We start from the raw sequence: 42,055 nt of genomic DNA, 5'->3' as shown, positions 1-42,055 counted from the left end.
CCCACTCCCCCGTCCGCCGTCTTACAGAGGCGTCCTCGCATCTCAACTAAATCCTAAACCCTCTTGTAAATTCCCCCTCCAGGATGTATGTTATTCTTATGAACAATAAGGAGGGTTACAGAATGGAATTTACGTTAAAAATTACAATGGCCGATCCGGCCGGGAACCGGACAGCGTTTGCTGAGGGTGATGTTCCACCCGAATTATATGCAGCGGTGGGCGCTGCTATTTTGAAGGAAGAGGATTTAAATGCAGAACAGGCAGGATTCATCCTTCCGCCGCTCAGAGGAGCCGCCGGACGTATGGAGATGATGGGTGGAGAATTCTGCGGCAATGCATCCAGGAGCTTTGGCCTGCTGCTGGGAAGACGTAGCGGTATGAAGGCGGGCGAGCGTATTCCTGTCGAGGTTTCGGGCAGCCGGGACATTCTGGAGGTGCTTTTAGAGGATGACGGTTCCTGGGTATCCATGCCGCTTCCGCAGGCTATCACGGAACTGACGCTTCCGGAAGAAGCCGGCAGGGACAGCGGGATTGCATCCACTGACGGAAGCGGCCTTCTGCGTTTTCCGGCGGTTGTCCTGGAGGGAATTACCCACGTGATCCTTGAAAATGTGGAGCCATCCGAGTCACTGGCCCACGCCGTCCTCGATAAAATGGCAAAGGAAACCGACGTGGATGCGGCCGGAGCCATCTTTATAAACGGCGGCGGGATGACGCCCGTCGTATGGGTGAGGGCAACCGACAGTTTTATCTGGGAAAGCAGCTGCGGCAGCGGAACCCTGGCCTCCACGGTATGGCTTGGACGCGATGTAAAGGACGGGGATTTCCGTCTCGAACTGAAGCAGCCGGGCGGTATTTTAAAAGCCGAGTTTACGGCCAAAGAAGGCCGAATCACCGATGCCAGAATCGGCGGCCCCGTATTTTTTGAGGAACCCGTTATCAGGACAATTACAATATAGCGTCAATGGGGCGATTATGAAAAATACATTCACAATTTCAGAGATAGCGGATTTCTTCAATATCTCCACGCAGACGCTGCGTTATTATGACAAGATTGGCCTTATGAAACCCGTGAAGACGGACGAATCTTCGGGGTACCGTCTTTATAGTGGCGAGCAGTTCGACAAGCTCTATCTGATACGCGATCTGAAGCAGCTCGGACTCTCCCTGGACCAGATTAAGTCTTATTGTGAAACAAAGGATATACGCGAGCTGGGCCGGATCCTCGATGAGACAAGTTCCTCACTGGAACGCCAGTTAAACGAGCTTCAGTCTCTCAAAAAACATGTGGATGATTATCTGAGGAGCATCCGTCTTCTGGAGAACGCCCACGGGCGCAGCATCTGTGAATTCCGGCCGATCCGTGAGCGGTATGCTTATACCGTAGACATTAATTTTCAGGCAGAGCATCTCCTGCACTACATAGATATCCTTCAGGAATCCTATGCCCGCTCTTCACTTCAGAATGTCGAGCCGGGGCATATCCTTTTGGGCATTCACAGTAAAGCACTGGGGAAGAATAACCTGGATGGGTATAATTTTATCGGCAATATGCTGAAACAGCCTGTCCGGGATAAAAACGTGAGGACATTTCCGGAAGGATTGTATGCGGTGGCCTGCCATCTTGGCAGTTATGACACAATATTCGACACTTACCGGAAGCTTCTGCGTTATATCCGTCAGCACCACTATACCATATCGGGCGATTCCCTGGAGATTTCCATCACCGATATTGCATTCACCGATAACCCGGAGGAATTTGTCACCGAAATTCAGATTCCGGTGGAAGAACCGGAGGCGCAGAATGTATCGGGAACGGAATCAGGAATAAAGCCTGATCCGGAACCAGCGTCACCGCCAAAACCGGAACCGGAATATTCCTAATTTTAAAAGTGAAGACATAACCGTCAATTTAAAAAGCCGTTTCTTTCGGATTGCTCATAAAACCGTATTGCGAGTCTGGGGTTTTTAGTCCCGGGTTTCAAGTCCGGCGTTCCGAAAAAGCGGCTTTTGTTGTCGTCCGCTCCGTTCTGCTCCGGCATGATACTTTGACCTTATAACGGCTCTATCCTGTTTTTCTCAGCCTCCGTCCCGGGGGATTCTCACCGCCTGTATCGCTCATCTTCTCTTTTAAAAAAGGACAGGGAAAGGCGGCAGAGTGGGATGTATCTTGCCTATACATCTCTCTGCCGCCTTTGACGTGTTGTTTAAGGGGTTATTTTAAGTAGTAACTATATTCAGTTTTTAGTTGCCTTACAGTACCTGTGCTGCCAGGATAGCAGCGATCATTAACGGAATGTTGAAGTGTAAGAATGTAGGTACACAAGTATCCCAAATGTGATCATGCTGTCCATCTGCGTTCAGACCACATGTAGGCCCAAGCGTAGTATCGGAAGCCGGTGAACCAGCGTCACCAAGTGCTGCTGCTGCAGACATCAGGACGATAGTAGCTGCCGGAGAGAATCCGATCTTAGAGCATAACGGAACGTATAATACTGCAAGAACAGGAACTGTACCGAAAGAGGTACCAATGCCCATTGTTACAAGAAGACCAATCAGTGTGATAACGGTTGCTGCAATCAGCTTGCTTCCGCCCATCAGTTTAATAGAACTGTCTACCAGTTCATTAACAGCGCCGGTATCTTTCAGAACCTGTGCAAATCCGCCTGCTACAAGCATAACGAATGCGATAAAGCCCATTAATTTGATACCTTCGTTGAACTGATCGTCAATGTCTTTTCTCTTAACTGCGCCTGTGAGGAACATAACGAGAAGTCCGCCCAGAGCAGCAAATGGAAGAGAACCAAATTTAATCTGAAGAATTACCACAACAACGATAGCTGCAATTGTGCACCAATGCTGTGGAGTTAATTTCAAGCTTGATAATTCATGTGTCTCTGCAATCACGATATCTTTGTATTCACGCGGTTTTCTGTATGAAACAAAAAGTGCGATTAAAAGACCAATCAACATGGCAACTGCCAGGATCCAGTTAACAGAAGCGATTTCGCCTACGGTTACAGGCATTCCGTTCTGTGTCATATTGTCTCTGATGATACCCATGAAAATAAGACCAAAGCCCATCGGAATAGCGATATAAGGAGCCTTGTGGCCGAAAGCGATTGCGCAGGCAACGCCGCGGCGGTCGATTTTCAATCTGTTCATGATTACCAGTAACGGCGGAATCAGAATCGGAATATAAGCAATATGTACAGGAACGATATTCTGGGATGCAACTGCGATTAATGTAAGGATGAGAATCAGGATGTATTTGTTCTCACCTACCACAGCGGCAACCTTCTTGGAAAGAATCGTTGTAATTCCCGTGTAAGCCATACAAGCGGCAAATGTTCCCAAAAGAACATATGCAAGCGCTGTCTCGCCATTTCCGCCAAGTCCTCCAAGCATGGAAGACAGTGTACCAGCCACTCCCAGTCCACCGGCGATACCGCCGATGAACAGGGAAATAAGCATGGATAATAATACGTTTACTTTAAATAAGCAAAGAATACATAATGATATAACTGCCAATACTACAGGGTTAGTTAACATAAAAGCCCTCCTTCTTCATACATACTTTGCTACTTTTCCACTCCCCAGAAAAAAAGTAAACAACACACACCCCTTAAATTAAATCTCAATAGAACCGCCGATTGCTTCCTCTACGGCCTTAACTAAGGAACCGTCAGCGATAATATTCTCACAGTAATTGATATCGTCATATAACGGACGATCTTCCTCGAGACGGGCAACTTCCTTACGAACTAAATCATAAGCGGCCTGTGTACCTTTACCAAGACCCTTGTTGCCTCTCATATCGATACCCTGGCATGCTACCATAAGGTCCATAGCCAGAACACGTCTTACGTTGCGGCCGATCTCCCCAGCCTGTCTTGCAGCGATTGTACCCATACTTACGTGGTCTTCCTGACCTGCGGAGGATGGAATGCTGTCTACGCTGGCCGGATGTGCCAGAACTTTATTCTCAGATACTAAAGCGGCTGCGGAATACTGAACAATCATGAATCCGGAGTTAACGCCGCCGTTTGGTGTAAGGAATGCCGGAAGTCCGCTGTAAGCCGGGTTAACAAGACGCTCGATACGTCTCTCTGCAACGTTGGCTAACTCAGATTCTGCAATCTTTAAGAAGTCAAAGCTCAGCGCCATTGGCTGTCCGTGGAAGTTTCCGCCGGAAATTCCTGCTCTGTCGTCTTTGAAGATGATTGGGTTATCTGTTACGGAGTTAATCTCGATATTTACATGCTCTTTCACATAGTTAACAGCATCTTTGCTTGCGCCGTGAATCTGTGGGCAGCAGCGTAAGGAATAAGCATCCTGTACACGGATTTCGCCCTGGCGTGTTGTATTCTTGCTGCCTTCCAGAAGTTTTAACAGGTTTCTTGCTGTTGCAAGCTGTCCTGAATGTGGACGTACATCATGTACTCTGTGGTCAAGTGCATCTACAACGCCGTTCTGAGCCTCAAAGTCCAGAGCTGCCGTGATATCTGCTACTTTCAGAAGGTTCAGGGCATCATAAAGAGCAAGGGAACCTGCAGATGTCATAGCCTGTGTACCGTTGTTCAGTGCAAGACCTTCTTTAGCGGATAACTCGATAACCGGGATACCTGCTTTTGCCATAGCTTCGGCACCTGGAAGAACTTCTCCCTCGTACTCTGCAAGGCCAAGTCCGATCATCGGAAGTACCATATGAGATAATGGAGCAAGGTCACCGGAAGCTCCTAATGAACCTTTCTCAGGAATGATTGGTGTAACGCCCTTGTTCAGCATGTCAACCATGGTCTGAAGTGTCTCAAGACGGATTCCGGAGAAACCTTTTGCCAGGTTGTTGATACGAAGAAGCATAATTCCTCTTGCGATATCTTTTGTGAAAGGATTGCCTGCGCCAACCGCATGTGTGATGATCAGGTTTTTCTGTAAGTCTTTACACTGATCCTGGGAAATAACAACATCGCTGAATTTTCCGAATCCTGTTGTGATTCCGTAAACTACCTTCTCTTCTGCTATTAAATCATCTACAATCTGTCTGGATTCCAGAACGCTCTTTTTGGTCTCCTCCGACAGTTCAAGTGTTACGCACTCACGGCAAACTGCTACGATCTGTTCTACTGTTAAATCCTGTCCTGTAATTACTACTTTGTTCATCTTATCTTCTCCTTTACTGCTGTTTTTTCATACTGTTACTCACCCTTGACGCTCTCATTTCGTCAGGGCAATTGATGGGATTATTATATTACATGAAGCGTCAAAAAAGCGTCAAAACTTGTAATATTACTGACAAAATTTATTTTTTTTATATGTTTTCATACTTCTCCACTTTACTTTGATAGCATGACAGACTTCTTAGCTTTACCATGGTAATGCACCAGTTTTTTCACTTTAATGTGTTATCAAAATGAGGTATTTTTCATGGAAGACGCGCCGGATAAGGCTGAAAAAGGCCGCGGAAAGCTCTTTTTTGATGAACTTCCCGCGGCCATACCGTCGAATTTTCTATTCCAGTTCCTTCCTGACCGTCTCAAGAAGCAGTTCTGTCGTCGGATTTCCTATCTTGGCAGACAATTCCACGCCCTTCCTGTAATGCTCCTCCGCCTCTTCGCGGCGGTCTGTCTTCAGGCAGGTCATGGCAAGGTAAGTCTCCGCCCTCTCAAGGCCCCATCTGTATCCGTTCTTTTCCAGACATTCCCTTGCGCGCTCAAGGTAATTGGACGCTTCCTCGTATCTGCCCTGGCTGTACATGACCTGGCCGATGTTGCAGTACACCTGGCCCAGCCCGTTTGTCTCCACAGGTCCTTTTCCCACGGTAATTCCCTTTGTGTAGAATTCCAGCGCCTCGTCAAACCGGTCCTGGATCCTGTAGATATCGCCGATATAATTATAACAGGCAGCAATACTGGCCGTATACTTTCCTTCTCCGTCTTCCAGCTCCCGGAATACCATCAGCGCCTTCTGAAGGACTTCCTCGGCCATCCTGTACTCCTGCCTCTGCACATGGTACCAGCCCTTGAGACGCAGGAAGGTGGCGTATTCGTCTTTCTCTTCCTTTTTAATACATCCCAGTCCCAGGTTCACATATTTATCCACCTTCTCCAGATCTTCCCTCTGGATTCCATGGAATATCTGCTGTTTGTAGCAGGCCAGCAGGTTCTTGTTGGCGTTCAGCTTCTGGGCGAGGAAGATACTCCTCTCAATATTGGCGATTCCGCTGTCATATTCCCCCATGGCGATATCATATCTGCCCTTGATATAGTGCATCTCCATCTTCATACGGCGTATCTCCCTGGAATCATCTTTCAGATTGATAACGTCCTCCGCCAGCTCAAGCATCTTCTCCGCCTCGGCCATAACGCCGAAATCATCTCCGAAGTCGGAGGCCTCCGTGTGAAGCACAGGGAAATTCTCATTGATGACCGTATAAAATTCTTTCAGATACCGGATCTGGTACTGGTAAGCCTTAACCTGGTCATGACACTTGTCGTAATGATAAACCACCAGCGGCAGCACCATGAAATCCTGCTCTGCCTGGGCCTCATAATATTCCGCCAGCATCTTATGGTACAACTGGCGTTTTCCGTTGCTCTGTTTTTCGTAAATATATTCCTGGAAGATGCGGTGGACAAATTTGTAATAAACATTCCATCCAACCAGTACCTCTTTAATAAGGAAACCTTCCTGTAACCGTTCCAGGATTTTGAGAAGAGTCAGGCGGTCCATTCCCTTCATCAAAAGCTCTATTTCCTCAATGCTTATCTTCTCCGGGAAGACCGACATGCAGTCCAGCACTTCCTTCTCATCCTGGGATATGCCCGAAAGTCTCGCCTTGATGACAAAGTTTGTTTTCGGTGACTTCTCAAGCGTATATCCTTTCTCCCTGATAATGTTAATCATCTCCGTCAGGAAGAAGGCGTTGCCGTCCGTCAGCTCATAGAGTTTCTGACGTTTGTCCGGCTCCGAATCGAGTTCCGGAAGCGTCTTATGAAGAATCTCATCGGTTTCCTCCCCCGTAAACGGCTGAAGCGACAAAAGCTTGACAAAATCCCTGCGCACCAGAGGTTCCAGAGACTCCATCACCTCCACCTCACTGCTCCTGTTGTAGGTGCAGATCGTAAGCAGGGCATCGGGTTCCAGCATAAACTGCAGCCGGCACATCAACTGAAAGCTCATCTGGTCCATCCACTGGATATCGTCAAAAGCCAGAACCAGGCGGTACTTCTTTGAAATCTCCATAAAGAGGCTGATGACCGTCTTCTCGATCATCTGGTAGGTCATCCTTCCGCTCTCCCTGTCGTCACCCATACCTCTGTTCAGGATCTGGGCCAGCTTCTCCTCCTGTCCGGTGGAAAGCGCATCCTTGATCATCCCATTCTCGATACACTGCTGAATCTCCTGGAAAATATCGTTCCACGGGTTTAAAAAGAAATCGGCTCCCTGCCTGTAACACACCGCATAAAGTGTAATCATCTGCTTGCCGGCGGCAAGCTTCAGGCCGCATTCCAAAAATGACGTTTTTCCGACGCCCTCCTCGCCCTCGATGGCCAGGCATCCCACCTTCTCCCCTGCCGTACGCTCCAGGAACCCGCTGATTTCATAAAGTTCCCTCCTGCGCCCGATAAAGGGAAGATCAACGGAGACACCCTCCGTCTTCACATGTTCCTTGACGTTAAAAACCTGATGGAACAAATCTTTGACCTTTTGGGACGGTTCCATATCGAGTTCATCCTGGAACAGCTTCAGGAGATCGTAATACAGGCGGATTGCCATCGTATAATTCCCGTTCTCCGCATATACGTTCATGATCTCATAATATAATTCCTCATTGTATGGATCATTTTTAATAAGGATATTACTATATTTCTGAATCAGGGAAACGTCCTTTTTCTCGCGGGCCTCGTCCAGGTATTCCCTGGCGCTCTTCGAGATGTCCTGGCGCTGTTCTTCCCTGACTCCTCCCACCCATTCCTCAAATTCATAACAGTTCTTTATATAAAAATGGTCCAGAAATACGCCGGCCTGTCCGGCATCCGAACCCGTATGATAGTCCAAATCGATCTTCACCGGATAATCGGGATTCAGTGCAATCCCCGTATGACCCGTCGTTATTAAAATATCTTTGTCCAGAAAACGTCTAACCTGATAAACCGCATCCCGCAGCTTCTTCTTACCGGTGGTCTCGTCCTCGTCCCCCCACAAAAGACAGATGACCTCCTCCCTGGTGACCGTTTTCTTTACACAGAGATAATATAAAAATCCCTCTACTTTTTTATAAGGGAAATTAACCTTCTCCCCATCTGCAAAAATCGTCGGATTTCCACACAGGTTAATTTCAACTTTCTTCATGGCGCCTCCCCTGACATATATACTTTACTGCAAAACTCTCGCTGTCCGTCAAAAAGACCCTGCCGCAAAACGCGGGTTCCTTCTATAAGATCTATTATATTTCAGTATACAAAACCTGACGGGTACTGTCAACTCTGACGTCCAAAGAAGGTTGACAGGATTATTTTTAAAAAGATTAAAATTATCAATTAATATTGACGTTTTTTGGACTCCGCATTGTTATAATAAGCTCAGAAAGTTAAAAAAAACACATAACAGAAAGGACGAGATAGCAATGAACAATAGTGAAATCGGAAAAGCTATGACAATCAAACTTGACCCGGTACTCCCGGAGTATCCCGTTTTTAAAGAAGGCATCCGCCGCGCTCCAATGAGAGAGCTTACCTTATCAGATCATGAGAAAAAACTGGCTGTAAAGAATGCCCTTCGTTACATCCCTGAAGAGCTTCACGAGCAGTTAGCTCCTGAATTCATGGAGGAACTTCTCACACATGGACGTATTTACGGATACCGTTTCATGCCGAAGGGAGAAATCCACGGAAAACCAATCGACGAATACAAAGGCAACTGTATTCAGGGTAAAGCAATGCAGGTTATGATCGACAACAACTTAAGCCATGAGATTGCTCTTTATCCTTACGAACTGGTTACCTACGGCGAGACAGGCCAGGTTTGCCAGAACTGGATGCAGTATCAGATGCTTAAAAAATACCTTGAGGTTCTGACAGACGAGCAGACACTTGTTGTTATGTCCGGTCATCCTCTTGGACTGTTCCATTCCCACAAACAGGCTCCGCGTGTTATCATCACAAACGGCCTGATGGTAGGTGAAGGCGACAACCCTGAGAAATGGGCAAAAGCAACCGCTATGGGATGCTCTTCCTATGGACAGATGACAGCCGGCGGCTGGATGTACATCGGACCGCAGGGTATCGTTCACGGAACATTCAACACAATCTTAAATGCAGGACGTAAATTCCTTGGCGTTCCGGCAGACGGAGATCTTGCAGGCCACTTATTCGTAACAAGCGGACTTGGCGGCATGAGCGGCGCTCAGCCAAAAGCTATCGAGATCGCAGGCGGCGTTGGTATCGTTGCCGAGGTTGACTACTCCAGAATTGAGACAAGACACAGCCAGGGCTGGGTAAGCAAAATTGCCGAGACACCGGAAGAGGCGTTCAAACTGGCTCATGAATACATGGAGAAGAAAGAAGCTATGTCCATTGGTTTCCATGGCAATATCGTAGACCTTCTTGAGTATGCGGTTAATGAGAATATCCACATCGAACTTCTCTCCGACCAGACATCCTGCCACGTACCTTACGACGGCGGATACTGCCCACAGGGTCTTACCTTTGAGCAGAGAACCGAGATGCTTGACCATGACAAGGCTACCTTCTGCAAACTGGTAGATGAGACCCTGACAAAGCATTTCCACTTAATCCAGACTCTGGTTTCCAGAGGTTCTTACTTCTTCGATTACGGCAACGCATTCATGAAGGCCGTATACGATGCAGGCAATAAAGATATCTCCAAGAACGGCGTAGATACAAGCGAAGGCTTTATCTTCCCATCCTACGTAGAAGATATCTTAGGACCGGAGTTATTTGACTATGGTTACGGCCCGTTCAGATGGTGCTGCTTATCCGGCAAACACGAGGATCTGGTTAAAACAGACCACGCTGCTATGGATATCATCGATCCGAACAGAAGATTCCAGGATCGCGACAACTGGGTATGGATCCGCGACGCTGAGAAGAATAAACTTGTTGTTGGTACACAGTGCCGTATCCTTTACCAGGATGCACTTGGAAGACGCGACATCGCCCTCAGATTCAACGAGATGGTTAGAAACGGAGAAATCGGACCGGTTATGCTTGGCCGTGACCACCATGATACAGGCGGTACAGATTCTCCATACCGTGAGACAAGTAACATCTACGACGGTTCCAACTTTACTGCTGATATGGCTACTCAGTGTTACGCCGGCAACGCAGCAAGGGGCATGAGCTTAATCGCTCTCCACAACGGCGGCGGTACAGGTATCGGTAAAGCAATCAACGGCGGTTTCGGCCTCGTTCTGGACGGTTCCGAACTGACAGACCAGATTATCCGCGAGTCTATTCCGTGGGATACCATGGTTGGTGTTTCCAGAAGAAACTGGGCAAGAAACGAGCACTCTATCGAGACTGTAGCTGAGTACAACAAACAGTTTGCAGACACAGATACAATCACAATGCCTTACATTGCCGATGACGCTCTGATTGAGAGAGTTTTCAAAGAGGCAACATCCAAATAATGTTACTATTATCTTACAGAGGCTGTTGTTTTTATGGCAACAGCCTCTGTAAAGTATATAAGAGAGGTAAAATATGACGAAAAGATATATCCGACACGCTTCCGAACTCGTAACCTGCAAGGGCCAGGCTCCTAAACGCGGCAAAGAGATGTCCGACATCGGCCTCATCGAGGACGGCGGCGTCCTGATCCACGATGATAAAATCTTCGCGGTTGGCACTACAGAAGAACTGGATAAGATGATTAATCCGGATGAATACGAAATAATCGATGCAACGGGAAAAACCGTACTGCCGGGCTTCGTTGACTCACATACCCACTTTGTGTTCGGCGGTTACCGCGCCGATGAATTTACCTGGCGTTTAAAAGGCGACAGCTACATGTCCATCATGGAGCGCGGCGGCGGCATCAATGCCACCATCAACCCGACCAAGAGCGCAACACAGGAAGAACTGGTTGAGGTTGGCCGTGAACGCCTGAACCGTATGCTGGAATTCGGCGTTACCACCGTGGAAGGCAAGAGCGGCTACGGAATGGACTGCGAGACAGAGTTAAAGCAGCTCCGCGCCATGAAAGAACTGGACAAAATCCATCCGGTCGACATTGTCACCACCTTCCTTGGGCCGCACAGCGTGCTTCCTGAGTACAAGGGCAAAGAGCGTGAATTCATCGACATGATGATCAAAGAAGTAATGCCGAAGGTAAAAGCAGAGAATCTGGCCGAGTTTGCCGATATCTTCTGCGAGAAGGGCGTTTTCAATATTGAAGATTCCGAGTACTACCTGAATACGGCAAAAGAGATGGGCTTTAAGCTGAAAATCCATGCCGATGAGATGTTCTCCCTCGGCGGAGCCGAACTGGCATCCAGAACCGGCTGTTTCTCGGCAGACCACCTTTTAAAAGCATCCGACGAAGGAATCAAACAGATGGCTGCATCCAGTGTCATCAGCACACTTCTTCCCGCTACGGCATTCTGTCTTAAGGAAGAGTACGCTCCTGCCAGAAAGATGATTGACAGCGGCTGTGCGGTAGCCATCGCTTCCGATTTAAACCCGGGAAGCTGCTTTACCAACAATATTCCTCTGCTTGTAGCTTTAGGCTGCATTTACATGAATATGTCCATCGAGGAAGTAATCACCGCTCTGACCATCAACGGCGCCGCCGCTGTCGACAGGGCCGATCAGATTGGAAGTATTGAGGAGGGTAAAAAGGCAGATATCATCTTCCTGAAATATCCTTCCATCAACTATATGCCATATCACACAACCATCAACCTGGTGGAGACTGTAATCAAGAATGGCGAAACCGTATATCACAAAGAGTGGTAAATTAATTATTGCCAACTGTCATCTACCATAAGAGGCGCCCGGGATTCATTCCCGGACGCCTCTCCTCATTGATCTTATGATCAATCCTATGCTCTTAATCTTCTGTCTTCAGCGCCCTCATTGCATTTAAGATGGCAATGACGGAAACGCCCACATCGGCAAATACCGCTTCCCACATGTTGGCCATTCCCGCCGCTCCCAATATCAGGACCAGCGCCTTGACGGCGAGGGCAAATACAATATTCTGCTTTACTATTTTCAGTGTCTTTCTGGCAATTTTGACAACGGATGCAATCTTCGCCGGGTTATCGTCCATCAGAACGACGTCCGCAGCCTCAATCGCCGCATCCGAACCCATGCTGCCCATTGCAATTCCAATATCCGCTCTCGTCAGCACCGGGGCGTCGTTGATTCCGTCGCCTACGAACGCCAGTTTCCGTCCCTCGTTCATGGATTTTAAGAGTGTTTCCACCTTCTCTACTTTGTCGGCCGGAAGCAGTTCCGTGTAGACGCCGTCAAGCCCGATTTCCCTGGCCACGGCCTCTCCCACTTCTTTCCTGTCGCCGGTCAGCATAATGGTCCTGCGGACGCCTACCGATTTCAGGGAGCGTATTGCCTCAAAGGTTTCTTTCTTAATTGTATCGGATATCAGCACACTTCCGGCAAATTTACCGTCTTTTGCCACATAGATAACCGTGCCTGCGTCCATACATTTTTCATATTCGATTCCGGCCTGTTCCATCAGCTTTCCGTTGCCGGCAAGTACGGAGCTGCCGTCGATCACCGTCTTTACACCGTGGCCCGAGATTTCCTCGGTCTCTCCCAGACGGTTTACGTCGATTTCCTTTGCATATGCCTCTTTGAGGGATGCCGCGATCGGATGGTTGGAATAATTTTCCGCCAGAGCGGCAAGCTCCAGAAGCTCCTCATCACTCATTCCAACCGGATGCAGCTTCGTCACCTTGAATTCGCCTTTTGTCAGCGTTCCCGTCTTGTCGAATACAATCGTATCCATCTCAGCCAGCGCTTCCAGGAAATTGCTTCCCTTTACCAGGACGCCCTTCTTAGACGCCGCACCGATACCGCCGAAAAAGCTTAACGGAACGGAAATCACAAGAGCGCAGGGACAGGAAATAACAAGGAAAATACAGGCTCTCTCAATCCAGCTTCCGAATCCCTGGCCCAGCACTAACGGCGGAATAACGGCCAGAAGAACTGCTGCAATCACCACTACCGGTGTGTAATATCTCGCAAAACGGGTGATAAAGTTTTCCACCTTCGCCTTTTTGCTGCTGGCGTTCTCCACCAGTTCCAGGATCCGGGCAACCGTGGAATCCTCAAACTCTTTCGTCACTTCCACCTTCAGAAGTCCGCCTCCGTTGACGCAGCCGCTGATAACTTCCGTGCCTTCCCGCGCTGCCCTGGGAACCGATTCTCCGGTCAGAGCGGAAGTGTCGATCAGAGACTCGCCGCTTATTACCACACCGTCCAGGGGGATTCTCTCTCCCGCCTTGATTACTATAATATCGCCAACCGCCACATCATCGGGATCAACCTGCTTAAGCTGGCCGTCCTCCTCAATATTAGCGTATTCCGGACAGATATCCATCATGGCGCTGATCGACTGCCTGGAGCGGTTGACTGCATAATTCTGAAACAGTTCTCCCACCTGGTAGAATAACATTACGGCAACGGCCTCTGAGTACTCCCTGACTCCAAACGCGCCGAATGTGGCAATCGTCATCAGAAAGTTTTCATCAAATACCTGGCCGTTGATAATTCCTCTCGCCGCCTTATATATGATATCCCATCCGATAATCAGATAAGGCACCAGGAAAATAAGGAGTTTGGGCCACATTCCCGGGAAACGTTCCAGTACGCCGGAATGTTCACCGGCTATGGCAAGAATGTAAATGATAAATGCCACAATAATTCTGCCGAGCATTGTTTTCTGCTTTTTATTCATGTCGCCTCCCGCTGCAAATTCTGCCGTTATTACATGTTAATAATGCAATCCGGCTCCACTTTTTTGCAGACCGCAACTACTTCTTTCATAATTTCATCGAAACGGCTCTCTTCGGCGTCGATAGTCATCTTCTGTGTCATAAAGCTGACATTGGCATCCGCCACACCCTCAATTTTTTTGATGGCGTCCTCCATCTTTGCCGCACAGTTTGCACAGTCCAGATCTGTTAATTTGAATTTCTTTTTCATCTTACTATTCCTCCATCGATTTTTAGTTTATTTTGTTTTATGATGATTTAATTAAATATTTGATTTAATTTTTTTCATTATTCTTTTATATGCTCATAACCCTGGTTGATAATACTTCTCACATGGCCATCCGCCAGAGAATAAAATACGGCTTTGCCTTCTCTTCTGTTCTTCACCAGCTTAGACTGCTTCAGAATCCGCAATTGATGGGAAATGGCTGATTGGGTCATGTTCAGGAGCTGGGCAATATCGCATACACACATCTCCGCCTCAAACAGCACATACAGTATTCTGATTCTGGTTGAATCTCCAAACACTTTAAATATCTCTGCCAGATCGTATAAATCATCGTCATCGGGCATCTTCTCTTTTACTGCTTTCACCACATCCTCATGAATCTGATAGAAATCACAGCATTCTACGTCATGTACCGCCAAATGTCAGAACCTCCTTTCCTCATTCCTCCCGAAACCCGGGAGCCCTTAAAGCCGCATACCGTATTGCTGATTCACCGCAATATCATACTGGCTGTTTTGTCGTTCAAACGATTGAACGATTGTTCATATGATTATAATATTCCGTTTTCTCCTTAATGTCAAGCAATAAAAATAAATTCTCAAAAGAGCCTGCGGCGATGTGTAATACTGTTGCTCACACATCGCCGCAGGCGCCCTTATCCATGTATTTTATTTGCAGCCATCCCGTGCATTCCTTTAAACCAAACACGGAATCCGTTTTATACAGGCCCATATAGGCCCTATCCAATCCCTGTGATATCTATAAATCTTTTTTCCGAAACGATGATACGGAAATACAGACCGAGGCCACCATAAACAAAGCGGCTATGAACGGCATAATTTTGAGTACCATGATAATCTGCCATCCCTCGATTTTCGGCAGCCTGTCTTTGAACAGCATCACCAGAACCCATGGCAGCATCCAGATTACCATATTTATATATCGGGCCTTCTCGATGCCCATGATATAAACCATCGGCATCAGGATTGCCTGCATGAAAACAGTCACGACCAGTACGGCGCCAACCCCTGCAAATATTTCAATAACAGGATCTTTTGAAATGAAGGCATATCCGGCCGTAAAAATCAGTGATACGATGGATAAAATCAGGTCAAGCCCCAGCATAAAAATGTATTTGGACCACACCATCTCTTTCCTGCTCACCGGCATGGCCGCCAGATATTCATTGCAGTGGAATTGTTTATCGTAGCTGAATGAATTGAAGCATGCCATAAGCCCGAGCATTGACGTCATCATCAAAATCATGGAAACATTCCGAAATATCACGCCATATGCCGCAAATATCACCAGCACCATCGCCCAGCTCTTAAGCTGAGGCTTGAACATACAGATTTCCTTATATAATAATCCTTTCACGATTCTTCCTCCCTTCCGTTCTCCTCCGCATCCCCCGCTATTTTTCGGACTTTACCAGAAAAAGCATAATCTCTTCCAGAGAAGCGGACTCCATTGCCATCCCGTCTTTTACCCGGAATGTTCTGTTTAACTTTACAAGCGCTTCGGCGCCAAAACTGTTTTCACGGATTCCGGAAACGGTAACATATCCTTCGCCCACCATCTCCATGATATTGCTGCGGCTGCCCTTTAAAATCCTGTATTCCTCCAGCAGGCGGTCTTTCTCCTCACAGAGCATGAGCCGCCCGGCATGGATAAATGCGGCATAGTCCGCCGTCTTCTCAATATCACTGATAATATGGGAGGAAATCAGCACGGAATGTTCTTCATCCATAACAAATTCCCTCAGAATGTCGAGCACTTCCTCCCTCACAACCGGATCCAGGCCGCTGGTAGGCTCATCGAGAATCAGCAGTTTCGCACCGTGGGAAAGAGCAATCGTAAGAGCCAGCTTCATCTTCATTCCCTTGGAATATTCTTTAATCTTCTTCTTTTTATTTATGTCGAACTGATCCAGATAACGGAAAAAGCATTCACTGTCCCAGTTTTTGTAAATTCCTCTCATCATCCGGTCAATCTCTGCCGCTTTAAATACGTCGGGCAGGCTGAGGCCCTCCATGACAATCCCTAAATCCTCCCTGAGCCTTGAATTTCCCTCATGCAGCTCTTCTCCGAAGAGACGGATCGTTCCGCCGTCCCTGTGGATCAGGTTCAAGACCGCCTTGATCGTCGTACTCTTGCCCGCCCCATTTTCTCCCATCAGGCCCATGATACAGCCGTACGGCAGTTCCAGATTAATGTCCCGGAGGGTAAAGTCACTGTAGTGTTTCGTCAGGCCCTCTATTTCCAGAATGTTATTTGTCTTTTCATCCATATTCATCACCTCTTAAATCCCTCCTGTTACGCCCTGGCCTGCTGCCGGCCGGGGCTGCGCCTCAGGCTGCCTCAGGTTCTGTCCCAGTCTTCATAGAGGGCGGCCAGCACATCCTTCAGCTCCTCATATGGAATGTGGGCAACCCGCGCCATATCCACGGCATCCTGAAGACATTCTTCAATCTTCTTAAACTGCTCTTCCTTCATTAACTCTTTGTTTTTTCCGGTGACAAAGCTCCCTTTTCCCTGGAGCGATTCAATGAATCCTTCTTTCTCCAGTTCCTCATATGCGCGCTTTGTGGAAATGAGGCTGACCCTCAGTTCCCTGGCCAGATACCGGAGCGACGGAAGCGGGGCCCCTGCTTCCAGTTCTCCTGAAATGATCGCATTCTTAATCTGGCTTACAATCTGCTCGTAAATCGGCCTGTCACTCGAATTACTGATGATTATATTCATATTTCATTTCTCCTGCAGTGCGTGATGCTTTTCTTTGTCTTACTGCTTCAACAAAAACATCTGTATATATACTGTATATCAATATCATACACAGTATATATACAGATGTCAATATGTTCTCCCGATAAATTGCTTACGATTTTATAACGTATTTATTTTCAGCTTCTTTTAGGCAAAGTAAGCAGACACGAATCGAAAATGCCTCCGCAATAACACGGCAACAGGGGAAAACAGCCGCAGCATTGAATATCAGCACTGCTGCTTTATGGAGGAGAAGAAAGAAGTATCGTAGAGATTTGTATTGAGACTCTGCATTCTTATATGGCGGATTTGTTATGTCTGACGGGATTTTGATGCCTGACGGATTTGTCAGACTCTCCCGAAAAGAGTATAATGGATTGAGAATGGTAACAGATCTGTCTATCAATGAATAAAAGGAGGAATCAAATGAAAGTACTGCTAATAAACGGAAGTCCACATAAAGACGGATGTACATACACAGCTCTTCACGAGGTCGAATGTCAACTTCAAAAACACGGAATTGAAACGGAAATCCTTCATGTCGGCCGTCAGAGCCTGCAACCCTGTATTGACTGCAAGAACTGCTGGGGAAAGGGCCGCTGCGTCTTTGATGATATCGTTAATCCGGCGATTGAAAAAATTATCGCTGCCGATGGAATTGTTATCGGCTCGCCCGTCTATTTCGGAGGTATTACCGGAGGACTGAAAACATTCCTCGACCGGGCTTTTTATGACGCCAAACGGCTCTATTCCGGTAAACCGGCTGCTGCCGTTGTGAGCTGCAGGAGGGGCGGCGCCAGCACTGCATTTGATCAGATTAATAAGTATTTTCTCATTTCATCGATGCCGGTTATCTCCTCCCAGTATTGGAACAGCGTGCACGGCGATTATCCGGATGAGGTAAAAGAAGACCTGGAAGGTTTGCAGACCATGCGGGTTGTAGCCGACAATATGGCTTGGATATTAAAGTCGATCGAAGCAGGAAGAAACGCCGGAATCCAGCCGCCGGTGCGGGAAAACCGTATGAAGACAAGCTTTTATAAGCCTCATAATTGATGGCGGAAAGACCAAATGCAGGAGATTCACTGCCTTCATGAATCTCCTGTATTTTTCCTGCCATATGCACTTTTTACAGGACTTCGTTTATTATCGCCCTTTTCTTTCATTCAAAAAATCCAGAAATGCCTCACATCCCTCTCTGATATCCTCATACGCCGTGTCAAAATCACCGGTGTACCAGGGATCCGAAATGTTGCGGGGGCGGTCTGAAAAATCGAGAAGCCGAAATACCTTACCGTCCGGATCTCCGCCCAGAATCCGTTTCATATTAATAATGTTGCGCTCTTCCATTCCTAAAAGATAATCATATTTGTCGTAATCGCTCTTTTTAAGCTGAACAGCCCTCTTACCCTCACAGGAAATCCCGTGTTCCTGAAGTTTCCGCCGGGCCGGCGGGTAAACCGGGTTGCCAATCTCCTCCGTGCTTGTGGCAGCGGATGCAATGTAAAAATCTGTGCCGCGGCCCTGCTTGGTTACCATGTCGCGGAAGATGTATTCCGCGAGGGGAGAGCGGCAAATGTTTCCGAGGCAAATAAATAGTATTTTTATCATAAATTTCTCCTTTTTCAAAATGCCAAAATCTCCCCCCATTTTGCAAGGTTTTATCGAGTTTTTAGCACTCATATCAGTTATTACACAATCAGCATGTTACTACAAAAATGAATCATTTTTTCCGCGGAATACATCTCCAATTATTTTTTTATACTTTCATTTACAGCCTGCTTGACGTCTTGTATAATTAATACAGGCAGTTCCTACTGCTGGGTGGCTTCCATCTCCGAAAGGGGGTGGTCTGTGATGTCTACATATGAGGAATTTATGATGATCATAAATGTGGCAATGCTAATTGTCGCAATCCTGGTATACATAGATAAGCACAATGGTAGAAAAAAATAGTCACCCGCCTGCAAGCTTAGTGACTATTTTTTATTGAGTTATTAACTTGGAAGCCACTCTGTTGGAGTGAACTGCCTTTTTCTACCCTTATTATAATTGTTTTTTCTGGCAAATGTCAACTATATTTAATCATTTCTCAATCCTTCTGCTGTTTACATCTATTTGGCCATTTAGTATAATTTTGACAGGCACTTCCTACTGCTGGGTAGCTTCCATCTCCGAAAGGGGGATGGTATAACATGAGTACATATGAGACACTTTCTTTAATGATTGCGTTTGGAGTACTTGTTGTTATGATTATAGGTACAAAAAAATAGTCACCCGCCTACCAGAGCAATAGTGACTATTTTTATAGAAACATAAGATTCTGGAAGCCACTCGCTGGAGTGAACTGCCTTTTTGTACCTTTATTATAAATCAATTTTGATTTATCTGTCAATCACGATTTTTCAGTGCTTTTCTTTCCTCTCATTTCCACTTTTCCTTGCCATATCAAGACTCTAATCCGAATTAAACTGGTGTAGTAAGCGCCCCTCCGATTCGGAAAACTATTAATTTCACTAGATTTTCCGGGACTTTTCAGGGTGTAGCCGTAATCAACAAAAAGAATATTAATTCTATCTCCATTGTACTTCATCATCGTTTCTGTCTCCATTTGTTTTAATGATTAAAGTCTGCTGTAAATTCACATAATGATCGAGTGCTGATTTTTATTTACGTATTTATTATTTATGTACTTTTTAATCATTTACTTCTTATTTGTCTGCCGTTTACAACCGAATAACCGTTTAGTATAATGATCCCAATCAGGTTCCTGCCGCCGGGTGACTTCTACTCCCATGTCTGTCAAATTTTCCAGCATTTCCCCTATCATTACCATTGTTCCTGCCCACACTTCTACATATTTTAAAATATTCCCGATTGTACTGAAACCTTTTCCGACGGACTGCGTACTGTTAGGTGAGATACTTAAAAAGGAGGATGCCATGAATGATTACGAAATCATCCAGAAAATGAAACGCAGAGAGGAAGAAGGTCTGCGTCTTCTGATGAAGCAGTATACAAACTATGTGACCGCCATCGTCTGCAACATTTCCCAGGGCATTTTGCTGGTGGAGGATGTGGAGGAGCTGTCTGCCGACGTATTTCTGTCCGTCTGGAGCCATGCGGACGGTTTGAAAGAGGACAGGCCGCTGCGCCCTTATTTGGCCCAGGCCGCGCGCAATGCGGCAATCAGCAGACTGCGGAAGATAAAGGATGTTCCCCTCCCCTTTGACGAGGACATCATAACACTGCATGCCGGAGAAAATCCGGATGAGCTGGCTATCCAGCGTGAACAGACCCGGATTATCGACTCGGCGGTGGAGGATTTTGGCGAGCCGGACCGGGAAATATTCATCCGATTCTATTTCCTGGGAGAACGTATTGAGGCCATCGGAAGACGGTTAACCCTGAATCAGGCAACGATCCGGACCAAGCTGCACCGATGCCGTAAACGGTTAAAAGGGATCTTTGAAGAAAGGGGATACCAGTATGAGTAAAAAGATAAAAATCAGCGATTTATGTTCCCGGCTGGATCAGCAGTACATTGAAGATTTGGATGTGGAAAATATGACAGAATTGAAACCTTCCGAGCAGCGGATTGAAGATATCGTATTCCAAAAACTCCGCACGGAACAGGAAACGGCCGCACCGGCCGGGAAAAGAGGTACAATGAGAAAGAAATCATGGAAAATATTATTAATCGCAGCCGTCCTGTGTCTGTTTTCGACGACCGCATTTGCCATGGCCGGAGGTTTTGACTACTTCCGCTCCATCTTCGGGGATACCGTGGACAATGCAAAACAGGATATTTTGACACCCCAGATTACCGTATCCGACAACACCCGCCAGATGTCCCTGGAAAGTATGCTGACAGACGGTTATAAACTCAACCTGATCGTATCACTGAAAACCATGTCCGGCAAAGCGGACGGCGATGTTGAAAAAAAAGAGCCCATCGACCTGTTTGATGTGACCCTGCAGCCCCCTGCTTCCGATTCCGGCCGCCAGGAAAATGCCATGTCGTTTACGTGTAATGAACTGACGGAGTTTTCAACTAATGGCCGGCATTTATATCATATCCAGATGGATTCTCTGACCGACTGCACGGGCTGGAACATGAAAGTCTCCCTGGCCGACGATCTGGGAGGATTGTCCCTGGAATCAGATATAAAGGGTTCGGCGGCGGCTACCGAGCTCACTATCAATCAGGTTATCGACAACAGCCTGACCATTGAAACACTCCAGATTTCTCCTCTGGGCGTTCTGGTTATTGGAAATGAAGGCAATGCCTCCGGCGGACTTCCCACTCCCTCTATCAGCCTCACCTTTAAGGATGGGACTCAGGAAGAACTAATCAACCCAAGTTCCTTTGACTCCGGGGACGGAGAAACCGTAACCGGTGGCGGCGGCGTTGTTGTCGGAGAAGACCCAATGACAGGGCCGCTTGTGGTCGCAACGTACGGACAGAGAAATCCAAGCGGAAAACTTGCTATTGCAGGAGAATTCGGACGGATCATCCAGATAAAAGAGGTACAGTCCATTACCGTAAATGGAACCGCATATCCGGTTAATTAATAAGACCGTTCTTCATTGAATTTTAAAAAAAGGCAAAAGCAAAAGTAAATTAAAAAACAGGGAAGGACTCCAAAATCATGGAATTCTTCCCTGCTTATTCATTCTTTAAATGCTCCCTAAGGTCCTGATATTCTAAGATCCTGATGTCTTGATGTTCTGATACCCTATTTCCCTATACTCCAAAGAATTCTTTTGCAAGCTCTGAAAATTCCTCCACATTTGTCAGCATAGCCGGATGCCCTCCGTTAGGAAAGAGGTGCAGCTTTGCATCAGGTATTTTATCCGCCATATCCCTGAATGTTCTTTCTATGTCCATTCTCTCTGCAAACTCATCATCTTCCATGCTTGCCGTCAGAAGAACCGGTACGTTTAGCTGCGCCAGATCTTTGTGGAAGAAACTTTTTACGGACTTCTCATGCCTGATGATAACGTCCGTGTCATTGTCAACGACACTTTCCCAGTCGCCGCCATGGCAGTATTCCCAAAGCAGACGCATCTGTTCAAGGCTCTTTGTCCGTCCACGTTCTTCCCGGACGGTATCAGCCCAGGAGCTGAGGACGCTTTCCCCCTCAAAACTGTCTGCAATTACTTTGTCAACCAGATCCTCACGTTCCAATGCCACATTCAGGGCGGCCAGCGCCCCTCCGCTTGTCCCGATCAGGTTCACCTTTTCATACCCCTTAAGCAGTATCAGTTCAATAATCTGCATCGCCTCATCATACCAGAAATCCACCGGGAATTCTTTGAGCCGGCCGGAGTTTCCATGCCCCAGGAAATCCACCAGAATCACGTTAAAGTCATTCTGGTACAGGTCAGCTGCCCCGCCGAACATCTTTGACGAAACACTGTTGCCGTGCAGCAAAAACAGCGGCTGCCCGGAACCGGTTTCTTCATAATAAACGTTTTTACCCGCATATTTAAAAAATGCCATCTCCGCCACCTCCATAAAATCAATTCATGGTTCTATTGTACCAGAGCAGGCATGGCGGTTAAACTTCCTGTTTGTTTATCAAATGATTCTGTTCCGCGGTTCAGGCGTCCTATGAAAATTTATATTCTGTTCTTTCTCTTTTTTAAGTATCCGCCGGATGCTCTTTTCGGCCAGATAGTATTTTTCCGACAGCATCACGGTACTCATCCCACTTTGGTAATCCCGATAAATCCGGTTGTTGCGGGCTGCCAGTACCTGTCTTGTATCCGTATTTTCTCCCCAGCACTTTTTATTGGATTCTTTTTTGGGGATGTAGATTGCCTGGCCGTCTATGTAATCCTGTATCTGCGCCACAATCTCTTCCGGCAGTAAATCGTATACATTTCGATAGCTCACTCTGCGCCTCCTAATTTATGATTTTAGGATTGCAAAGGCTATTATCCACGATTATATTAATTTTTTAATTTTAGTGTGTCATAGCCTTTGCTATGCACAGCCACTTACTCCACAACCCATTCAGGCGCCTCCTTTACTCATTACATCCGTACTTTAAATCTTATTGCTGAAATTGCAAAGCTGCATGGACACTCCGTCTTCCATTACTTCAAAACCGAACTGCTTGTAAAAAGCGGCGTTTTTGCTCTCCTCCGGCATGATTTCAATGTAGAGATAGTCCCTGTATTTTTCCTTGACCATCCGGACCATCGTTCCTGCAATACCATGCCCCTGATAGTCCGGACTGACCAGTACATAATGCAGATAGGCAAGCAGTTCGCCGTCGTCCAACAGCCTGACCAGACCGGCCAGCCTGTCTCCGTCCCATGCCGTGATTACGGTAGAGGAATTCATCAGAGCCTTATATAACCGGCTCGGATACTGACCTGATATCCAGCCCACGGACAGAAATAATTCCTGTACCTGTTCCTGGGTAAATTTCTTTTCTTCCGTATAAATAATCTCCATAAGCATTGTCCCCCCGACGGATTTAAATTTATGTTTGTGTTTATTATATCACCGAAAACACGTCTGCACCAGAACCATATACAAAACCGTTCCTCCGCCGATGCTCAAAAGCGTATTCTTTTTCCACTTATGAAGGATGTAAATAAAAAGGACGGCTATCCCCTCGGGCGCTCCGTGATACGGCGTATAAAAAGCGTCTTTCAAACTGTAAACCACCAGCAGGCCAATCACGGCATAGGGCAGCACCGTTCCAAGGTAGGCAATATAGGGCGGAGGCGTCTTTCCCTCCGGAAAAATCAGGAATGGAAGAAATCTTGTGAGCATCGTCCCCAGTACGACGACGAGAATCGTAATTACACTTTGAATGGTAGTCATTGTGCCGCCTCCTTATTTACTTTCTTTCTGTCCAGTGTAAAGCACAGGATAATCAGCGCCATAGCCGGTATGATGAAGCTCCGGCTTCCGAAAGCCAACAGGCAGAGCAGAGAACACGCGAGTCCCGTGAGGGCGGAACGGTGATCTTTTGTCTCCTCCCACTGGTTGATAAACATCACGACAAACAGGGCAACCATCACAAATTCAATGCCCGTTGTATCAATATGTATGACGTATCCCAGCAGCGCTCCCAGGGTTGCCCCGGCAACCCAGTAGATTTGATTGAGCATGGTTACAAAAAACATAAACCATCCTCTGTCTACCCCCGGCAGCATTGTTGCAGTACAGTTAATCATAAACGCTTCATCGCACATCCCAAAAATCAGATACGGCTTTTTCCAGCCCAGATTCTTGTATTTATCCAGCATGGAAATCCCATAAAACAGATGCCGGGCATTGACCATCAGTGTCAGGCAGAACGCGTAAAACGGGTTAAATGCCGACAGCAGCAGATTCACGGTGACGAACTCCATTGAGCCCGCATAGATAAAAAAACTCATAAGCATCGGATAGACAAAAGAAAATCCTTTGCTTCTCATCAGGAACCCATAAGACATTCCGATAAATAGGAAACCCACGCAGATTGGTACTGTGTAAGGCAAGGCGGCTCTGAATGCTTTCATTTTCATAACTTCATTTCTCCCTGTTTTTCTTGATCTTTTATCAAAGTTTTTTTATACTGTTCTATATAATCATAAAATATTGAACACTCGTTTGATTCAGTGAACAAATCGTTTTATATATCATACAATCGTTCGCTATATCTGTCAAGCCGAGAGAGGGGTATTACATGGATCTTGGAAAAATTATTGCACTCAACTTAAAGCTGCTCCGCACCGAACGCAACCTGACGCTGGGACAATTATCAAAAATATCGGGTATCAGCAAGGCCATGCTTTCAGATATTGAAAAAGGAGGCAGCAATCCCACCATCAATACCATCTGGAAAGTTGCCAACGGCCTGAATGTGCCATACACCAGATTAATGGAAGAAATAGAGAAAAAGGCGACCGTTATCCGGAAATCCGACTCCATGATGCAGACCGATGAGACGAAACATTACCGGGTATACTGTTATTTTACAAGCACACCGGTCCGCAATTTCGAGTTATTCTATGTGGAACTGGACGCCGAATCCTCCAATGCCTCGATCGGGCATTCCGTAAAGGCAGAGGAGTATATTTATGTTATCCAGGGGGAGCTGGTGCTTCACACGGAAACAGAAGATTATACGCTGAACGAGGGGGACTCTCTTGTGTTTGATTCTTCCATTGCACACACCTATATCAACAGCAGGAATACGCTCCTTACCTTTATGGTGGTAAATTTCTATCCAGGCTAGAGCGTGTTTGAAAATTGCTTTCCGTCGGCTGTGCGTCACACTTTGTGGGAGATTTGGGTCCAATGAAGAAGGCGTAGTGGGCTACGCTGACTGAATTGGGCCCAAATATGCCGCGAAGTGGGGCGTGCAGATGGCGGGAATGAATTTTCAAACACGCTCTAGGAAGGAGTGGAGTATAACCATCGCTGATAAAAAACACCGGTATCGGAATTCGGATGTCGAAACACCCCTGTACGGATCATTTAATCCATACAGGGGTGTTTCAGTTTCAGCAGCTTCAACTCTTTTTACAGCTTCAGCCCTTTTTACAGCTTCAGCCCTTTACTCACATTCACAACAAAATCCTGCACATTGGTTACAATTCCCTTTGCCGACAGGCTGCCTCGATCGCCCAGCTTATTCACCGCGAACTCCGAGATATCTACGGTATAGAAATAGACCTGCCGAATTGTTCCGTCCGGCATCACGCGGAAGGACGGCGTCATGTTGCCCGTTGCAACGGAATGAAGCGTTGTCGCCATACAGATGACCGTTGTTGCCTTGCTGATGCATTTTCTCATCGCATCCTGGCCCTCGTAAACGTTGGCGTGAACCTCGGGTAGAGGCCCGTCGTCACGGATGGATCCAACCAGCACAAAAGGTACATCCTTCTTTACACAGCTGTAAATAATGCCGTTGTCGATTCCCTCTTTCTCAATAAAGGCCGGAATGGAACCGTGGTATTTCACCTTATTGATCGTATCAATATGATTGTAATGGCCTCCCTGGTAGCTCTGCTGCGTATAAATATCCTGCCCGAGAGCCGTTTTCAAATAAGCGCCCTCCAAATCATGAGTCGCCAGAGCATTTCCGGCCAACAGCGCGTCTACATAGCCGTTCATCACCAGTTTTGAGAACGCTGCCCTGGAATCGGCGTCAAACGCACAGGCCGGGCCGAGTACCCAGGCCACATAACCGTGTTCCTTCTCATATTCCAGCAGCTCGTAGATATTGTCATAGTCCCTGGAAAAAGCGGTCTCCCTGGAACGGCTCTGGCGGAAGGCAAACGATTCCTGGCTGTCTGCCCCGTCTGCATCGCTCCCGGAGAACTCGCTGAAACCGTCCGGGTACACATAGATCCCGTCTTCTCCGTTTTCCGTCCTGCCCGTGAATACCATATCGCCCTGTTTCAGGTTCCTGAATTCACGGACGAAAATTTTCTCATTCTCATAGACTGCGACACAGTCCATACGGCTCTCTTCAGCCAGCAGCCAGCGGCCGCCCACCTTAAAATATTCCGGGAAAATTGTGGTTGCATGATATCCGTCCGGAGCGACTCTGTCAAACGGAGCAGGCTCAAACTTTGCTTCCGGCGCCTCCGTAAACCGGGGCAGGGTAAAATCCGGGGCCTGATACGTTTTTAATTGAAATGACATGATAAATTCCTCCCTGTAGTTCTGTATTGGTTTTCGGTTACACACCGCAGCCATTCTTCTATAACTAATTTATCATATTTCGATACTTCCAACAACCACCTGAAAACAATTATGGGAGGGATCCGGTTTAGAGGCATGATTCCTGTCTTCCGCTGTGCCCGCCTGCCCGGGATTCTTGCGCTGCCGCGCGGTTGCTTCAGCAACTATTTGCCTCTGCGCGGCATGTGCATCCTCGCGGAGCGATTTTGATTCATCGGATGTAATTTCCTGTGAATTAAAAAACCTGCCGGTTTTCTCTTTAAAGGGGAGTGAAATCCGGCAGTGTATTTACACCCTGTAGCATTTGGGATGTAAGCAGTCTTTATCTTTATACTTGTTATTTTTTAAATCAGCCCCAGTTCTTTTGCCTGGAAGGTAAGTTCTTCTCTGAATTTCGGGTGCGAAACCCGGATCAGTTCCCTGGCCCGTTCCGCGACGGTCTTTCCGGCCAGAACGGCCGCGCCGTACTCAGTGACCACATATTCCACCATGGTACGCGTCAGGGACACCGGAGTTCCCGGGGTAAAAAACGGAACGATCTTGGAATACTTACCGTTTTTCGTAATGGACTCCACCACGACGATGGATTTCCCGTCCGGGCAAAGCGCTGCGCCCGTTGAAAAGTCGGCAATTCCGCCCATACCGGAATACTGCTTTCCTTTCAGATATTCCGAGTTAGCCTGTCCCAGAAGATCGACCTGCACGGCATTGTTAATTGCCGTCATTCTCCTGTTCTGCGCAATCAGGCCCGGATTTAAAACATTCTGGCAGCTGTTCATGTTAATTCCCGGATTGTGTCCGGCAAAATCAAACAGCTCCCTGGAACCTACGAGCTGGGCGCAGACGGAGACTCCCGGATGGAGCGTCTTCTTTCTGTTGGTGATAATTCCCTTTTTCGTCAGTTCCATCAGCAGATCCCCGTAGATTTCCGTGTGGACTCCCAGATCTTTTTTTGGCTCCATATACATCATGGCGGAAGAATTCAGGCGTCCCAGTCCCACTTCTATCGTGGCCTCATCCTCCACAAGTTCCGAAAGGGCGTTACCGATTGCCCGGTAAATTTCGCGGCTTTCCTCGGCATCGTCAATCTCCCTGAGATTGAGGGGATACCCGTCTCCCTCCACAATATAATCAAATTCGGAAATATGTTTTACATTCGCCCCGAGCACAAACGGAAGTTCCGGGTTGATTTCGGCGATAACAAGCTCCGCCTGGGTGGCAATTACCGGCATACCGTCCGCTGCATTTCCCATGGAAACATAGCCGTTTTCGTCGGGCTTTGAAACACAGGGCATCGCTATCCTGCATTTTAGTGCGTTCATTGCCAGTTTGCCGTATCCCGAAAAACCGCAGGGGATAAATTCCGCAAAGCCGTTCTCAATATACTCCCGGTTCATGCCGTCCATGAAACTGAGGAAAACCCTCACCTCATCTCCCAGCCCCTCCAGTTCTCCCAGAAAGTTGGTCTGGGAACAGAAATACGTCACATTCTTTAAGTCTTTTCTCTTTCCCAGTTCCCTGAGGATTGTCTTCGGCTCCCTTGTCACAGCGCAAAAGCTGTCCCCGCTCCTCACCATGGCCGCCGCCTGAGCCGCTGTTATCAGTTTTTCATTATATTGGTCTTTCCATGTCTGACACATTTTCGTTCTCCATTGTCCTTTTTATGAGCGGTTATTTTTCCATTCCAGCGCCGCTTTAAGTCCCTGGCTGTTCACAATCTCGTTGAATTCTTTCTGCGTCTGGGCCTGGTTGATGCGGCACAGGCTGAAAATCTCTGCTGCAAAATCCATGGCATTGACCATGCCCTGAATCTCATACGTCTTGTTGACCTGGTATTTTAACATGGTCATCGTATCGGCAGGCATTCCGGCAAGTCGCTCGGCAACCTTCATTGTCTCCTCTTCCAGCTTCTCAAACGGTACCACCTTATTTACAACGCCGCATTCACGGAGGTCTTCCGCGGTCAGATATTCACCAAGATATAAAAGCTGTCTCGCCTTATTCATCGGGAGTTTCCACGGCTCAATCAGGATGTCTGGAACATAGGAAAATGCCACTTCCGGCTCTCCGAACCTGGCGTCCTCGGATGCAATCACCAGGTCGCACATGAATGCAAGGTGAAGTCCGCCGCCGATACAGAATCCCTGTACGGATGCAATCACGGGTTTTTTGCATTTCCAGACTTCCCGCCATGTATTTAATTCCATTGCCGTATTCTCTCTTCTTGGAATCACGTCTACAATCGGCTCGCCAATACTTTCCTTAATGTCAAAACCCGCGCTGAATGCCTTATCCCCCACCGCACTGATAACAATTACGTTGGTCTCCGGATCCTGATCCGCCATTTTAATAAATTCTCCCAGGTTCTCCACCAGTTCCTGGTTGAATGCATTTCTCGCTTTCGGACGGTTGATAATAACTCTTCCGATTTTTCCCTGTTTTTCATATAAAAGTACGTCTGTCTGGCTCATAATATCTGTTTCCTCCCACTGTTTTTCAGCTTTTATTTTTCTATTTCTGCATTTCAGTTTTTTCTTTCTGCTTCTATCTTTCTGCTCCTGTCTTTCCGCTCCTGTCTTTCTGCTCCTGTCTTTCCGCTTCTGTCTTTCCGCTCCTGTCTTTCCGCTTCTGTCTTTTACGCTTCTGTCTTTCTGCTCCTATCCTTCCGCCCCTGTCTCTCAGTTTATGTCCTTCTCACAGTTCCACCGCCCCAGATGGACGCGGCTCTCATCCCATCTGTCTTTTGCCGTCTTCTTAAATTCCGGATAGCCAAAGGACATCAGGCAGAGAATCTCTATCCCATCCGGGATGCCGAATTCCGGCCTTATGGTTTTTATCCTCTCCTCATTTGGATAAACGCCCAGCCACACGGCTCCCACGCCCAGGTGTTCCGCCTCCAGAAGCATGTTTTCGGCGGCTGCCGAACAGTCCTGGATCCAGAAGTCGAACCTGTATTTCTGCAGTGACGGGTCCGCGCACAGTATCACCGCAAATGCGGCTTCCGGAAGCATGGCGGCATGAGGATGAAGCTCCGAGAGCCTGATTAAATCCTCCCTGTCCTCCACTACCAGAAAGTGCCACGGCTGCTCATTACCGGCCGAAGGCGCACACATCCCGGCGCGCAGAATTTTTTCTATCTTCTCTCGTTCCACCGGTTTGTCCTGATATTTTCTTGTGCTTCTCCGCTCAAATATTTCTTTCATGCATATTCCTCCCTAACTTGGGCCGCACTGTGCAAACAGTGAGGCAAATCCGCCGGTATGGATATATATTACAGGCAGACCGCTCTCCCCTTTTCCAGATTCCGTGACAGCGCCCACCACCGTTTTGCTGCAATAAATATTTTCAATATAGATACCGGTCAGATGAGGAAAACGTTTTACCATCCGGCTGCTTTCCTCCGTATTGCTGCCCCAGCCGTTCCCGGCGTAGAGGTCTGTAACCTCACAAAGCGATTCCAGCTCACACCCGATCGGGCCGACATACTGTTCCGTTTCCGCAATCAGCTTCTTTATCCGGTTCTCTAATATCTCTTTACTGTGCTCCACACTGATTACCGTGATCTCAAACGGCATATTTTCGAGATAATTACCGCATATCAGGCCTGCCGCTATCCCTCCGTTGCCTCCCGGCACAAAGATGCGGCCCAGTTTTTTCCGGCCGTCCGCTCCCGCCGTTTCTGTCACTGTTTCAGTCGTAGGTCCGGCCGTCGTTTCAGCCGCCTCTCCCGCCGTTTTATCCGCCGTACCATCCTCTTTTTCCAGCCCCTCTTTTATCTCACGGAGCATATCGATATAACCGAGGACTCCCAGCCCGGTGGAAGCGCCGTTTTCTATCAGGAAGGGATTTTTTCCCTCCGCTCTGTATCCGTCACAGAGCAGAGCCGCTTTTTCATTCCGTTCCATTCCGCTGCAGGATCCCAGGAAGACCTCACGCACATCCAATATTTTATTCAATACCATGTTTCCTCTTCTGTCCTCCGGCCGAAAGGAATTATAGACGAGGGCGCAGTCCAGGGACAGAGCCGCGCAGGCTGCCGCCACGGTTGTACACAGGTTTGATTCATAGGGCCCCGAGGCGACGACGGTATCGCATCCTTCCGATACGGCTTCCTCCAGCAGATACTCCATACACCGTACCTTATTGCCTCCGGGCCCCAATCCGCTTAAGTCTTCCCTTTTAATGTAAAACGGCACGGGCAGCGAAAATTCTTTTTCTATTCTTTTCATCCTCTGGAGAGGGGTGGGATAACACCCCAGCTCCAGTTTCTTATGGTATAATTTCATTTTTCCTCCGCTCAATTGATTGGAAGCATTAATGGGAAGCTTCCTTCGGCTGTGTCATAAGGCTCACTGCCACATAAGCAATCAGAGACGGCAGAATCGGGAAAATGGATGATACCGGAAGATGCACGCCGCAGTATTTGTACAGGACTACAAAAAACATTCCCGTTATCGAACTGGCGATTGCTCCCGCCTTGGTTGCCTTCTTCCAGAAGATTCCTCCGATAAACATGACCAGTGTTCCGGCGCACATGAAGGTGTAGGCCGCGGACAGCATGGAAATGATCGTTTTTGCCCCGAGAGCCAGATATAGCACGATAAGGCCGATTAAGAATGTGGCGACGTGGGCGATCTGGTTCAACTTCTTCTCACTTGCATTTTTATCAAAATATGCCTTGTATATATCGTTTGTAAAGGAGCCGGTCACGTAAATAAGCTGTGAGTCAACCGTTGACATAACTGCCGCCATTAAAGCTGCAATCATAAGGGCCGCCACAATCGGTGGGAATGCTTCAATCAGCACATGGAACAGAATTGTTCCCGGCGCTGCGTCCGGATATAAAGCGATTCCGTACATACCGATCAGGACCGGAAGCACTACATACGGAAGCAGGATCATCGCTCCCCAGAATGCAGAATGGAATGCCGTTTTTTCATTTTTACAGGACATATTTCTCTGGAAAGACGCACTGGAAATCAGTCCGTACAGCATGGACGGGAACAGCATCATCACCCAGGTGTCGAGTTCGAAAGGAATCAGTTCGTAGAAAGAGCTTGGAAGAACCTCTTTCATCAGTCCCAGTCCGCCCTGTGACAACATGCAGCCGAATACAATTAAGGTACATAAGAAAATTACGCCTACCTGAATCATATCCGTCATCAGGACTCCCCACTGGCCCGACATAGTGGAATAGATAAATACGATAAGGCAAACCGCAGCGGCGCCCAGAGTTGCGTTCATGCCAAAATAGGAAAACAGGTTTCTTCCTGCAATAATCTGACCTGCCATGATGCTCATGGCCGCCAGCGCATTGACTACCGCAAAGATAGTACCGGTAATCCTGGCCCCATACCGTTTATTCAGGATATCCGACATTGTGAGCTGTTCCGTGCGGTAAAGCCTCTTTGACAGAACAAAGGCAAAGAGAACGTATCCCAGGGCGGAACCTACGCCGTACCAGATACCTCCGATTCCGTATATGGCGCCGTACTCCGCGCCGCCCACCACGATACCGTTTCCGATATGGGAACCGATATAGGAACCGCAGACCATCAGGAATGTTCCCTGTTTTGCCGCCGTCAGGTAATCCTCAAATGAGTTGGCATATTTTTTACCGTAAAATCCGACCGCCAGCATTCCCCCAAGATACAAGACCATAACGACAACAATAAGCTGTAAAATATTCATACCCTTCCTCCTGTTCTTTCTCGATAAACGTTACTGTTTACTCCATACCCAGTAACCGAAAACCTTCTCTTCAGTAAAAACTTCTTGTTTCATTTATTATTTTCCGGCCGGAAAAATAATTTAATTTAAAATGCTGTATTTTTTCACAAGCTCCTCATCGATTTCAATTCCAAATCCCGGTTTCTGCGGAAGCGGGATGCAGCCGTCCTCCTCCACGAAATAGTTTTCCTTCAGGATTCCCTGGAACGCCCCCGGCGTCAGGGTCGGAGGATCATAGGGATACTCAAGCCATGTGAAGTTGGGAATCGAGGCGACCATATGCATACTCTGTAAAACGCCGGTTCCCGGTATGTATGCGTGCGGATTCACCGTCTTTCCGTAGGAATCGGCAATCGCAGCAATCTTTCTGATATAACTGATCCCCGTGCTCATTGTGCAGTTGGGCTGCAGTATCTCATAGCACCCCTTATCCAGCATTATTTTGAAGTCCGGAATTCCGATATTGATTTCCCCTCCCGCAATCGGAATGTCCACTTCTTCATTCAGCCTGGCAAGGCCGTCGAAATTGTACCGCCACAGCGGCTCTTCCAGCCAGGCGCAGCCGAGTTTCTCCATCTCCCTCGCCGTGTCCCTGGCCCTTTCATAGCTCCACACATAGGGGTATCCGTTATTGTTGCGCTCACAGGCGGTGCCCTGGTTGGCGTCCACCATGATTTCCAGCTTATCGCCGACTGCCTCCCGTACCGCTTCCACTATTGCAATATCTTCTCTGACCGTCTTATGGGTGAAACGGACCTTGACGGCCTTAAAACCTTCCTCCACAAGGCGTTTTGCATCCTCTTTTCTCTGCTCATTAGAACGGATCTCTCCCCAGGCCGCATAGACCGGAACTCTGTCCCGGCAGGCTCCAAAGAGCTTATATACCGGCAGTCCCGCAGCTTTTCCGATAATATCCCAGCAGGCGTTTTCAATCGCCCACGGCCTGGTGGCCACTCTGGCCACATTGCGGAGCTTGAACATAATCTTTTCAATATCAAACGGCGAGTCACCGACTACCATTTCTTTGGCATAATCCATCATATCGCATACCAGTTTCAGTATGCCGTGGGGCGCCTCCATGCAGGCACAGCCGGTAATCCCCTCATCCGTGTGGACACGAACCACAAAAATCACCTGGCCGCTCTCCGTTTTTCCCGGATACCATGTTGGATGGAATTCCTCGGGAAAAGGTACGTTTACGCAGTCATAGGTAATGTCCGTTATCTTCATCTCTTCCTCCTGTCATAGCAATTGTCTCATTGCCGCTGTTTTGTTTTTATCGCTTCATCATCTTTTTTCTTTCTTTTTTATATTTCACCCGGGTTTTAATTGTTTATTATTTATTTTTATCTTTATTTACAGTTTCTTTACTTGACTTCATTTTAGCAGAAACATATTTGCGTGAAAAACAGTATTTTCTTTACACAGTTACAACTTTCTGTTGTATAATATAGAGAAATCGCGGGATGACAAAGCAGCCGTTTGACAGAAGGGAATGATGGCATGAATATAAGACAGTTAGAGTATTTTGTAAAAGTTTATGAATGCGGCAGTTTCTTTAAGGCGGCGGAATCTCTTTTCATCTCCCAGCAGGCCCTCAGCCGGGCGCTGGCCACTCTGGAACAGGAGCTGAATGCCCAGCTTTTTTACAGAAACCACAAAGGCGTCACCCCCACTCCCCTCGGACGTGAACTGTATGTTTCCTGTCAGGCGGCCCTCAGGGAGATGCAGGCGCTGGAAAAACATATGAATGAATTTATCCGCCAGAATTACGGCTATCTGAAGATTGGGCTGGGCGCCGGCTGCCGGTATTTTATTTCAAAAACCATGTGGAAGGATTTCTTCAAGGACTATCCCCATGTCTCCTATGACGTTGAGGAGTATACTTACAAGCACAGTATTGAACTTTTAAATAATAAGGAGCTGGATATTCTGATTATCTCGGACTATACGCCGGGAAAAGAGTATTACCAGAATGAACTTAAGACGCAGGACCGCGTTCTCCTGCTGCCGAAGGAGCATCCTGCTTTTGAGAATGAGTACGTGAAACTGGAAGAACTGCGCGATGAATCGTTCGTACTTTCCATCAACGATCTGGCTTACCAGAGTTTTCTGGAATTCTGCACCGGGCATGACTGCCTTCCAAAAGAAGTCCTGAGGGTCAGCGATACCCTGTATATGTATGAGACCTGCAGCCGGGACCGCTGTGCCGGAATCACGATCAAAGGATATTTTACAGATGTCTTTCTTCCAAAATTTCCGGATCTCGATATCATTCCATTCAAACGTAATCTTTTCCCTTATACCATCACCCTGATGGCGCGGAAAAATCACCCGAACCTGGCGCTGATTATGTCGCTGGCCTCCTACCTGAAAGAATATCTGAGCGATAAATCATAAAAAACGTTCCGCGGAAAAAACCGGTAAGCAGTCATTTTTTTCTCTTCAGGTTCTTATCATGATAAAATTTTAACGTTATAAGTCTTGCATTTCCGGCTCAAATATACTACACTTCTTTTGAATCGTAATGATACGGAACTTATAAAAAAATTATCAGTTTAAAGTCAGCAAGGAGGATGCAAATGATGAACGCAGTTCAGGTTAAAGAAGGCATATACTGGGTGGGGGCGCTGGACTGGCACCTGCGCAATTTTCACGGATACACGACGAACCGGGGCGCAACCTACAATGCCTATTTGATTATTGACGAGAAGGTTGCATTGATCGATGCGGTAAAGGCGCCGTTTTCCAAAGAACTGCTGGAGCGGATCAGCAGTATCATCGACCCTTCTAAAATTGATTACATAATCTCAAACCATGTGGAGATGGATCATTCCGGCGCTCTTCCCGCCATGGCGGAGGCCTGCCCGAACGCCACAATCGTCACCAGCGCTCCCAGCGGAGTGAAGGGACTGACCGCCCATTACGGACAGCTCAATTACATGCCCGTGAAGAGCGGCAGCACCTTAAGTCTCGGAAAACGCTCTCTCTCCTTTGTCGCTACCCCAATGCTCCACTGGCCGGACAATATGGTCACCTGGTGCCCGGAGGAAAAACTGCTTTTCTCCAACGACGCATTCGGACAGCATTACTGCACCAACACCCGCTTTGACGATGATTCCGACTTCTGTGAGACTATGCAGGAGGCAAAGAAATATTATGCCAATATTATTATGTGCTACGGAAAACAGGCCGCCGGGGCCTGGAAGACCGTCAAGGAACTGGCTCCCGAAATGATCGCCCCAAGCCATGGCGTCATCTGGAGAAGCCATGTGGATGATATTCTGGATGCCTATGAAAAATGGAGCACCCACGAACCGGAGACCGGGGCGCTTGTGGTCTTCGACAGCATGTGGCATTCCACGGAGACTATGGCACAGACGATTGCCGAGGCATTTACAGAGCAGGGCGTTCCGGTGAAGCTTTACGATTTAAAGCAGTCCCACCTCTCGGACATCATCGTAAATCTTCTGGACTGCAAATATGTAGCCGTCGGTTCACCGACCCTCAACAACAATATGCTTCCGACCGTGGCGGCTTTCCTCTGCTACATGAAGGGCCTCTCCCCAAAGAACCGCAGGGCGTTCTCCTTCGGCTCCTACGGCTGGGGCGGACAGGCTAACGCACAGATTGATGAGGAACTCAAAAAATGCGGATTTGACCTCTGCCTTGACACTCTGAAGATTCAGTATATTCCTTCTGAGGAACAGTTAAAAGAAATCGGTGAGAAGATAAAAGGCCTGAACTAAGCAGAACAGTCTCCTTTTATATAATTCGTATTTGTCCAAAAATATTGTTAACTTCAGACAAAGAAAAACACGCTTCGCGAATTTTTCTTTGCCACTCCATAAGAAAGCGCCGCCCGCCTGTGAAACTTATGTGGTTTCACAGGCGGGCGGCGCTTTACGGTTGGACGGCGGTGACCGGCCCTTTTTACACACCGGCCGACACCATCGGCGTAATATTTAAAACACCCTATTTATTATTGACATTCTTACTGAAAATCGGTTTATGACGCCTGCTTACGCTGTTCCATCTCTTCCGCCGTTCTCAGACGCACGTCCGGCTCACTCGGAATCTTAAATCCCGGGAAGAACCGGTCCAGACTGGTGATGGTGAGAATCAGCATGGATGCAACGGATATCATACTCAGATAATTGGCGGAAATAATTTTCATCGGGGTAAATGCATACAGTGGATAAACCGCTGTAGCAAGACCCGTAAAGAAAATCATGTAGCCGTGCCACGGTATAAGCTGGGAACCGATGGTTCCGAAGGCATCGGAGTAGGTGGAGTTGCGCAGGCGCAGTTTGTACATCTGCTCCGGCGTTGCCTCGACCGCATTGTCCGTCATATTTTTAATAATCGGCCCCATCGTTACAATCTGGCCCGTACAGTCGCCCAGCACCGCATTGCAGAGCAGGGAAAGCAGGGCATTGCACATCATGAGCTGGCGCACGCTGTGGGCAATTTTTAAAACTCCCCTGATAATCGGATCAAATGCATTCATGCCTCCCATGATTCCGCCGAATGCCGCAGTCCATAAAGTCATGCTGACCGACCAGGAACCGGCGTCTGAAAAACCGGTATAAACGAGATTAGCAAAGGATGAAAGAGTGAGCGTATTGGCAAACAGGCCGCATACAAGGGCCAGGCCGATACCGGAACCGAGGCAGATGACCGTGCCGATGCCTTTAACGGCCATAACAATAACGGCCACAAGGGGAAGCAGCAGGTAAAGAGGCACTCCGCTGCGCACCTGTTCCAGCAGGGTTACCGCGGAGGGACGCTCCACCATCAGTGTCTCCCATACTTCCTTCGGGATTGCGTCAATCGCTTCGTTTGCATTGCCTACCGCGCCGCCCAGCCCCATGGCCTGGGAAACGATAAAGAATACCACAACGCTGACCACCAGACAGGAGATGGACCATGCTCCCTGGTGGCGCACACGGTCGGTTACTTCAACCTCATGCACACCGGAAGAAAGCACGGTTGTATCCGAGATCAGGCCGATATTATCGCCAAAACAGCAGCCTCCCGCGATAGCGGCAACCGTCAGAAGAGGGGAACCGCCTACAATATGGGATAACCACAGGAATACCGGCACACAGGCCGCAAATGTTCCCCAGGAAGTTCCCGTTGCAATTGAAAGCAGGGAGGTGACGATCAGGGATGCGCTTGCAACCGTGACGCCGGTCAGTCCGACCTTCATCGCAACAATAATAATGGACGCGCCAACGCCGCTGGCCATAAACACCTCGGCCATGGCAAAGGAAATCATAAGGATAAAAAGAATATCAATCAGATTCTTTGCATTTTCAATCGCAGATTTATAAATTTGCTTATATGACTGTTTATCCAGAACAAATGCCAGAATCCCCGCCAGTACCGTTGCGGTGGGGGCTGCCAGAAGAATATCCACGCCATTCAGCAAAAGACCGGCCAGTACCACAACCGGAAACAGTTTTATTATCGCTTTCATAAGAACTCATCCTTTCTTTAACAGTGTCGATTTTCACGTTTAGAACTGGGCAAACAGAGAACCCAGCCCGCCTGTATGCAGATAACATACCGGGCCGGAGACTTTCCCCTGTTCTATGTAATCCTGCATTCCAACTAAAACCTTACTGTTATATACATTCTCAATTAAGATACCTTCCATTTTGGGAAAATCCAGGACAGCCTGACCGCTCTGCGGGGTATTCTTTCCCCAGCCGCCTCCCCGGTAGCTGTCGTCGATGATACAGGCCTCCTCCAGGCTATATCCGAACGGAAGTCCCAGAATTTCCTCCAATTCCGAAATAATTTTGTTGATATGGGCGCTCAATCTCTCCTTCCCATCCTCCACACTGATAATAACGATGTTAAATGGAAATCCGCAGAGGGCATTGCCGTAAATCAGGCCGGATGCAACTCCCCCATTCCCGCCGGGAGCAAATATCGTGCCCTTTTGAAGGGATTTTTCCCGGAACTGGCGCTCCATCTCAATGATGGCGTTCGTATATCCCAGCGCCCCCGTCCCCGTGGTAGCGCCGTTGCGGATGATAAACGGGCTGTACTCCGGTGAAATCCTCTCGGCAAGCTCCTCCACAAATGCGGTCCGCTCCTCCTCAGAGGCATCCCCTATAAAATGGGATTCGGCCCCCAGCAGGCGGTTGAGCAGAAGATTTCCCGTAAGATGTTCCGGCTCGGCTCCATTGTGCACCACAATGCATTTCAGCCCCAGCTTCGCACAGGCCGCCGCCGTCAACGTGCACAGATTGGATTGAACCGGACCGGATGCAATCAATGTATCCTTGCCTTCGGCCATTGCCTTTCCCGCTATAAATTCCAGACTCCGAAGTTTATTTCCCCCCGGTCCCAGGCCGGTTAAATCGTCACGTTTAATAAAAATGCCGGAATAGTCCATCCGCCGTTCCAGATTTTTAAGTGGTTCCAGGGGAGTCGGCAGGGTGGCAAAGCGTGCGCGTTCGACCCTGCTGAGTTCTGATTCTAAAATGTTCATTTTCCCTCTCCTCTCTTTTTTTGTTTGGACATGTCGAAACTAGTCTATTATACAGCAAGAATCGTGCCAATTTTTGTACTTTTGTAATTGACAAAAGACGTCTTCCGTTCCAAGCGGACTGTTTCTCCACTTCACACGGGTGGAATAAAGCAGATTTATTGCCTCGTCCCCCGCATTATCAAAGAAAAAACCGTCTGTTCCCTTCCGGAGAGAATCCCTCCATAAAGCAAAATTGTCCCGGGTATAAATTTAAAATAATCTTATGGCCTGTTTTTAATGATGGTGTGAATAATGGTACAAAAAGAAAGTGGTTGATAAATTGGTTTTTCAAAGACCAGTTTTTCAGCCACTTTCTCACAATTATCTTTCATAACTATTTTTCTTAACAATTCAATTGAAGTAAATCCCGTAGCCTGTCATTTGCCTGCTGCCCCAAAACAGTAAGCTCCGTCCCGCTTCTCCCTGTATGAATCCGTACTAGCCCATACGACTGCAGCGTCTGCAGATACATCCGCACTTCCTGTTCACTGAGGGAAGTCCCCTTTGCCTCCAGGCTGCGGCTGATTCCCTGCCTTCCCTGTTTTACCCCGGCCTGCTTATTGTAATATAAAAGTGACAGAATAGAGGCATGACGTTCAAGACGCGGCCGCTCCTGGATAAGAAAATGTTCCAGCAGAGGATCCTCCTTCGCCCCCTCCGCCTCCTCCGGCCGGCTGTCCAGTTGGGATCTGGCATCTCCCAGGGTAATAACCTCTTTTCCCAGATAGGAAAGCCGTTCGACAAAATTCCCCAGCTCCCGCACATTTCCATGCCACGGATATACGGTCAGGTATTCAAGCGCATCTGGTGAAAGAGTAAATTCCGCTCCCATCCGGGACCGGAAATCCTCTATCAGCAGCGCAATATCCTCTCTCCTCTCCCGCAGCGGCGGTATTTCAACAGAGAGGACATTCAGCCGGTAATACAAATCCTCCCGGAACTTATTCTGCCTTACCAGATCCAGCAGGCGTTTGTTGCTGGCGGATATGATCCGGACATCAATGCTGATGACGTTGTCTCCCCCGACCCGGATCACCTCCTTTTCCTGCAGGACACGCAGAATCCGCGCCTGAAGCGCCAGATCCATCTCACCAATCTCATCCAGGAACAGCGTCCCCTTATGGGCAAGCTCAAAATATCCGGCCTTGCCGCCTTTTTTAGCCCCGGTAAACGCTCCTTCACTATAGCCGAAAAGCTCGCTTTCCAGCAGACTCTCCGGGATGGAGGCGCAGTTGATGGCAATAAAAGGATAATCCTTCCGCGAGGACGCATTGTGGATCGACTGGGCAAAAAGCTCTTTTCCGGTTCCGCTCTGTCCATAAATCACAATCGAGGAGGAAGACCGGGCCATCCGCCCCACCGTTTCCTTGATCTTCTGCATCTTCGGGTTCTGTGTCCTGATATCGGTAAAATCATGCTTTGCCACGTGTCCCTTGGAAATTAGCTGGCGGCGCACCTTATACTGGTTAAGTTCCACGTCCTTCAGGGTTTTTATCATCAGAATATATTCCCCCGCCGCCGAGGAACCGGTCAGCGGATAAATGGAAACATCCATAAGCTGATCCCGGACCGTCACCACCTGGTCCCGGATCGGTTCGGAAAGCTGCGTGATTTTGAGCTCGCTCAGTTCCGGAAGAAGCGTCTCCACCTGCTGCCCAATGGCCGCCAGCGATTTTTTCCCCAGAAGATGCTCCGCAGAAGCGTTGACAAAAGAGACCGTGCCGCTGCCCGTCAGCGTGATGATCCCCCCGTCAAACACCTGCATGACGAGATCCAGTTTTCTCTCCTGCTCATGTACCTGATCCAGCAGCTGCTCAATCCCCAGATCCCCCTGGGCCAGGCTGCTGAAATACGCTTTCGCGCAGTCGCTCTGCAGCATGGCCGTAAGGTTCAGCTTCGCCGCCAGGTTCGCTATGGTGCGCATGGACAAAACCCTGTCATGCAGATCCACAATATTTGTAACCCGGGGTGGAACCAATGCCTTTTCCCCGGGTGTGATTGCCATTGTAAGAGGCGGTATCACCTCGATTCCCGGATAAACGGGCAGGAGTTCGATATGATTAATTCCCGAGTTGTAAATCATATTGATTGTCTCGATTGCCATCTCCATCGTAGTGTTGACAAGCATCGCCTTCGTCCCCTCGGGAATAGAAAGCAGCCTGTTAATTGCGCTCTTTCTCAGCGTGATATCCGCAATAATAACGTGTCGGCAGTCACGCAGCCTCGACTCAATCAACGTATAAATGGCATGTGTGGAAATCAGGACCACATCGGCGGAAATATTCCTGGGAAGATTCTCCTCCAGGGCATAAAGCTCCACGCTGATCGAACCGTCAAACAGGGCCAGAATCTGCTCCGCATAGATATTGGCCGTCCGCATTCCATGAGAAATAATCACTACGGTTTTCACTGTATATTTCCTCCCGCTCTCCGCTTTTGTAATACTGATGCTGCCGTAAAAGTTCCGAATTGTTTTTGACTGATGTTTATTTTAGCAGTTATTGGGGGGTATTGCAATGAGGCGGGGGATTTAATTGAGACGCTTTAATTGAGACGGAGAACGCTGCCGGGACGGGCGGGGTGGAATGGCGAAAGGGAGGTTGTGAGTCTTCAGTCCCGGGCGCCAGGTTTTAGCAGGTGGGGAATCCGGGCAGAAAAAGTTCCTGCGGGAAACGCTCGCGCTCTTTGGAGTACATAACGGACACTAACCTCGAAAAAACCTCGGTAAGTGCCGATGAACTCCAGGTTCCCTCCGAAATCTTTTTCTCCCTCCTCCCCCACAGGAAGGTTATAGCCGGGACTGAAGACGCCGAGGTAATCGCCATTCCTGCTCCGGCCTGCGGCCGCTGATTTGTTCTGCTTCTTCAAGTGGGTGAGGTATTGTCGCAACCACTACGTTTGCTCGGATAACGGTAAATTGTCTTCTGTTTGAACTTAGTTGGATTGTAAAAGTTCCACAGCAGCGTCGTGGCTGCGATAACACCATCTCCTCACTTGACGAAAGAGACAATCAGCCTCTGAAGATGACGGACGGGGCAACACCTTCGCTGAGTCTTCAGTCCCGTCGACAACCTGCCCGGGGAAGGAAGGAGAAAACTTTCC

At 48.0% G+C, this 42,055-nt stretch carries 38 protein-coding genes; 11 read left to right on the top strand and 27 right to left on the bottom strand.

The annotated features are described in order from the left end of the window. The first annotated feature begins 122 nt into the window (after window positions 1-122). Together QZT18_RS15105 and QZT18_RS15100 are read left to right on the top strand one after the other, a co-directional pair. A complete protein-coding gene (locus QZT18_RS15105) occupies window positions 123-959 on the top strand; it encodes a hypothetical protein (RefSeq protein ID WP_294148885.1) in 837 nt (278 codons plus the stop codon). A 16-nt stretch (window positions 960-975) separates the two neighbouring features. Continuing rightward, window positions 976-1,884: a MerR family transcriptional regulator gene (locus QZT18_RS15100; RefSeq protein WP_294148881.1), complete on the top strand. Its 909-nt coding sequence runs from the start codon at window positions 976-978 to the stop codon at window positions 1,882-1,884. Window positions 1,885-2,253: 369 nt separating this feature from the next. On the opposite strand, the gene QZT18_RS15095 is transcribed toward QZT18_RS15100, so the two are convergent. The 3 genes from QZT18_RS15095 to QZT18_RS15085 all read right to left on the bottom strand — a co-directional run bounded on the left by QZT18_RS15095 (window position 2,254) and on the right by QZT18_RS15085 (window position 8,355). Then, window positions 2,254-3,552, bottom strand: a complete 1,299-nt coding sequence (locus tag QZT18_RS15095; RefSeq protein WP_294148879.1) for a Na+/H+ antiporter family protein — start codon at window positions 3,550-3,552, stop codon at window positions 2,254-2,256. Between the two features lie 78 nt (window positions 3,553-3,630). Further along, a complete protein-coding gene (hutH, locus tag QZT18_RS15090; RefSeq protein WP_294148877.1) occupies window positions 3,631-5,163 on the bottom strand; it encodes a histidine ammonia-lyase in 1,533 nt (510 codons plus the stop codon). 348 nt (window positions 5,164-5,511) lie between these two features. Next, window positions 5,512-8,355 (bottom strand): tetratricopeptide repeat protein, encoded by a 2,844-nt coding sequence (locus QZT18_RS15085; RefSeq protein ID WP_294148875.1) that lies wholly within the window; start codon window positions 8,353-8,355, stop codon window positions 5,512-5,514. A gap of 274 nt (window positions 8,356-8,629) precedes the next feature. Here QZT18_RS15085 and QZT18_RS15080 point away from each other — a divergent pair, with 274 nt between their 5' ends. Together QZT18_RS15080 and hutI are read left to right on the top strand one after the other, a co-directional pair. Further along, window positions 8,630-10,654, top strand: coding sequence for a urocanate hydratase (locus tag QZT18_RS15080; protein ID WP_294148873.1), 2,025 nt, complete (start codon window positions 8,630-8,632; stop codon window positions 10,652-10,654). Between the two features lie 73 nt (window positions 10,655-10,727). After that, the gene (gene hutI, locus QZT18_RS15075) at window positions 10,728-11,981 is read left to right on the top strand and encodes an imidazolonepropionase (protein WP_125142845.1); all 1,254 of its coding nucleotides are present in this window, start codon (window positions 10,728-10,730) and stop codon (window positions 11,979-11,981) included. A gap of 94 nt (window positions 11,982-12,075) precedes the next feature. On the opposite strand, the gene QZT18_RS15070 is transcribed toward hutI, so the two are convergent. From QZT18_RS15070 to QZT18_RS15045, 6 genes are all read right to left on the bottom strand, one after another. Then, complete coding sequence (locus QZT18_RS15070) at window positions 12,076-13,947, bottom strand: heavy metal translocating P-type ATPase (RefSeq protein ID WP_294148870.1); 1,872 nt, start codon at window positions 13,945-13,947, stop codon at window positions 12,076-12,078. Window positions 13,948-13,976: 29 nt separating this feature from the next. Beyond that, window positions 13,977-14,195 carry a cation transporter gene (locus QZT18_RS15065; RefSeq protein WP_294148868.1) on the bottom strand — a complete coding sequence of 73 codons (219 nt, stop codon included), beginning with the start codon at window positions 14,193-14,195 and terminating at the stop codon, window positions 13,977-13,979. Window positions 14,196-14,272: 77 nt separating this feature from the next. Next, window positions 14,273-14,632, bottom strand: a complete 360-nt coding sequence (locus QZT18_RS15060; RefSeq protein ID WP_294148865.1) for a metalloregulator ArsR/SmtB family transcription factor — start codon at window positions 14,630-14,632, stop codon at window positions 14,273-14,275. A gap of 340 nt (window positions 14,633-14,972) precedes the next feature. Then, entirely contained in the window at window positions 14,973-15,590 is a 618-nt protein-coding gene (locus QZT18_RS15055; RefSeq protein WP_294148863.1) for an ABC-2 transporter permease, read from the bottom strand. Window positions 15,591-15,627: 37 nt separating this feature from the next. After that, on the bottom strand, window positions 15,628-16,503 hold the full coding sequence (locus QZT18_RS15050) for an ABC transporter ATP-binding protein (RefSeq protein ID WP_366925895.1): 876 nt from the start codon (window positions 16,501-16,503) through the stop codon (window positions 15,628-15,630). A gap of 71 nt (window positions 16,504-16,574) precedes the next feature. Beyond that, window positions 16,575-16,958, bottom strand: a complete 384-nt coding sequence (locus tag QZT18_RS15045; RefSeq protein WP_294148861.1) for a GntR family transcriptional regulator — start codon at window positions 16,956-16,958, stop codon at window positions 16,575-16,577. 447 nt (window positions 16,959-17,405) lie between these two features. Here QZT18_RS15045 and QZT18_RS15040 point away from each other — a divergent pair, with 447 nt between their 5' ends. Next, a complete protein-coding gene (locus tag QZT18_RS15040) occupies window positions 17,406-18,035 on the top strand; it encodes a flavodoxin family protein (protein WP_294148859.1) in 630 nt (209 codons plus the stop codon). Window positions 18,036-18,125: 90 nt separating this feature from the next. Here QZT18_RS15040 and QZT18_RS15035 read toward each other — a convergent pair whose 3' ends face one another. Further along, window positions 18,126-18,590, bottom strand: a complete 465-nt coding sequence (locus tag QZT18_RS15035; protein ID WP_294148858.1) for a low molecular weight protein-tyrosine-phosphatase — start codon at window positions 18,588-18,590, stop codon at window positions 18,126-18,128. A gap of 584 nt (window positions 18,591-19,174) precedes the next feature. Here QZT18_RS15035 and QZT18_RS23585 point away from each other — a divergent pair. Next, the gene (locus tag QZT18_RS23585; RefSeq protein ID WP_227030990.1) at window positions 19,175-19,252 is read left to right on the top strand and encodes a putative holin-like toxin; all 78 of its coding nucleotides are present in this window, start codon (window positions 19,175-19,177) and stop codon (window positions 19,250-19,252) included. A gap of 122 nt (window positions 19,253-19,374) precedes the next feature. On the opposite strand, the gene QZT18_RS15030 is transcribed toward QZT18_RS23585, so the two are convergent. Beyond that, window positions 19,375-19,575, bottom strand: coding sequence for a hypothetical protein (locus QZT18_RS15030; RefSeq protein ID WP_294148856.1), 201 nt, complete (start codon window positions 19,573-19,575; stop codon window positions 19,375-19,377). A 346-nt stretch (window positions 19,576-19,921) separates the two neighbouring features. On the opposite strand from QZT18_RS15030, the gene QZT18_RS15025 reads away from it, so the two are divergent. After that, window positions 19,922-20,476: an RNA polymerase sigma factor gene (locus QZT18_RS15025; RefSeq protein WP_294148854.1), complete on the top strand. Its 555-nt coding sequence runs from the start codon at window positions 19,922-19,924 to the stop codon at window positions 20,474-20,476. Further along, window positions 20,469-21,554 carry a DUF4179 domain-containing protein gene (locus tag QZT18_RS15020; protein ID WP_294148852.1) on the top strand — a complete coding sequence of 362 codons (1,086 nt, stop codon included), beginning with the start codon at window positions 20,469-20,471 and terminating at the stop codon, window positions 21,552-21,554. The genes QZT18_RS15025 and QZT18_RS15020 overlap by 8 nt, the downstream gene beginning before the upstream one ends. A 172-nt stretch (window positions 21,555-21,726) precedes the next feature. Here the strand turns inward: QZT18_RS15020 and QZT18_RS15015 are convergent, their stop codons facing one another. The 5 genes from QZT18_RS15015 to QZT18_RS14995 form a co-directional block, all read right to left on the bottom strand. Further along, window positions 21,727-22,485, bottom strand: a complete 759-nt coding sequence (locus QZT18_RS15015; protein ID WP_294148850.1) for an alpha/beta fold hydrolase — start codon at window positions 22,483-22,485, stop codon at window positions 21,727-21,729. 78 nt (window positions 22,486-22,563) lie between these two features. Next, window positions 22,564-22,881, bottom strand: a complete 318-nt coding sequence (locus tag QZT18_RS15010; RefSeq protein ID WP_294148848.1) for a CD3324 family protein — start codon at window positions 22,879-22,881, stop codon at window positions 22,564-22,566. Window positions 22,882-23,034: 153 nt separating this feature from the next. Next, window positions 23,035-23,448: a GNAT family N-acetyltransferase gene (locus QZT18_RS15005; protein ID WP_294148845.1), complete on the bottom strand. Its 414-nt coding sequence runs from the start codon at window positions 23,446-23,448 to the stop codon at window positions 23,035-23,037. A 48-nt stretch (window positions 23,449-23,496) separates the two neighbouring features. Continuing rightward, window positions 23,497-23,823, bottom strand: coding sequence for a branched-chain amino acid transporter permease (locus QZT18_RS15000; protein WP_125142828.1), 327 nt, complete (start codon window positions 23,821-23,823; stop codon window positions 23,497-23,499). After that, the gene (locus QZT18_RS14995; RefSeq protein WP_366925894.1) at window positions 23,820-24,512 is read right to left on the bottom strand and encodes an AzlC family ABC transporter permease; all 693 of its coding nucleotides are present in this window, start codon (window positions 24,510-24,512) and stop codon (window positions 23,820-23,822) included. The genes QZT18_RS15000 and QZT18_RS14995 overlap by 4 nt, the downstream gene beginning before the upstream one ends. 161 nt (window positions 24,513-24,673) lie before the next feature. Here QZT18_RS14995 and QZT18_RS14990 point away from each other — a divergent pair, with 161 nt between their 5' ends. Further along, a complete protein-coding gene (locus QZT18_RS14990) occupies window positions 24,674-25,225 on the top strand; it encodes a helix-turn-helix domain-containing protein (protein WP_294148843.1) in 552 nt (183 codons plus the stop codon). On the opposite strand, the gene QZT18_RS23580 is transcribed toward QZT18_RS14990, so the two are convergent. The 8 genes from QZT18_RS23580 to QZT18_RS14955 all read right to left on the bottom strand — a co-directional run bounded on the left by QZT18_RS23580 (window position 25,197) and on the right by QZT18_RS14955 (window position 33,639). After that, window positions 25,197-25,424, bottom strand: coding sequence for a DUF6783 domain-containing protein (locus QZT18_RS23580; protein WP_366925893.1), 228 nt, complete (start codon window positions 25,422-25,424; stop codon window positions 25,197-25,199). The two genes, QZT18_RS14990 and QZT18_RS23580, sit on opposite strands and share 29 nt — an antisense overlap. A 106-nt stretch (window positions 25,425-25,530) precedes the next feature. Then, a complete protein-coding gene (locus QZT18_RS14985; RefSeq protein ID WP_294148841.1) occupies window positions 25,531-26,640 on the bottom strand; it encodes a hypothetical protein in 1,110 nt (369 codons plus the stop codon). A 383-nt stretch (window positions 26,641-27,023) separates the two neighbouring features. After that, the gene (locus QZT18_RS14980; RefSeq protein ID WP_294148839.1) at window positions 27,024-28,319 is read right to left on the bottom strand and encodes an acetyl-CoA hydrolase/transferase family protein; all 1,296 of its coding nucleotides are present in this window, start codon (window positions 28,317-28,319) and stop codon (window positions 27,024-27,026) included. 21 nt (window positions 28,320-28,340) lie between these two features. Beyond that, a complete protein-coding gene (locus tag QZT18_RS14975; RefSeq protein ID WP_294148837.1) occupies window positions 28,341-29,150 on the bottom strand; it encodes an enoyl-CoA hydratase-related protein in 810 nt (269 codons plus the stop codon). A gap of 207 nt (window positions 29,151-29,357) precedes the next feature. Beyond that, complete coding sequence (locus QZT18_RS14970; protein ID WP_294148835.1) at window positions 29,358-29,882, bottom strand: nitroreductase family protein; 525 nt, start codon at window positions 29,880-29,882, stop codon at window positions 29,358-29,360. Between the two features lie 12 nt (window positions 29,883-29,894). Beyond that, a complete protein-coding gene (locus QZT18_RS14965; protein ID WP_294148833.1) occupies window positions 29,895-30,965 on the bottom strand; it encodes a 1-aminocyclopropane-1-carboxylate deaminase/D-cysteine desulfhydrase in 1,071 nt (356 codons plus the stop codon). A gap of 28 nt (window positions 30,966-30,993) precedes the next feature. Further along, entirely contained in the window at window positions 30,994-32,370 is a 1,377-nt protein-coding gene (locus QZT18_RS14960) for a sodium:solute symporter (protein WP_294148831.1), read from the bottom strand. Window positions 32,371-32,490: 120 nt separating this feature from the next. Continuing rightward, the gene (locus QZT18_RS14955) at window positions 32,491-33,639 is read right to left on the bottom strand and encodes a mandelate racemase/muconate lactonizing enzyme family protein (RefSeq protein WP_294148830.1); all 1,149 of its coding nucleotides are present in this window, start codon (window positions 33,637-33,639) and stop codon (window positions 32,491-32,493) included. Window positions 33,640-33,912: 273 nt separating this feature from the next. Between QZT18_RS14955 and QZT18_RS14950 the strand changes: the two genes are divergently transcribed. Both QZT18_RS14950 and QZT18_RS14945 read left to right on the top strand, forming a co-directional pair. Next, window positions 33,913-34,809 carry a LysR family transcriptional regulator gene (locus QZT18_RS14950; RefSeq protein ID WP_294148828.1) on the top strand — a complete coding sequence of 299 codons (897 nt, stop codon included), beginning with the start codon at window positions 33,913-33,915 and terminating at the stop codon, window positions 34,807-34,809. Window positions 34,810-34,994: 185 nt separating this feature from the next. Next, complete coding sequence (locus QZT18_RS14945) at window positions 34,995-36,158, top strand: FprA family A-type flavoprotein (RefSeq protein WP_294148887.1); 1,164 nt, start codon at window positions 34,995-34,997, stop codon at window positions 36,156-36,158. Window positions 36,159-36,418: 260 nt separating this feature from the next. Here the strand turns inward: QZT18_RS14945 and QZT18_RS14940 are convergent, their stop codons facing one another. The 3 genes from QZT18_RS14940 to QZT18_RS14930 form a co-directional block, all read right to left on the bottom strand. Next, window positions 36,419-37,891: a Na+/H+ antiporter NhaC family protein gene (locus tag QZT18_RS14940; protein ID WP_294148826.1), complete on the bottom strand. Its 1,473-nt coding sequence runs from the start codon at window positions 37,889-37,891 to the stop codon at window positions 36,419-36,421. Between the two features lie 39 nt (window positions 37,892-37,930). Continuing rightward, a complete protein-coding gene (locus QZT18_RS14935) occupies window positions 37,931-38,914 on the bottom strand; it encodes a 1-aminocyclopropane-1-carboxylate deaminase/D-cysteine desulfhydrase (RefSeq protein WP_294148825.1) in 984 nt (327 codons plus the stop codon). Window positions 38,915-39,296: 382 nt separating this feature from the next. After that, window positions 39,297-41,363 (bottom strand): sigma-54-dependent Fis family transcriptional regulator, encoded by a 2,067-nt coding sequence (locus QZT18_RS14930; protein WP_294148823.1) that lies wholly within the window; start codon window positions 41,361-41,363, stop codon window positions 39,297-39,299. Between the last annotated feature and the right edge of the window lie 692 nt (window positions 41,364-42,055).

Origin of the sequence: uncultured Clostridium sp., assembly GCF_900547735.1 — a bacterium.
In the GTDB taxonomy this organism is placed as follows: Bacteria; Bacillota; Clostridia; order Lachnospirales; family Lachnospiraceae; genus Otoolea.
This window is presented reverse-complemented; position numbering and strand designations above follow the sequence as displayed.

Excerpts from the sequence above, each read along its gene's own strand:
- QZT18_RS15025 (WP_294148854.1), top strand. The coding sequence starts at position 19,922 with ATGAATGATTACGAAATCATCCAGAAAATGAAACGCAGAGAGGAAGAA.
- QZT18_RS15085 (WP_294148875.1), bottom strand. The coding sequence starts at position 8,355 with ATGAAGAAAGTTGAAATTAACCTGTGTGGAAATCCGACGATTTTTGCA.
- QZT18_RS15105 (WP_294148885.1), top strand. The coding sequence starts at position 123 with ATGGAATTTACGTTAAAAATTACAATGGCCGATCCGGCCGGGAACCGG.
- QZT18_RS15100 (WP_294148881.1), top strand. The coding sequence starts at position 976 with ATGAAAAATACATTCACAATTTCAGAGATAGCGGATTTCTTCAATATC.
- QZT18_RS15040 (WP_294148859.1), top strand. The coding sequence starts at position 17,406 with ATGAAAGTACTGCTAATAAACGGAAGTCCACATAAAGACGGATGTACA.
- QZT18_RS15015 (WP_294148850.1), bottom strand. The coding sequence starts at position 22,485 with ATGGCATTTTTTAAATATGCGGGTAAAAACGTTTATTATGAAGAAACC.
- QZT18_RS15020 (WP_294148852.1), top strand. The coding sequence starts at position 20,469 with ATGAGTAAAAAGATAAAAATCAGCGATTTATGTTCCCGGCTGGATCAG.
- QZT18_RS14945 (WP_294148887.1), top strand. The coding sequence starts at position 34,995 with ATGAACGCAGTTCAGGTTAAAGAAGGCATATACTGGGTGGGGGCGCTG.
- QZT18_RS14935 (WP_294148825.1), bottom strand. The coding sequence starts at position 38,914 with ATGAACATTTTAGAATCAGAACTCAGCAGGGTCGAACGCGCACGCTTT.
- QZT18_RS14990 (WP_294148843.1), top strand. The coding sequence starts at position 24,674 with ATGGATCTTGGAAAAATTATTGCACTCAACTTAAAGCTGCTCCGCACC.
- QZT18_RS15000 (WP_125142828.1), bottom strand. The coding sequence starts at position 23,823 with ATGACTACCATTCAAAGTGTAATTACGATTCTCGTCGTCGTACTGGGG.
- QZT18_RS14940 (WP_294148826.1), bottom strand. The coding sequence starts at position 37,891 with ATGAAAGCGATAATAAAACTGTTTCCGGTTGTGGTACTGGCCGGTCTT.
- QZT18_RS15030 (WP_294148856.1), bottom strand. The coding sequence starts at position 19,575 with ATGATGAAGTACAATGGAGATAGAATTAATATTCTTTTTGTTGATTAC.
- QZT18_RS15035 (WP_294148858.1), bottom strand. The coding sequence starts at position 18,590 with ATGATAAAAATACTATTTATTTGCCTCGGAAACATTTGCCGCTCTCCC.
- QZT18_RS23585 (WP_227030990.1), top strand. The coding sequence starts at position 19,175 with ATGAGTACATATGAGACACTTTCTTTAATGATTGCGTTTGGAGTACTT.
- QZT18_RS14985 (WP_294148841.1), bottom strand. The coding sequence starts at position 26,640 with ATGTCATTTCAATTAAAAACGTATCAGGCCCCGGATTTTACCCTGCCC.
- QZT18_RS14950 (WP_294148828.1), top strand. The coding sequence starts at position 33,913 with ATGAATATAAGACAGTTAGAGTATTTTGTAAAAGTTTATGAATGCGGC.
- QZT18_RS14970 (WP_294148835.1), bottom strand. The coding sequence starts at position 29,882 with ATGAAAGAAATATTTGAGCGGAGAAGCACAAGAAAATATCAGGACAAA.
- QZT18_RS15080 (WP_294148873.1), top strand. The coding sequence starts at position 8,630 with ATGAACAATAGTGAAATCGGAAAAGCTATGACAATCAAACTTGACCCG.
- hutI (WP_125142845.1), top strand. The coding sequence starts at position 10,728 with ATGACGAAAAGATATATCCGACACGCTTCCGAACTCGTAACCTGCAAG.
- QZT18_RS14955 (WP_294148830.1), bottom strand. The coding sequence starts at position 33,639 with ATGAAGATAACGGACATTACCTATGACTGCGTAAACGTACCTTTTCCC.
- QZT18_RS15095 (WP_294148879.1), bottom strand. The coding sequence starts at position 3,552 with ATGTTAACTAACCCTGTAGTATTGGCAGTTATATCATTATGTATTCTT.
- QZT18_RS15005 (WP_294148845.1), bottom strand. The coding sequence starts at position 23,448 with ATGGAGATTATTTATACGGAAGAAAAGAAATTTACCCAGGAACAGGTA.
- QZT18_RS15070 (WP_294148870.1), bottom strand. The coding sequence starts at position 13,947 with ATGAATAAAAAGCAGAAAACAATGCTCGGCAGAATTATTGTGGCATTT.
- QZT18_RS14975 (WP_294148837.1), bottom strand. The coding sequence starts at position 29,150 with ATGAGCCAGACAGACGTACTTTTATATGAAAAACAGGGAAAAATCGGA.
- QZT18_RS14960 (WP_294148831.1), bottom strand. The coding sequence starts at position 32,370 with ATGAATATTTTACAGCTTATTGTTGTCGTTATGGTCTTGTATCTTGGG.
- QZT18_RS15065 (WP_294148868.1), bottom strand. The coding sequence starts at position 14,195 with ATGAAAAAGAAATTCAAATTAACAGATCTGGACTGTGCAAACTGTGCG.
- QZT18_RS14965 (WP_294148833.1), bottom strand. The coding sequence starts at position 30,965 with ATGAAATTATACCATAAGAAACTGGAGCTGGGGTGTTATCCCACCCCT.
- hutH (WP_294148877.1), bottom strand. The coding sequence starts at position 5,163 with ATGAACAAAGTAGTAATTACAGGACAGGATTTAACAGTAGAACAGATC.
- QZT18_RS15045 (WP_294148861.1), bottom strand. The coding sequence starts at position 16,958 with ATGAATATAATCATCAGTAATTCGAGTGACAGGCCGATTTACGAGCAG.
- QZT18_RS14995 (WP_366925894.1), bottom strand. The coding sequence starts at position 24,512 with ATGAAAATGAAAGCATTCAGAGCCGCCTTGCCTTACACAGTACCAATC.
- QZT18_RS14980 (WP_294148839.1), bottom strand. The coding sequence starts at position 28,319 with ATGTGTCAGACATGGAAAGACCAATATAATGAAAAACTGATAACAGCG.
- QZT18_RS15050 (WP_366925895.1), bottom strand. The coding sequence starts at position 16,503 with ATGGATGAAAAGACAAATAACATTCTGGAAATAGAGGGCCTGACGAAA.